Source organism: Devosia sp. Root635 (assembly GCF_001427605.1).
In the GTDB taxonomy this organism is placed as follows: Bacteria; Pseudomonadota; Alphaproteobacteria; order Rhizobiales; family Devosiaceae; genus Devosia.
The window spans coordinates 57,165-103,146 of sequence record NZ_LMGZ01000007.1 but is presented as its reverse complement, the minus strand read 5'-3'; the positions used below and the strand labels follow the sequence as shown (position 1 = coordinate 103,146).

42 protein-coding genes (1 of these 42 running past the window's edge) are annotated in these 45,982 nt (G+C 63.9%); 23 read left to right on the top strand and 19 right to left on the bottom strand.

Annotated elements, in window-relative coordinates; translation table 11 throughout:
* Positions 1 to 142: 142 nt before the first annotated feature.
* On the bottom strand, positions 143 to 790 hold the full coding sequence (locus ASD80_RS05195; RefSeq protein WP_056229917.1) for a ThuA domain-containing protein: 648 nt from the start codon (positions 788 to 790) through the stop codon (positions 143 to 145).
* Between the two features lie 65 nt (positions 791 to 855).
* A complete protein-coding gene (locus ASD80_RS05190; RefSeq protein WP_056229915.1) occupies positions 856 to 1,317 on the bottom strand; it encodes a GtrA family protein in 462 nt (153 codons plus the stop codon).
* 312 nt (positions 1,318 to 1,629) lie between these two features.
* Between ASD80_RS05190 and ASD80_RS05185 the strand changes: the two genes are divergently transcribed.
* Positions 1,630 to 3,234, top strand: a complete 1,605-nt coding sequence (locus tag ASD80_RS05185; protein ID WP_056229912.1) for a bifunctional metallophosphatase/5'-nucleotidase — start codon at positions 1,630 to 1,632, stop codon at positions 3,232 to 3,234.
* 248 nt (positions 3,235 to 3,482) lie between these two features.
* On the opposite strand, the gene ASD80_RS05180 is transcribed toward ASD80_RS05185, so the two are convergent.
* Positions 3,483 to 3,734, bottom strand: coding sequence for a GlsB/YeaQ/YmgE family stress response membrane protein (locus tag ASD80_RS05180; RefSeq protein WP_056229910.1), 252 nt, complete (start codon positions 3,732 to 3,734; stop codon positions 3,483 to 3,485).
* A gap of 186 nt (positions 3,735 to 3,920) precedes the next feature.
* Between ASD80_RS05180 and ASD80_RS05175 the strand changes: the two genes are divergently transcribed.
* A complete protein-coding gene (locus tag ASD80_RS05175) occupies positions 3,921 to 4,391 on the top strand; it encodes a hypothetical protein (protein WP_056229908.1) in 471 nt (156 codons plus the stop codon).
* A gap of 109 nt (positions 4,392 to 4,500) precedes the next feature.
* On the opposite strand, the gene ASD80_RS05170 is transcribed toward ASD80_RS05175, so the two are convergent.
* The 6 genes from ASD80_RS05170 to ASD80_RS05145 form a co-directional block, all read right to left on the bottom strand.
* Positions 4,501 to 5,544, bottom strand: a complete 1,044-nt coding sequence (locus ASD80_RS05170; RefSeq protein WP_056229905.1) for a Gfo/Idh/MocA family protein — start codon at positions 5,542 to 5,544, stop codon at positions 4,501 to 4,503.
* Positions 5,545 to 5,710: 166 nt separating this feature from the next.
* Entirely contained in the window at positions 5,711 to 6,493 is a 783-nt protein-coding gene (locus ASD80_RS05165; protein ID WP_056229902.1) for a ThuA domain-containing protein, read from the bottom strand.
* Positions 6,494 to 6,670: 177 nt separating this feature from the next.
* A complete protein-coding gene (locus ASD80_RS05160; protein ID WP_056229899.1) occupies positions 6,671 to 7,678 on the bottom strand; it encodes an ABC transporter ATP-binding protein in 1,008 nt (335 codons plus the stop codon).
* Positions 7,679 to 7,690: 12 nt separating this feature from the next.
* On the bottom strand, positions 7,691 to 8,536 hold the full coding sequence (locus ASD80_RS05155) for a carbohydrate ABC transporter permease (protein ID WP_056229896.1): 846 nt from the start codon (positions 8,534 to 8,536) through the stop codon (positions 7,691 to 7,693).
* On the bottom strand, positions 8,536 to 9,516 hold the full coding sequence (locus ASD80_RS05150) for a carbohydrate ABC transporter permease (protein ID WP_056229943.1): 981 nt from the start codon (positions 9,514 to 9,516) through the stop codon (positions 8,536 to 8,538). The genes ASD80_RS05155 and ASD80_RS05150 overlap by 1 nt, the downstream gene beginning before the upstream one ends.
* Before the next feature lie 86 nt (positions 9,517 to 9,602).
* The gene (locus ASD80_RS05145) at positions 9,603 to 10,871 is read right to left on the bottom strand and encodes an ABC transporter substrate-binding protein (RefSeq protein ID WP_056229893.1); all 1,269 of its coding nucleotides are present in this window, start codon (positions 10,869 to 10,871) and stop codon (positions 9,603 to 9,605) included.
* 494 nt (positions 10,872 to 11,365) lie between these two features.
* On the opposite strand from ASD80_RS05145, the gene ASD80_RS05140 reads away from it, so the two are divergent.
* Together ASD80_RS05140 and ASD80_RS05135 are read left to right on the top strand one after the other, a co-directional pair.
* The gene (locus ASD80_RS05140) at positions 11,366 to 12,385 is read left to right on the top strand and encodes a substrate-binding domain-containing protein (protein WP_056229890.1); all 1,020 of its coding nucleotides are present in this window, start codon (positions 11,366 to 11,368) and stop codon (positions 12,383 to 12,385) included.
* A 227-nt stretch (positions 12,386 to 12,612) separates the two neighbouring features.
* Positions 12,613 to 14,061 (top strand): FAD-dependent monooxygenase, encoded by a 1,449-nt coding sequence (locus tag ASD80_RS05135; RefSeq protein ID WP_056229887.1) that lies wholly within the window; start codon positions 12,613 to 12,615, stop codon positions 14,059 to 14,061.
* 3 nt (positions 14,062 to 14,064) lie between these two features.
* Here the strand turns inward: ASD80_RS05135 and ASD80_RS05130 are convergent, their stop codons facing one another.
* The 6 genes from ASD80_RS05130 to ASD80_RS05105 form a co-directional block, all read right to left on the bottom strand.
* A complete protein-coding gene (locus ASD80_RS05130) occupies positions 14,065 to 15,051 on the bottom strand; it encodes an aldo/keto reductase (protein WP_056229885.1) in 987 nt (328 codons plus the stop codon).
* Between the two features lie 9 nt (positions 15,052 to 15,060).
* Complete coding sequence (locus ASD80_RS05125) at positions 15,061 to 15,459, bottom strand: aldo/keto reductase (protein WP_082555068.1); 399 nt, start codon at positions 15,457 to 15,459, stop codon at positions 15,061 to 15,063.
* 44 nt (positions 15,460 to 15,503) lie between these two features.
* Positions 15,504 to 16,595 carry a DUF1513 domain-containing protein gene (locus ASD80_RS05120; protein ID WP_056229883.1) on the bottom strand — a complete coding sequence of 364 codons (1,092 nt, stop codon included), beginning with the start codon at positions 16,593 to 16,595 and terminating at the stop codon, positions 15,504 to 15,506.
* A gap of 1 nt (position 16,596) precedes the next feature.
* The gene (locus ASD80_RS05115) at positions 16,597 to 17,664 is read right to left on the bottom strand and encodes an imelysin family protein (protein ID WP_056229880.1); all 1,068 of its coding nucleotides are present in this window, start codon (positions 17,662 to 17,664) and stop codon (positions 16,597 to 16,599) included.
* Entirely contained in the window at positions 17,664 to 19,130 is a 1,467-nt protein-coding gene (locus ASD80_RS05110) for a di-heme oxidoredictase family protein (protein ID WP_056229875.1), read from the bottom strand. Before ASD80_RS05110 ends, ASD80_RS05115 begins: the two co-directional genes overlap by 1 nt.
* Positions 19,131 to 19,319: 189 nt before the next feature.
* Complete coding sequence (locus tag ASD80_RS05105) at positions 19,320 to 20,582, bottom strand: imelysin family protein (RefSeq protein WP_056229873.1); 1,263 nt, start codon at positions 20,580 to 20,582, stop codon at positions 19,320 to 19,322.
* Between the two features lie 558 nt (positions 20,583 to 21,140).
* Between ASD80_RS05105 and ASD80_RS05100 the strand changes: the two genes are divergently transcribed.
* From ASD80_RS05100 to sseA, 5 genes are all read left to right on the top strand, one after another.
* The gene (locus tag ASD80_RS05100; RefSeq protein ID WP_056229871.1) at positions 21,141 to 22,250 is read left to right on the top strand and encodes an ABC transporter substrate-binding protein; all 1,110 of its coding nucleotides are present in this window, start codon (positions 21,141 to 21,143) and stop codon (positions 22,248 to 22,250) included.
* A 153-nt stretch (positions 22,251 to 22,403) separates the two neighbouring features.
* Complete coding sequence (locus tag ASD80_RS05095; protein ID WP_056229868.1) at positions 22,404 to 23,267, top strand: ABC transporter permease; 864 nt, start codon at positions 22,404 to 22,406, stop codon at positions 23,265 to 23,267.
* A complete protein-coding gene (locus tag ASD80_RS05090; protein ID WP_056229865.1) occupies positions 23,264 to 24,055 on the top strand; it encodes an ABC transporter permease in 792 nt (263 codons plus the stop codon). The genes ASD80_RS05095 and ASD80_RS05090 overlap by 4 nt, the downstream gene beginning before the upstream one ends.
* Before the next feature lie 2 nt (positions 24,056 to 24,057).
* Complete coding sequence (locus tag ASD80_RS05085; protein WP_056229862.1) at positions 24,058 to 25,113, top strand: ABC transporter ATP-binding protein; 1,056 nt, start codon at positions 24,058 to 24,060, stop codon at positions 25,111 to 25,113.
* Between the two features lie 154 nt (positions 25,114 to 25,267).
* Positions 25,268 to 26,101: a 3-mercaptopyruvate sulfurtransferase gene (gene sseA / locus ASD80_RS05080; RefSeq protein ID WP_056229859.1), complete on the top strand. Its 834-nt coding sequence runs from the start codon at positions 25,268 to 25,270 to the stop codon at positions 26,099 to 26,101.
* A 65-nt stretch (positions 26,102 to 26,166) separates the two neighbouring features.
* On the opposite strand, the gene mmsB is transcribed toward sseA, so the two are convergent.
* The 3 genes from mmsB to chvE all read right to left on the bottom strand — a co-directional run bounded on the left by mmsB (position 26,167) and on the right by chvE (position 30,282).
* Positions 26,167 to 27,396 (bottom strand): multiple monosaccharide ABC transporter permease, encoded by a 1,230-nt coding sequence (gene mmsB / locus ASD80_RS05075; RefSeq protein ID WP_244488940.1) that lies wholly within the window; start codon positions 27,394 to 27,396, stop codon positions 26,167 to 26,169.
* 50 nt (positions 27,397 to 27,446) lie between these two features.
* Positions 27,447 to 28,979, bottom strand: coding sequence for a multiple monosaccharide ABC transporter ATP-binding protein (gene mmsA, locus ASD80_RS05070; protein WP_056229854.1), 1,533 nt, complete (start codon positions 28,977 to 28,979; stop codon positions 27,447 to 27,449).
* A gap of 274 nt (positions 28,980 to 29,253) precedes the next feature.
* Entirely contained in the window at positions 29,254 to 30,282 is a 1,029-nt protein-coding gene (chvE, locus tag ASD80_RS05065) for a multiple monosaccharide ABC transporter substrate-binding protein (RefSeq protein WP_056229940.1), read from the bottom strand.
* A gap of 467 nt (positions 30,283 to 30,749) precedes the next feature.
* Between chvE and ASD80_RS05060 the strand changes: the two genes are divergently transcribed.
* The 14 genes from ASD80_RS05060 to ASD80_RS05000 all read left to right on the top strand — a co-directional run bounded on the left by ASD80_RS05060 (position 30,750) and on the right by ASD80_RS05000 (position 45,820).
* A complete protein-coding gene (locus tag ASD80_RS05060; RefSeq protein WP_056229851.1) occupies positions 30,750 to 31,523 on the top strand; it encodes a FadR/GntR family transcriptional regulator in 774 nt (257 codons plus the stop codon).
* A 327-nt stretch (positions 31,524 to 31,850) separates the two neighbouring features.
* Complete coding sequence (locus tag ASD80_RS05055) at positions 31,851 to 32,810, top strand: sugar-binding transcriptional regulator (RefSeq protein ID WP_056229849.1); 960 nt, start codon at positions 31,851 to 31,853, stop codon at positions 32,808 to 32,810.
* 157 nt (positions 32,811 to 32,967) lie between these two features.
* Entirely contained in the window at positions 32,968 to 34,278 is a 1,311-nt protein-coding gene (locus tag ASD80_RS05050; protein WP_056229846.1) for an ABC transporter substrate-binding protein, read from the top strand.
* Positions 34,279 to 34,604: 326 nt separating this feature from the next.
* A complete protein-coding gene (locus ASD80_RS05045) occupies positions 34,605 to 35,477 on the top strand; it encodes a carbohydrate ABC transporter permease (protein ID WP_056229843.1) in 873 nt (290 codons plus the stop codon).
* A gap of 193 nt (positions 35,478 to 35,670) precedes the next feature.
* Positions 35,671 to 36,501 (top strand): carbohydrate ABC transporter permease, encoded by an 831-nt coding sequence (locus ASD80_RS05040; RefSeq protein WP_056229841.1) that lies wholly within the window; start codon positions 35,671 to 35,673, stop codon positions 36,499 to 36,501.
* 166 nt (positions 36,502 to 36,667) lie between these two features.
* A complete protein-coding gene (locus tag ASD80_RS05035) occupies positions 36,668 to 37,672 on the top strand; it encodes an ABC transporter ATP-binding protein (protein WP_056229838.1) in 1,005 nt (334 codons plus the stop codon).
* 205 nt (positions 37,673 to 37,877) lie between these two features.
* On the top strand, positions 37,878 to 39,353 hold the full coding sequence (locus ASD80_RS05030) for a mannitol dehydrogenase family protein (RefSeq protein ID WP_056229835.1): 1,476 nt from the start codon (positions 37,878 to 37,880) through the stop codon (positions 39,351 to 39,353).
* 61 nt (positions 39,354 to 39,414) lie between these two features.
* The gene (locus ASD80_RS05025) at positions 39,415 to 40,998 is read left to right on the top strand and encodes an FGGY-family carbohydrate kinase (protein WP_056229832.1); all 1,584 of its coding nucleotides are present in this window, start codon (positions 39,415 to 39,417) and stop codon (positions 40,996 to 40,998) included.
* Positions 40,999 to 41,051: 53 nt separating this feature from the next.
* Positions 41,052 to 43,463 (top strand): circularly permuted type 2 ATP-grasp protein, encoded by a 2,412-nt coding sequence (locus ASD80_RS05020; RefSeq protein ID WP_056229830.1) that lies wholly within the window; start codon positions 41,052 to 41,054, stop codon positions 43,461 to 43,463.
* 5 nt (positions 43,464 to 43,468) lie between these two features.
* Positions 43,469 to 44,347: a transglutaminase family protein gene (locus ASD80_RS05015; protein WP_056229937.1), complete on the top strand. Its 879-nt coding sequence runs from the start codon at positions 43,469 to 43,471 to the stop codon at positions 44,345 to 44,347.
* 100 nt (positions 44,348 to 44,447) lie between these two features.
* On the top strand, positions 44,448 to 44,609 hold the full coding sequence (locus ASD80_RS05010; protein ID WP_156460332.1) for a hypothetical protein: 162 nt from the start codon (positions 44,448 to 44,450) through the stop codon (positions 44,607 to 44,609).
* Between the two features lie 47 nt (positions 44,610 to 44,656).
* The gene (locus ASD80_RS18430) at positions 44,657 to 44,815 is read left to right on the top strand and encodes a DUF3309 family protein (protein ID WP_082531061.1); all 159 of its coding nucleotides are present in this window, start codon (positions 44,657 to 44,659) and stop codon (positions 44,813 to 44,815) included.
* 202 nt (positions 44,816 to 45,017) lie between these two features.
* Positions 45,018 to 45,380: a DUF883 family protein gene (locus ASD80_RS05005; protein WP_056229824.1), complete on the top strand. Its 363-nt coding sequence runs from the start codon at positions 45,018 to 45,020 to the stop codon at positions 45,378 to 45,380.
* Between the two features lie 2 nt (positions 45,381 to 45,382).
* Positions 45,383 to 45,820 (top strand): hypothetical protein, encoded by a 438-nt coding sequence (locus ASD80_RS05000; protein WP_056229821.1) that lies wholly within the window; start codon positions 45,383 to 45,385, stop codon positions 45,818 to 45,820.
* A gap of 6 nt (positions 45,821 to 45,826) precedes the next feature.
* Here ASD80_RS05000 and ASD80_RS04995 read toward each other — a convergent pair whose 3' ends face one another.
* Positions 45,827 to 45,982, bottom strand: partial view of a sensor histidine kinase gene (locus tag ASD80_RS04995; protein WP_156460331.1) — the final stretch only. It continues 1,365 nt past the right edge of the window; 156 of the gene's 1,521 nt are visible here — the last part of the coding sequence; its start codon lies off the right edge, out of view; it ends in the stop codon at positions 45,827 to 45,829.

Sequence of the window (45,982 nt, the reverse complement as noted above, 5' to 3'; positions counted from 1 at the left end):
CCATCCTCAATGCTATCGTCAAACAATCGACAGTTGCTTGACCCGAGGGCTCTGCACTTGTGCAGTTTCGGTAAGTGTAACGCCCTCGGGTCAAGCCCGAGGCTGACGATCGGTATTTGTGCAACGTCTGTTGTCGACGCCCCTACTCCTCCCGCGCCGCCCAGTTCATGCCGCGCCGCATGATCGTCGCCATTTCCAGCACGTCGAATTCCTTCGCCTGATGCCCCAGCGTCGAGTGGAACACCTTTCCCTTGCCATGCATGCGCTTCCACGCCACCGGCATTTTCACGCCCGCGATCCACGGCGCATGTTCGCCGCTGAACGTCGTCGTCGCCAGCACGTGGTTGGAAGGGTCGACATGCATGTAATATTGCTCGGACGTGTAGGGAAACGACTTGATCCCGGCCATGACCGGATCGAGAGGATCGGCCACGTCGACGGTATAGTCGATGATATTGCCCGGATGGGCCACCCATTGGCCGCCGACCATGAACTGATAGTCCACCGCCTCGCGGAAGGCGTCGCTCATGCCGCCATGATGGCCGGCCAGGCCCACCCCGCCCTCGACCGCCCTGGTCAGGTTCTCCACCTCTTCCTTGGCAATCTTGCTCATGGTGAAAATGGGAATGATCAGGCTCAGGTCGTGAATGGCCGGATCGGCGAAGGCGCTGGTCTCGGTGGCGGTGCGTACCGAAAAACCGTCCTCATGCAGCCATCGGCGATAGATGGCGGCACATTCCTCCGGGTCATGCCCGGACCAGCCGCCATAGACGATCAATGCACTTTTCATGCCGCAGACTCCGCAAATCAACGGCGCGGAGAATACCCGACTGAGTTACTATTGAAACCCCGGCATCACGCCGGAAGCACTATGCCCCACTGCGCACGGGCAAAGGCCCAGCTCCGCAGCACCATGAAATTGACCCCCGATGTCAGGGCAATCACCAGCATCGAGGCCGGCACGGTCGGCATGGAAAATACGCCATGCACGACGAAGGAAAACAGTGCTGCCAGCAGCAGCGCCATGCCCTGAACCGCCATATAGCGCGGCAAAGCCTGCCCATGCGGCGCGTCGGACTGGAACGAATAGCGCCGATGCAGCAGATAGACCGGCAGGATGAGGCTGGCATAGCTCGCCGTATTGACCAGCCAGTCGGCCAGCCCGGTATCGAGCCAGATCATGCTGCTCGACAGCACGACGAAAGCAGCCGCGCCCGCGCCGCCGATGGCCACGAAGGCAATGAGTCCGCCGAATAGCGGCGCGCCCGGCTGCGAGGCAGGTATATCGCGCATCAGGCTTTGCAGGGCTGCGCTCATGGCAGATGGAATTCCTCGTTGTCGGCAAGTCCCCACGGAACCTTAAGTCCCGCTGTCTTTCCCGCCGGTTTATCCATGCCGCCCCGCCGCATTGTTTTGCGTCATGGTTGACGGATGTTGAACCCCTGTTTGCGCATGGCCTGCATGAAACCGCGTATCAGGGCCGAAAATTGACCAAAAGGTCCACTTTTCACTGTCACAAAAGACTGGTTAACTCATCCCTATCGCCGTGGCCGGACGGAGGGCTCCGTTTGGCATCGCCCGAGCTGCGGGAATTGGTCTGAAGTCAAAGCAATCAAAAAGGATACAGGGATGAAAAGATTACTTCTCGGCGCCACGGCGCTCACCCTCTGCGCTGGATTTTCCGGCGCCGCCTATGCAGATTTCACGCTCAACATCCTGCATATCAACGACTTCCACTCCCGCTTCGACCCCATCACGGGCACCGATTCCAACTGCGACGCCGAAACCGACGCGGCCGGCGAATGCTTCGGCGGTATTGCCCGCCTCAAGACCATCATCGACGACACCCGCGCCAGCCTTGCCGATGGCAATACGCTGCTGCTCTCGGCCGGCGACAATTTCCAGGGCTCGCTCTACTACACCACCTACAAGTCCAAGGTCGTTTCGGACTTCTTCAACCAGATGGGCTTTGACGTGGTCGCCACCGGCAACCACGAATTCGATGACGGCCCCGAAGAATTCATGAAATTCATCGACGCCGCGGAATTCCCCATCATCGGCGGCAATTTCGACGTCACCCGCGATGAAAACCTGCGCGGCAAGATCAAGGGCTCCATCGTCCTCGAAGTGGGCGGCGAAAAGATCGGCATTATCGGCGCCACCACCGAGGATACGCCGGAAATCGCCTCGCCCGGCCCCAATGTCGAATTCACCGACGTCATCCAGTATGTTCGCGGCGCCTCTGAAGCGCTGGACGCCGCCGGCGTCAACAAGATCATCCTGCTGAGCCATATCGGCTACACCGTCGACATGGACCTGGCCGCGGCCCTGCCGCTGGTCGACGTCATCGTCGGCGGCCACAGCCACTCGTTGCTCGGTTCCATGGAAGGCGCCGCCGGTCCCTACCCGACCATGGTGACCAACCCCGATGGCGTCGAAGTGCCGGTGGTGCAGGCCAATCAGTATGGCAAGTATCTCGGCGATATCGCCATCACCTGGGACGACAATGGCGTCGTCACCAAGGCCGAAGGCCAACCCTTCCTGATCGACGCCTCGGTCAAGGGCAACGAGGACTTTGCCGGCCAGTTGGCCGAACTCGCCGGTCCCATCCAGGCGGCCATGGGCGTGGTGATCGGTACCACCACCGAGGCCATCGAAGGCTCCCGCGAAGTCTGCCGCGCCATGGAATGTTCCATGGGCAACCTGCTCGCCGATGCCATTCTCGACCGCGTGGCCGACCAGGGCGCCACCATCGCCTTCCAGAATGGCGGCGGCATCCGCGCCTCCATCGATGCCGGCGACATCACCAAGGGCGACGTGATCACCGTGCTGCCCTTCTCCAACACCCTGGCCACCGTGCAGATCAGCGGTGCCGATGTCATCGAAGCGCTCGAAAACGGCGTCAGCGATGTCGAAAACGGCGCCGGCCGCTTCGCCCAGGTCGCCGGCCTCAAATACAGCTTCAACCTGGCCGAACCGGCCGGCAGCCGCGTCAGCGACGTGCTGGTCAAGGGCGAGGGCGACGCCTGGGTGCCGATCGACGAAGCCGCGACCTACACCATCGTCACCAACAACTATGTGCGTGGCGGCGGCGACGGCTACGGCACCTTCGCCGAAGGCGACAACCCCTACGATTTCGGCCCGCCGCTGGAAGAAGTGGTGGCCGACTACATCGCCAAGCAGGGCGGCACCTACACCCCCTATACCGACGGCCGCATCACCGAGATCAAGTGATCCCGGCAATCCCGAAACACGAAGGGCGCCCGATGGGCGCCCTTTTTTTGAGTTCATTTGAGCGTCCGGCGCCTTCCCCTTCTCCCCTCGTGGGAGAAGGTGCCCGAAGGGCGGATGAGGGGGCGCTGCGTTATCCATAGGCAGTGAAGCATGGGATGGCGCAGGACCCCTCACCCGGAAATCCGCTGAACGCGGATTCCACCCTCTCCCACAAGGGGAGAGGGGAGGGTCAGCCAAAACCTTCGCTGCTAAGCCCGCCGCGCGATCTGTCCCCAGGCCAGCAGGATGATCACCGCGCCCACGATGGAGGCGATGAACCCGGCCCCGTCGCCCGGCCCGTACCAGCCGACGGCCTGGCCCAGCCAGGTCGCCAGCACCGAGCCGACAATGCCCAGCACGGCGGTCAGGATGAACCCGCTCGGCTTGTTGTCGCCCGGTGTGACCCACTTGGCGATCAGCCCTGCGAAAAACCCGATGATGATGGCCCAGATGATACCCATGTTCGACGCTCCATTGTTGGTCACCTGGATAAGTCGGAAGCCTGGCTTCGGGTTGCAAGCCTGCATCACTCGCGACGCCACGACGATTAAGTTCCGATTGTGATCGGATTGCAGGCAACTCCTCGCCGCCCCAGCCGTTGGGTCGCTGTTCAAGTGGGGGGCACAACCCACCAAGGAGTTTCAAAAATGAAAAAGACCATTCTCGCAACCACCGTTGCTACCTTGCTGGCCGCGGCCGCCCTGCCCGTCCTGGCGCAGGATGTGGGCGTGGATGTCGGCGCTGGTGTGACTGTCGAAACCCCGGCCGTCGACGCTGCGGTTGATGCGACCGCCGGGGCAATGACCGACACCTATGACGCGGTGACCTCGTCCATTGCCGGTTCTGCCGCCGTCGATCTGGCGGCCGTGACCGAGGAAACCCAGGTCAGCATCGTGCTGCTCTCCTCGCTCGAAGGCGATGCGGCCGCCGGCGGCACCGCGCTTGATGAAGCCCTGTCGGCCAATGCCGAAGGCATGACCAGCCTCCACGCCAATATCGATGGCAATGCCGCCATCAAGGCCAAGCTCGAAGCCGAAGGCTATGCCAGCAGCGACGTTGTCGCCGTCAAGACCAATGCCGATAGCTCGGTCACGGTCTATGTGGACGACCGCGGCTAAGGCTTGCATGCAGTGGTGATCTCACCACATCCACCGGACCTCTCTCCCCCCAGGGGGAGGGAGGCGATGAGCACAACCACCATGCCTGCGCGTCCCTACGAGACCAAAATCACACCGTATGTTCCATCCGGTCCCGGTCGGTCACCGTCGCCAGGTCCAGCACCTTCTGGATATTGGTGGCGTGGCGGAAGCTGGGCTCCAGCGTCTTGCCGGCCTTCACCGCATCGGCAAAGCGCATGTAGTTGGTCGGCACGGCGTCCACCGCAACTTCCGTCCAGGTGCCGGTCTCCGCGTCATCGCCCAGGCAGGTGAACAGCTTGGACCAGTCATGCCGGTGCTGGATTTCCACCGATCCCAGCTCGCCATAGACGCGCAGCCGCAATTCGTTGAAATGCCCGGTCGCCCAGCGCGTGGCATGGATCACGCCCAATGCGCCATTCTCCAGCTGCGCCGTCATGGCGAAGCTGTCATTGGCGTCGAGATCATATTCGCCGATTCTATTGTTCTCGGCCTTGTCGAACGTCTCCAGCCGGCAGAACACCTTGGAAAAATCGCTGCCAGCGCCATAGGCGGCGAAGTCGAGGATATGCACACCGATATCGCCCAGCACGCCATTGGAGCCGTGCTTCTTGGAAAGCCGCCACAGCCACTGGCTCTCCGTGCGCCAGTCGCCCCAGGCCTTGGAGACCAGCCAGGACTGCAGGTAGCTCGCCTCGAAATGCTTGACCTTGCCCACCGCGCCCGACTGCACGATTTCGCGCGCCTTCTGCAGCTGGCTCACATTGCGATAGGTGAGGTTGACCATGTTGACCAGGCCCAGCCGCTCGGCTGTCTCGGTCATTTCCATGGCCTTGGCATGGTCGGTCGCCAGCGGCTTTTCGCAGAACACATGCTTGCCCGCCGCCAGCGCCGCCATGGTCGTGGGATAGTGCACACTATCAGGCGTCACATTGGCCACCGCATCGAACTCGCCCCAGGCGAGCGCCGCATCCAGCGAGCCGAAACCCCGCTCGATGTTATGCGTCGTGCAGAACGCCTCGACCCGCGCCGGATCGACGTCCACGCCACCCGCCAGGGTCACGCCCTCGATATCGGCAAAATGCTTGGCATGCTGATTGGCCATGCCGCCGGTTCCCAGAATGAGGATCCGCATATTCGTACTTCCCTATGCGGCCCAGTAGCCGCTATGCCTCAAAAAACGCGATGTCATCCCGGCCTTGAGCCGGGATCCATCCTGAAACCGTGCCGCGCCTGCCATCTCGGGATGGACCCCGGCTCAAGGCCGGGGTGACATCGAGCATGCGGCGCGCGATAGCCCGTCAGCGAAAACCCTCTTCGCGCCCGTGATGCAGCTTGGGCCCGCGCTCCACGATCTTTTCGATCGCCTCATCCACCGGCGTATTGGGCGCATCGAGCAATTCGGGATGCTGGTTGGCGTTGTAAGCCCAGTTGACCGCATTGCGCAGCACCAGGCCCACCGTATCGTCATGATAGGTCGGATAGGTTTCGTGGCCGGGGCGGAAATAGAAGATATTGCCGGCGCCGCGCCGATAGGTGAGGCCGCTGCGGAACACTTCGCCGCCCTGGAACCAGCTCACGAACACCGTTTCCAGCGGCTCCGGTACGCTGAAGGGTTCGCCATACATCTCTTCCATTTCGAGTTCGAAATAGGCCGGCAGACCCTTGGCGATCGGGTGGCCCGGATTGGTCACCCACAGCCGCTCGCGCTCGCCCGCCTCGCGCCAGTGCAGCGCACAGGGCGATCCCATCAGGCGCTTGAAAATCTTGGAAAAATGCCCCGAATGGAGCACGATCAGCCCCATGCCTTCCCAGACGCGCTTGGCGATGCGCTCGACGATTTCGTCCTGCACCTCGCCATGGGCGGCATGGCCCCACCACACCAGCACATCGGTTTCGGCCAGCGCCTCGACCGTGCAGCCATGCTCGGGCTCCTGCAGGGTCGTGGTCCTGGTCACGATATTGCCGTCGCTGCTCAGCAGTTTCGCAATCTGGTTGTGCATGCCGCTGGGATAGTTGTCGGCAACGATCTTGTTCTTCTGTTCGTGGACGTTCTCGCCCCAGATCAGGGTACGGATCGGCATGGATAGTCTCCTAAATTGGTTGGTCCGGTGGGGAGGCACCGGCCATTCCGTTGGTTTCCATGTCACGCCCACGAAAACGGGAACCCCGGTCACAACGACGGAGGTTCCCGCTGGCGCGGGAAGGACATGGTGGATGATTTCGGCGGCGGCTATGTGGCCACCGCCGGCTTTGCCCGCTCAGCGGATCGGTTTGCCGGCTCCGTCGAAGCGATGAATCTTGTCTTCCATTGGCGCGATATGCACCGTGTCGCCGCTCTTGTAGTCATTGGCGCCATCGAGGCGGACAACCACCGGCTCTTCCGTGCCCATCTCCAGATAGACATAGGAGTCGGCGCCCAGGTTTTCGGTATGGATCACCGTGCCGCTCCATTTGCCGCCATCGGGCACGATGGTAATGTGCTCGCCGCGGATGCCCACAGTCTCGGCATTGTAGGCCTTGGCCTTGTCACCACTGATGAAGTTCATCTTGGGCGAGCCGATAAAGCCGGCAACGAACACCGAATTGGGGTTCTCGTAGAGCTCCATGGGCGTACCTACCTGCTCCACCAGCCCGTCGCGCAGCACGCAGATGCGGTCGGCTAGCGTCATGGCTTCCACCTGGTCATGCGTCACATAGATCATGGTCACATGGTCCATGCTTTCATGCAGCTTGGCGATTTCGATACGCGTCGCCACCCGCAGCGCGGCGTCGAGGTTGGAGAGCGGTTCGTCGAACAGGAACACCTTGGGGTCGCGGGTAATGGCGCGGCCGATGGCGACGCGCTGGCGCTGGCCGCCCGAGAGCTGCTTGGGCAGGCGATCGAGATATTGCCTTATCTGCAGCATGTCCGCAGCCCGTTCCACGCGCTGCTGGATTTCTTCCTTGGCATGGCCCTTTTCGAGCGTCAGCCCGAACGCCATGTTCTCGTAGACCGTCATATGCGGATAGAGCGCATAGGACTGGAACACCATGGCGATGCCGCGCTTGGAGGGCGCCAGCGCGTTGACCACCTTGCCGTCGAACAGCATTTCGCCCGAGGTGATGTCTTCCAGCCCCGAGATCAGCCGCAGCAGCGTAGACTTGCCGCAGCCCGAGGGGCCGACAAACACCATGAACTCGCCCTTGCGGACTTCGAGGTCGACCCCCTTGATGACTTCGACCGCGCCAAAGGCCTTGCGAATGTTGCGAAGCTCGATACTTGCCATTTGTTAGCCCTCTTAACCCTTGACGCCGCCGGCGGTGAGACCGCTGACGATCTTGCGCTGGAAGATCAGCACCAGTGCCACCAGCGGAACGGTCACGATGACCGAGGCCGCCATGATGATGCCCCACGGAATTTCATATTGCGAACCGCCCGACAGCAACGCGATGGCGACAGGCACCGTGCGCGTGTCGTTCGATGAGGTGAAGGTCAGCGCGAACAGGAACTCGTTCCACGCCCCGATAAAGGCCAGAAGGCCCGTGGTCACCAGAGCCGGCCACATCAGCGGCATGAAGACCTTGGTGATGATCACCCAGGGTGATGCCCCGTCCACGATCGCCGCCTCTTCGATCTCGATCGGCAGGTCGCGCATGAAAGTGGTCAGCACCCACACGGTAAAGGGCAGCGTGAAGATGGTGTAGGAGAAGACCAGCGCCCAGGGCGTGTTGTAGATGCCCAGTGCACGGATCAGCTCGAACAGCCCCGACAGCACCGCAATCTGCGGAAACATCGAGACGCCCAGGATGACCATCAGCAGGAAACCGCGGCCTCGAAACCGCACGCGGCTCAGCGCAAATGCCGCCGTTACTGCGAGGAACAGGGCCAGGATAACCGTTACCGACGCGATGAAGATGGAGTTCAACAAATTGCGCGGGAAGCTGCCCTGGCTCAGCACCGACTGGTAGTTTTCGAGGCTGAACGACACCGGCCAATAGGTGATGCGGAAGATGTCGGTGCCCTGTTTGAAGCTGGTCAGGATGGCGTAGTAGAACGGGAAGACCGACACCACCACGATGACCACCACCAGCGCATAGAACAGCGTGGTCTTGGTGATTTTCCAGAGATCGAATGTCGCGCCCATCAGCGGTCTCCTCCGTCGAACCGGACCTTGCCCAGCCAGATATAGACGATGGTCAGGATGGCGATGATCAGGAACAGCAGGGTCGACATGGCCGAGCCATAGGCGAACTTGTCGAAGTCGAAGAGATTTTCCCGCGCCAGCACGCTCATGGTCTTGGTCGCCGAGCTGTTGGGCGTCAGCACATAGATCAGATCGAAGATGCGCAGCGCGTCGAGCAGGCGGAAGATGATCGCCACCATGAGGGCAGGCCTCACCAGCGGCAGCGTGATGCGGAAGAATTGCTTGATCGGATGCACGCCGTCGATTTCGGCGGCCTCATAGATATCCTTGGGCACCATCTGCAGGCCGGCCAGGATGAGCAAAGCCATGAATGGCGTGGTCTTCCAGATATCGACGACCAGCACCGCCTGCATGGCGGTTTCGGCCGTGGCGGTCCACGCCACCTTCTGGCTCAGCAGGCCAAGCCGCAGGCCCAGGTCATTGAGAATGCCGAACTGGTCGTTCAGCATCCAGCTCCACATCTTGGCCGAAACGATCGTCGGAATGGCCCAGGGGATCAGGATGGCGGCGCGGACGATGCCGCGGCCCTTGAATTCGGCGTTCAGCACCAGCGCCACCACCATGCCCAGCACGGCCTCGAAAAATACCGAGGTCGCCGCGAAGCGCAGGGTATTCCACACCGCGTTCCACCAGTCCGCATCGACCAGCAGGCCACGATAGCGCACGGCCCCACTGGCCAGTTGCTGCACGCGGAAATAATTGCCGAAGCCGATCCACTCGGCACCGTCGATATTGTTGAGCGAAGCGTCGGTGAAGGAGAAATAGATCGAGCGGAGAAGCGGCCAGCCTGCCACCACGGCAAGCGCGATAAGCATGGGCAGCAGGAACCACCGTGCGGCGCGCACGCGCTGCTGCATCAGCTCCGATTTGATCTTGCCGCCAGTCGCCGCGACGGGCGTTGCCATCACATCCGTGGCCATTTCGACCTCCCCGTTTTTAACCATCATTACGCAAAGCGGGCGACGGGGCTAGCCCGCCGTCCGCTCTGGTTGGGCGCTGGGAGGACTTACCAGGCGTCGCCCTTGAGATCGGCCAGGTCGGCTTCGAGACCTTCAAGGTTCTCGGCAGCAGTACCATTGCCCGACAGCGTGCTGTGCACCGCGCTCCAGAACAGCGAAGAGACTTCGTTATACTTGATCTTGGTGGGAGCGGACGGACGCGGCACGGCCTGTTCGAAGATGGCCTTCCAGTTGGCCATGAACGGGGACGCAGCCAGCACGTCGGCGTCTTCATACAGCGACGGGATCGTCGGCAGGTTCGACTGGTTGATGGCGCGTTCCTTCTGCACTTCCGGCGAGCTCAGGAACAGAGCGAGCTTGATCGCCTCTTCCGGATCGGGGGAGTACTTGGAAACGGCGACGTTCCAGCCGCCCAGCGTAGCGGCGGAGCCGGCGCCTTCACCCTCGCCCGCGGGAAGCGGAGCCACGTCGAACAGGCCCTTCACGGGCGAGTCATCGCTGTTGCCGAGCGCGTAGGCATAGGGCCAGTTGCGCATGAACACCGAATTGCCCAGCTGCCAGACGCCACGGCTTTCTTCTTCCTGGTAGGCCAGGTTGCCTTCCGGCGAGATGGTGCCGATCCAGGTTGCAGCCATGTCGATGGCAGCAGCAGCTTGCGGGTTGTTGATCGAGATGGTGCCATCGGCTTCCACGATCTGGCCGCCGCCGAAGGACTTCACCCATTCCAGCGCATTGCAGGTCAGGCCTTCATAGGCATTGCCCTGGAACACGAAGCCGTACATTTCCGGGTTACCGGCAGTACGCTCGCCATCCATGATTTCCTGCGCGGTCGCAGTCATTTCGGCCCAGGTGGTCGGCACTTCCTTGTTGTACTTTTCCAGCAGGTCCTTGCGGTAGAACAGGGCCGGCGCGTCAGTGAAGGCCGGCAGCGCAACCAGCTTGCCGTCAACCGTCTGCGACTCGATGATCGAGGGGAAGTGGTTGCCCACGACGTCCTTGGCGGCGTCGGTCAGGTCGAGGAACTGGTCGGCGAGCTGGGGCGCCCAGATCACGTCGGTCTGGTACACGTCGATATCGGCATTGCCGGCAGCGAGCCAGAGCTTGTACTGGCCGAACTGGTCGGAGGTCGAGGACGGCATCGGCACAACCGTCACGGTATTGCCGGTTTCGGCTTCGAACTTGTCGAGCTGGCTGCGCAGGAAGGCGAGGCCATTGCCGGTGTCACCCGACACGATCGACAGCTCGGCTGCCTGGGCGGCGCCCGCAACCAGCGTTACGCTCATCATCAGTCCGACGAGCAGCTTGTTGATTTTCATTAGATATCCTCCCGAATGAACCAAACGTCGGGAAGGCGCGCCTGTCCGGACCTGCGCTGTTCGCGCCGATCCCGGCAAGGTTTCTCCTCCCCACAAAAGCACTTGTGTCGGCGGCTGTTCCGCCTCCATTTCCAAAGCGCTTTGAATGAAAAAGAACCAGAGCGCGGAATTTCTGTCAAGCGCCTCGTCGCCGCAATTTTAACGAATTTGCGGGCCACGATGAAATATCGCATATAAATCAATAGATTACACGCTCATTGACCTTACATCGGCAAACAACTCCGCCATTTCCACTGAGGTACGCACCTCATCAAAACGCTGTGGATTTCGCCCCTTGCATCAAAATTTGAAATCGCTTTGAATAATGACCGGAGGAGGAAGCAGGAACCGCTGTTCAAGGCGACCTGTGTGCCCTATGGCAGGCCGAACCGGGCGCGCGCAGCAATGCGCTGCCCTCAAGCGTTGGTCACGCCGTGCCTGGGGCGAATGCAGCCATGAGACTGAAGGATCTGGCCGAACATCTCGGTCTGTCGCAAACTACTGTCAGCCGCGCGCTCAATGGCTATCCCGAAGTCAACGAGGCGACCCGCCTGCGCGTGGCCGAAACTGCGGCGCGTCTGGGCTATCGTCCCAATGCCAGCGCCCTGCGCCTCGCCACGGGCCGCTCCGGCGCCGTCGGCCTCGTGCTGCGCGGCGCCGATGAACTGGGCCCGCATATGAGTGAATTCCTCGCCGGCATGGGCGGCCGCATGGGCACCGAGGAAGTCGATATCATCGTCACCACCGTTGATTCCTATGCCGAGGAGGTGGCGGCCTATCGGCGGATCGCCGCCAGCCAGAAGGTCGACGCCATCGTGCTCCACTCCCCCACCCTGCGGGACGAGCGCGCCGAAATGCTGCTCGAGCTCAAGATTCCCTTCGTGCTGCATGGCCGCACCAATATCGGCAAGCCGGTCGCCTGGCTCGATATCGACAATACCGGCGCCGTCGAGCGCGCCACCAGCCATCTGCTCGATCTCGGCCACCGCCGCATCGTGTTGCTCAACGGCCTCAAGGGCCGCACCTTCGCCGAGCATCGCGAAATCGGCTATCTCGCCGCCCTCTCGGCCCGCGGCGTGCCCTTCGATCCGGCGCTGATGGGCAATTCGGTGTTTACCGACGAAGTCGCCTTCCGCCTGGCGCAATCCATGCTCGAGCTGCGCCCCCGCCCCACGGCCTTCCTCGCCGGCTCGATGATGACCGCGCTCGGCGTGTTCCGCGCCATCCGCCAGGCCGGACTGGAACTGGGCCGCGACGTGTCGATGATCGCCCACGACGACGTCTTCCCCTATCTCAATGCCGACAACATGTACCCGACCATGTCGACCACCCGGTCCTCGATCCGCCAGGCCGGCATGCGGATCGGCGAATTGATCCTGCAACTGCTCGCCGGCAAGCCCGCCGCCGATATCCACGAGCTCTGGCCGGTCGAACTGGTGCTGCGCGAAAGCTCGGGGCCGGCATCGGAACGCTAAGCCTGTCTCCCGCAAGTGGCCCGGTTTCGGGACAAAGACATGCGCTGAAGCAAGGCCCTAAGGCGCATGGAGCGAATCTGAAAGATCGCGACATGCTTTAGCGCCGTCCCGCCATTTCTTATCTGGTGCGAAAACAGTTCACTTCAAGAATTGGCAACCGCCTGATTCCGGGTAATTTCTGCCCCTCCCGACGGCGGAATTCTGTCGGAAGAGGCAAGGAGAACGCGATGACCCAGCACGCCGTCGTCATAGCCGGAGGCGGTCCGACCGGATTGATGCTGGCCGGCGAGCTGAAGCTGGCGGGGGTCGATGCCGCCATCGTCGAGCGGCGGTCGGGTCACGCCTTCCCCGGCACCAGAGCCCGCGGCCTGCATGCCCGCACCATCGAAGTGCTGGATCAGCGCGGCATAGCCGACCGCTTTCTTGCCGAGGGTCGAACGGCGCAGGTCGCCGGTTTTGGTGGCACCTCGCTCGACATCAGCGACTTTCCCACCCGCCACAATTACGGGCTGGCGCTGTTGCAGCAGCATTTCGAGCGCATCCTGACGGGCTGGATCGACGAGCTGGGCGTCACCCTCTATCGCGGGCGCGAAGTGATCGGCTTCGCCCAGGACGACCAATCCGTCGACATCGCCCTTTCCGACGGCAGCTCGCTTGGCGCCGACTATCTCATCGGCTGCGATGGCGGCCGCAGCCTGGTCCGCAAGCTGGCCGGCATCGACTTTCCCGGCTCCGATCCGACAGTCAGCAACCTCATCGCCGAAGTGGAACTGAGCGAGGAACCCGAATGGGGCCTGCGCACCAACGATGTCGGCGTCCAGGGTTTCAGCCGGGTCGATGCCGGGCTGGTGGGCATCATCCTCACCGAGCGGTTTGCCGGCCAGTCCGCCGAACCGAGCCTCGACGACCTCAAGGCGGCTCTGCGCGCCCATTACGGCACCGACTACGGCGCCGCAAATCCGCGTTGGATATCGCGCTTCACCGACATGACGCGCCAGGCCGGCACCTACCGCAATGGCCGCATATTGCTGGCCGGAGACGCTGCGCATATCCACTATCCCGCCGGCGGCCAGGGTCTCAATATGGGGGTACTGGATGCCGTGAATCTCGGCTGGAAGCTGGCCCAGGTGGTGCGAAAAATATCGTCCCCCAGCCTGCTCGATACCTATGAGGCAGAGCGCCATCCCCCCGTCGCACGGGCGCTGCGCTACACCATGGCGCAGGTCGCCCTTGGCCGCGGCGACGATCGCACCAAGGCGCTGAAGCAGACGGTGTCCGAGCTGCTCGGCATGGATGAACCCCGCGGGCACATGGCCGCCGAAATGTCGGGCCTCGGCATCCACTACGATTTCGGTCCGGGCCATCCCCTGCTCGGCCGCCGCATGCCGGACCTCGATCTGGTGACTGCCAGCGGCCCGGTCCGTGTCTACACCCTGCTGCATGCGGCGCGGGCGATCCTGATCAATTTCGACGCACCCGGCAGCCTCGACATTTCCGCCTGGTCCGACCGGGTGCAATTGATCGAGGCCCGCTATACCGGCCTCTGGGATTTGCCGGTTCTCGGCGTCGTCAACGCCCCCGGCGCCGTATTGGTCAGGCCCGACGGCCACGTGGCCTGGGTCGGCGACCATGGCCACCAGGGGCTGGATCAAGCCCTCGCCACCTGGTTCGGTTGAGTCTCAGCGGTCGATGCGGGCCGCATGTTGGGGAGAATAGCGCTCTCCCTGCACCGCGATCCCGGCCGTCGCCGCCTCGATGCCGGCCAGGTCCTCGGCCGTCAGGTCCACGCCGGCCGCTCCGATATTCTCCTCGATACGATGCAGCTTGGTCGTCCCCGGAATTGGCACGATCCACGGCTTCTGCGCCAACAGCCACGCCAGCGCCACCTGCGCCGGCGTCACCCGTTTGTCGCCGGCAATCGCGACAATGGCATCCACCATCGCCTGGTTTGCCGCCCGCGCCTCGGCGGTGAACCGCGGCACCGTATTGCGGAAATCGCTGGCGACGAAGCGCGTCGACTGGTCGATCGCCCCGGTGAGGAACCCCTTGCCCAGCGGACTGAACGGCACGAAACCGATCCCCAGCTCTTCCAGCACGGGCATGATCTCGTCTTCCGGCTCGCGCCACCACAGCGAATATTCGCTCTGCAGCGCCGCCACCGGCTGCACCGCATGGGCCCGCCGGATATTGCGCACGCCCGCTTCCGATAGCCCGAAATGCCTGACTTTTCCCTCGGCGATCAGATCCTTGACTGTCCCCGCTACATCCTCCATCGGCACGTTCGGGTCGACCCGGTGCTGATAGAACAGGTCGATATGATCCGTCCGCAGCCGCTTCAGCGATGCTTCGGCCACCGTCCTGATATGCTTGGGTCGGCTGTTGACGCCAAACCCGCTGGTGCCGCCGATATCGATGCCGAACTTGGTCGCCAGAACCACCTGGTTTCGGATCGGCACCAAAGCCTCCCCAACCACCGCTTCATTGGTGAACGGACCATAGACCTCGGCCGTATCGAAAAACGTCACGCCCCGCTCGAATGCCGCCCGAATCAGCGCCACCGCGTCCCCGGTCTCCATCGGCAAGCCATAGGACTGGCTCATCCCCATGCAACCTAGCCCGATTGCCGAGACTTCCAGCCCGCCACTGCCCAGTTTCCGCTTTTCCATGTGCTGTCCTCACGCTTCGGGAATGGTTTTATTGTAGGTCTGCAGCGTAATACTGTCCGGGTCGGGGCCGCTGCGTTTGTCCGTGTCGAGCCCGTCGATCATCGCGACCTGCTCAGCCGTCAACGTGAAATCGAACACGTCGAAATTCTCGGCGATACGCTCTGCCTTGACCGATTTCGGGATCACCGAGCGCCCCTCCTGCAGATGCCAGCGCAGCATCACTTGCGCTGCCGATTTGCCGTGCGTCTGCGCGATATCGAGCAGCACGGGGTCTTCCAGCGTACTCCTGCCATTGCCCCGGTAGAAGGTGATCCCCCCGATCGGCGACCATGCCTGGGTCAGGATGCCGTGCTGCGCATTCAACCGCTGCAATGCCTTCTGCCGAAAATAGGGATGAACCTCGATCATGTCTCCCAAAAGTGGCCCCGGTTTCGGGACAAATCGCGGCGCGCCTAGCCCACGCGCAGCACGTGATTGTCGAACAGGAAGCCGAAGCTCTGTCGCTCCCGTTCAGCCCCCGCGATGCCGATCATCGCGCCATCGCCGCTGGTCGCAACGAACCCGGCGCCGTCTGCCGCCAGTCCGCAGCCATTGCGCAGCGTTTCCACCAGCACCGGGCGCTTGCCCTCGGTGTCGATAGCCACCAGCAGATCCCCCTGGGGCGAAGACACCGCCACCATGCCCCCATCGGCCGAGGCCGCCACCGAGCCCACATAATTGCGCAGGTCGGCCAGCGTTCCCGGCGGCAATTCCACCAACTCGATCGCCCCATCCATGGTGGCGTAGCCCACCAGTTGCGGGCTCTCGCCCGGCGCGCCCTTGTACTGGCAGCCGAACCACACCCGGCCGCGCCCGTCGATCGCCATGTGGCGGATCGATAGCTGGTGCAGCCCGGCCTCCAGCCGCAACTGCCCCACCAGCCTGCCGTCGCGGCGGTCGATGAACACCACCGAAGGATCCATCGTATCGATATTGAGTTCGGTCCGCCCAAAATCGGGATGCGTCTCGATCCCGCCATTGGCGACGACGAAGGTCACGCCATCAGGCATCAGCAGCATTTCATGCGGGCCCGTGCCATAGGTGGGAAATTCCCCGATCCGCCGGTAGCCGTCGGTGGCGTCATAGATGCCGACCACGCCTTGCGCCGCCTCGAAATCGCTTTCCGTGGCATAGAGCAGCCGCCCATCCGGCGAGAACACGCCATGCCCGTAAAAGTGCCGGCCTTCCACGCTGGTCAGCGTCACCGGCGCCTCGCGTCCCGCCGGGTCGAACACCAGCGCAAAGGTTCCAGGCTGCCGCGCGAACACCACGCCCCGCCCCGCCTCGCGGCTGATGGTGATGTCATGCCCGCGATCCGGCAGCGCAATGGAGGCGATCAGGTCGCCCCGCTCCCCCAGCAGCACGGCGCCATAGCCGCCGCCAGCCGTCCGCACCGAGCTGGCAAAAACCAGCTCATTGCGCTCCAGCGCCAGCACCTGCTGCGGCAGAAGGCTCGCCGCAAAGCCCGCGCCTGCCGCCTTGAGGAATGCCCGCCGCTGCCACATGTCAGTCTCCGTCGAGGGAAGAAAAGCCGACCGACAGGCCAAGCGCCGCCGAAAGTTGCTCGCCGATCAGCGCCTGCAACGAGCCAGTGACGATCACCAGGTAATTCAGCGCCGCCACCTGCTTGTCGTCGGCCACGGCCTGCTCCACCGGCAATGTCACCAGGTCCAGCGCCCGCACGGCATTGCCGAATTCGAAGTCGATGGAATTGTCGAGCCCGGCATCCTTCTGGGCCACCGCCCGGGCGATGCCCGATTGCTCCAGCAACCGTCGCATCCCGTCAACATTGGCGCGGATCATCGCCATGCTCAGTCCCGCCCGCCAGAACAGCGCCTCCTTCGGCCGCGCCGCGCGTTCCGCGGTGGCGAGGAACGGATTGATGCGCGTGTCGCGTGTCGCCTCGATACCATGCGACAGCAGCCCCACCAGCTCCTCCAGCGCCTCGTTTTCGCTACGGTAATCGGCAAAGTCCGCCTGCGGCGCTGTCAGGTGGCCGGCAATGCCCTCGGGCGCGAACCACCCCGCCGCCAGCTCCCCGGCAATCTGGGCGATATTGGCCGCCACGGCCCGCCCATAGGCGCAGCGGAACGCCCCTTCCGGTTGCAGCAGCGCCTCGGCGCCTGTGCCGTAGAGCACAAATTCCAGCGCCCCGAAGCCCTGCGCCGCCACGCTCTTGCCGCGCAAAGTGGCGAGGCTCGTCGCCGTCGCGTCCTCCGTGGCCAAAATCGCCTGCACCTGCTTGAGCCCGATGCCCTTGCGGTCGGGCCAGAACAGGAGCCGGTCGACCCGGTTGTCCTCCATCAGCGGCCCGATGCGCAGGAATTCGATCCGCCCATAGGCCAGGGCCGCCTGCCGAAACTGCCCCTTGGCGATGACCAGCGTGCCCTCGGAGGGAACGCTGCACAGCGCATTCATGGCAATGCGCAGCCCGCTGGCCCGCGCCTTGAATTCCAGCATGCCGGGCCGGATCACCTGGGTTACCGCCGTCTGCAGGACTTGCGATACCGTGGTGGTCTGCGCCGCCGCCGGGGCAATCGCCAGCAGCATCAGGACAATAAGCACAAGGCGCATCAGAGCGATTCCAGGAAGGCGACGAGATCGTCGCGCGTGGTTCGGGACATCGCAGCGAACGCGTCGCGCGCGGCCTGCGCCTCCCCGCCATGCCACAGGATGGCTTCGGGGAGATCGCGAGCCCGCCCATCATGCAGGAAAAATGTGTGCCCCGAAACAGTTTCGGTGAGCCCTATCCCCCAGAGCGGCGGCGTGCGCCATTCAAAACCGTCCGCCTGCCCCTCCGGCCGGTGATCGGCCAGCCCTTCGCCCATGTCATGCAGCAGGAAATCGGCATAGGGCCAGATCAACTGGAACCGCTGCGCCGGATTCTCCCCATTGCGGCTGGTGACGAATTTGGGCACATGGCAGCTCGCGCAGCCCGCCCCATAGAATGCCTGCTTGCCGCGCAACACCGCCGGCTCGTCCACGTCCCGCCGCTCCGGCACGCCCAGCGTCTGCGCGTAAAACGTCACCAGGTCCAGCACCGGGTCCGGCGCCTCCGAAACACCCAGCCGCGCCTGCTCGCCGGTCGGCATGGCCAGGCATTCCTGCTGGTTCCCGGTGCAGTCGCCATGCGGATCGTTCACCAGCGGCGTCGAAATCCCCAAATCCCCGGCAAAGGCCGCGGCCGACTGCGCGCGAATGCTGGTAACCCCTGCCTTCCAGCCGAACCGCCCCAGCGCCGGCTCGCCGGTTTCCGGCGCTACCGCCCAGTTGGCCCGTCCGGAAATTCCGTCGCCGTCGTCGTCCTCAGGGTCGGCCAGCGCCAATATGTCCTCAGCCGGAATCTGCTCCACCAGCCCCAGCCCGATCATCGGATTGGCGATGCGCGGCGAGATCATCACGTCCGGGGCCAGCGGCCCATAGTTGAGATCGGTCACCGAATAATGCGGCGCCCGCAGGCTCACCACGCTGCCATCGTCCAGCGTCACCGGTATTTCGGCATAGTCGATCCCGATCTGTCCCTCGGCCTTGAGCCCCGGCACGGCAAAATCCTGCAACTGCCCACCATAGACGGGATCACCCCCGCCGCCGGGCACGGACAGCCGCAGCAACATCGAGACATTCTCCGCCTGCCCCTCGAACGGCGGATGCCCGCGCCCATCCTTGATGTGGCAGCTCTGGCAGCCCCGCGCATTGAACAGCGGCCCCAGCCCGTCCGACGCCTGCGTCGAAGACGGCGAGCTGACCCATATCTTGCGAAACAAGGCATTGCCCAGCTTGAACTGCTCTTCCTGCTCGAAGCTCAGATTGTCGAGGAAATGGCTGAACGAGTCGGCATTGACGGCAAAGGTCGTTGTCCCCTTGCCCGCCGGCTTACCCTCGAAATTCTCCGCCCGCGAGAAATCTGTCGTCGGCGCGGTCACCGCCCGCACCCGCACCAGGTCCGCCGCCGTCAGGTCGGCACGCACCGCCCCATCCTGCGCAAAGGCGAGGCCACCGGCAAGCAGGACGACAAGGATAAGGGTAAGACGGGTTTTCATGGCGCTGCTCTATCGGCTTTGCGCGGATTTGCAACAAACACGATGTCATTCCGGCGATGTCATTCCGGCGAAGACCGGAATGACCCACACCCCCAGGTCCGCCGTCATTGCCCGGCCTGTCGGGGCAATCCACCCTTGGGCAGATGGATCACCGGGACAAGCCCGGTGATGACGATGGCCCCGCCGGTACTACTGGAACACCGCGTCCGGATTGCTCAGGCTGTCGCTGTCCTCGATCGTCACGTCGTCGAGTTCCAGCAGCGCCACGGCGCGTTCGATACCGCGCGTCTGGGCGATCAGCCCGTCGATCGCGGCCTGCACCACGGCATTGCCTTCCGCATTGCCCTCGGCGATCTGCTGGTCATAGGCTTCGCCGGCAATGGCCCGGTCGGCCATCACGTGCATCTTGGCCACGGTGTCTTCCAGCAGGCCCTTGATTTCGGTGTCCAGCGCCCCGTCCCTGGCCGCAATCACCTGCGACAGCGACGGCCCTTCGACCACCGAGCCATCCACCCGCACATACTTGCCGAGATAGACATTCTGCACGCCCACCGCGTCATTGAGATGCGACACATGCGTATTGTCCGAGAAGCAGTCATGCTCTTCTTCCGGATCGTGCAGCAGCAGGCCCAGCTTCATGCGCTCGCCCGCCACTTCGCCGAAGCTCAGCGAGCCCATGCCCGTGAGGATCGCCGAAATCCCCAGTTCCGGCAAAGCCGCCCTTGCCGCGCCATCCGCCGTCCAGTTGGCCACCATCTCCTCGAGGTCACTGACCAGCAGCGATGATGCCGCCTTGAGATAGGCTGCGCGGCGGTCGGCATGCTCGGCCGTCGAATAATCGGTATAGGCCCGCGCCCCGGCGCCCGGTCCGGTACCGTTCAGATCCTGGCCCCACAGCAGGAATTCCACGGCATGATAGCCGGTCGCCACATTGGATTCGACACCGGCCGCTTCCTGCAAATTGTCCTGCAGCAGCGCCGGCGTAATGTCCGTCGCATCCAGTTCCACGCCGTCGATCATGATCTTCGGGTTGGCGATGACATTGGCCACATAAAGCGCATTGCTGTCGCTCTCGCTGCCATAGCTGGCATCGACATAGTCGATCAGCCCCTCGTCCAGCGGCCAGGCATTCACCCGCCCTTCCCATTCATCGACGATCGGATTGCCGAAGCGGAAGGCTTCCGTCTGCTGATAGGGAATGCGCGCCGCCTTCCAGGCATCCTTGGCCGCCTGCAAGCTCGCTTCGCTCGGATTGGCGATCAGCGCATCCACCGCCACATCCAGCGCCTTGGCCGTGCTCAGCGCGTCCTCATAGCCGGCCAGCGCGATATCGGCATAATTCGCCAGCACGTCGGCATCGGCCGGCGCCTGCGCAAAAGCGGCCACCGGCGCCACGGACAAGGTGAGAGCAATGGCGAAGCTGCGCAAATTGCGCTTGCCGAGCGAGATCATGGGCGATCCTCCAGGATGAATTTCAAAACCGGACTACGCCTCTCAGGTTAGAAAATCAAATGGAATTCAATACTCTAGAAGAAGTCTAAAGTGGTCGGCACTATCTCGCCCACCCACCGGACCCACCCTCCCCCTTGAGGGGAGGGAAGCGAGATAGGACTTAGCTTCAGCTAAATCCGCTGAATCGAGCAGGGCGGGGGTGTTGGACCCTCCACAAACTCAACGCGCGTGGATAACGCGACACCCCCACCCTTGATCGCTCCCCTCCAAGGCGAGGGTGTCGACTGCCGGTCCTGCCCCCGCCCGCCCCAATTTTTGACCATCTGGACTAAACTCTCACAATCCGTCACTGTCACAATTGCAACTGGGAGGATGCGGCTCGGACGGAGGATCGCGCGCAAACGGTTGAATAGCGGGCGTTGCCGGCCGCCGCGCGGCTGTCATACGCTGTTCCGCACACCGTCATCACGCTGTCATACCACCCCTCTACTTGCCTCCTCAGTTCGCCGGAACGCCCCCAGACGGGCGCTCGCGAACGACTTTTCAGGGAGACTGAACATGTCCATCAAGACCGTCCTCGGCGCATCCGTCTCGATGCTTGCCGTACTCGCCGTTTCTGCCCCCGCCTTCGCCCAGGCCGATCTCGACGCGCTGTACGAAGCCGCCAAGACCGAGGGCCAGCTCACCGTCATCGCCCTGCCCCACTCCTGGTGCAACTATGGCGGCGTGATCGAGGCCTTCAAGGCCAAGTATCCCGGCATCACCATCAACGAACTGAACCCCGATGCCGGTTCGGCCGACGAGATCGAAGCCATCCGCGCCAATATCGGCAATACCGGCCCACAGGCCCCCGACGTGCTCGATGTCGGCCTGGCCTTCGGCCCCTCCGCCAAGGATGAAGGCCTGCTGCAGGCCTATAAGGTCTCCACCTGGGACGACATTCCTGATGACGCCAAGGATGCCGATGGCTTCTGGTATGGCGACTATTACGGCGTGCTGGCCTTCGGCATCAACAAGGACATCATCACCGGCGACAACCCGGCTTCCTGGGCTGACCTGATGAAGGACGATTTCGCCAATTCGGTCGCCCTGGCCGGTGATCCGCGCACCGCCAACAATGCCATCCTGTCGGTCTACGCCGCCGGTCTCTCCACCGGGGCCGATGCCGCCACCGGCGCCCAGGCCGGCCTCGACTACTTCAAGGCGCTCAACGACAAGGGCAATTTCGTCCCCGTCGATGCCGAGGCCGCCGCCATCGCCCAGGGCACCACGCCCATCGCCATCAACTGGGACTACAACCTGCTGGCCGCGCGCGACAACCTCAACGGCAACCCGCCGATCGACGTCGTCGTGCCGTCCGACGGCGTCGTGGCCGGCGTCTATGTCCAGGCCATCTCGGCCCATGCCCCGCATCCCAATGCGGCCAAGCTGTGGATGGAATATCTCTATTCCGACGAAGGCCAGCTCGGCTGGCTCGCCGGCTATTGCCACCCCATCCGCTTCAGCGCCATGGCCGAAGCCGGCGTCCTCCCCGACGACCTGATGGCCAAGCTCCCCGCCGCTGAGAACTACGCCAAGGCGGTGTTCCCGTCGATCGAAGAGCAGAACGCCAACAAGACCACGATCACCACGGGCTGGGACACCACCGTTGGGGCCAGCGTGCAGTAGTTAACGACTGAGTTCTCAGTCGACACCCTCCCCCTTGCGGGGAGGGGTCAAGGGGGAGGTGCCAATCGAGCTTTTGGCATTCTCGTGCCAAACCCATTGCGCGGATTCCTCCTCCTAATAGGGGGAGGCTATGAGGGGGTATCCTACGTCACCATGACCAACACGGCATCCCCCCGCCGCATCCCCTGGGACGCCCTTGCGGTCGCCCCCTTCATCATCTTCGCGGTGATGTTCCTCTTCCTGCCCACGCTCGGCATCATCGGCGCCGCCTTCACCGACCGCGCGGGCAGTTTCACCTTCGACAACATCTTCGGCCTCTTCACCGACCAGATTCTCGCCGCCTACTGGATTTCCATCCGCATATCCGGCGCCTCCGCCTTTTTCGGCGCGCTGATCGGCCTCGCCATCGTCCTCGCGATCATCCGCGGCCGCCTTCCCGCCCCATTGCGCTCTGCCGTCATGACCTTTTCCGGCGTCGCCTCCAATTTCGCCGGCGTGCCGCTGGCCTTTGCCTTCATTGCCACGCTCGGCCGGCTCGGCCTCGTCACCATCGTCCTCAAATTCCTCGGCCTCGACATCTACCGCTCAGGCTTCAACCTGCTGAGCTTCTGGGGCCTCACGCTCACCTATCTCTATTTCCAGATTCCGCTGATGATGCTGACCATCGCCCCCGCAGTGGATGGCCTCAAGAAAGAGTGGAACGAGGCCGCCCAGATGCTCGGCGCCAGCCAGTTTCAGTTCTGGCGCTATGTCGGCCTGCCCATTCTCTGGCCCAGCTTCCTCGGCACGCTCAGCCTGCTCTTCGCCAATGCCTTCGGCGCCATCGCCACCGCCTGGGCGCTGACCGGCTCCAACCTCAACATCGTGACGGTCCTGCTCTACAACCAGATCAGGGGCGACGCCCTGCAGAATCCCGGCCTCGGCGCCGCCCTGGCGCTGGGCATGATCGTCATCACCTCGCTGGCCAATGTCATCTATCTGGTCGTCGCCGCCCGCGCCGAGAGGTGGATGAAATGAAGACCAACCGCTTCTGGGCCTGGCTCACCTTCGCCCTCGGCGCCGCCTATTTCATCGTGCCGCTACTCGCCACATTCGAATTCTCCCTGCGCATGCGACGCGGCACCTACAGTTTCGATGCCTATGCCTCGGTCTTCGCCGATCCCTATTTCGTCTCCAGCTTCGGCTATTCGGTCGTCATCGGCCTCGTCACCATCGTCGTCGGCGTGCTCGTCGTCGTCCCGGCGGTCTACTTCGTCCGCCTGCGCATGCCCTGGCTGCGCCCTTTCATGGAATTCATCACCCTGCTGCCACTGGTCATCCCGGCTTTGGTGCTGGTCTATGGCTATATCCGCCTCTACAATTCCAGCTCCATCATCCCCTTCACCGGCAGCGCGCTGGGCACCGATATCCTGCTCACCGGCGCCTATGTCACCCTGGCCCTCCCCTACATGTATCGCGCCGTCGACAACGGCATGCGCACCATCGATATCGGCACGCTGACCGAGGCCGCGCAGATCATGGGCGCCAACCAGGCCCAGATCATCGGCCGCATCATCCTGCCCAATATCCTGGTCGCCATCCTCTCCGGCGCCTTCCTCACCTTCGCCATCGTCATCGGCGAATTCACCATAGCGAGCCTGCTCAACCGCCCGGCCTTCGGCCCCTATCTCGTTGGCATCGGCACCAACCGCGCCTATGAGCCGGCAGCGCTCGCCATCATCTCCTTCATCATCACCTGGGGCGCCATGGGCATGATCAACGTGCTCGGCCGCTTCGCCCCCCGCACTTCCGCCCGGACCGATTGACCATGGCTTTCCTCGACGTCCAGAACCTTACCAAGACCTTCGGGCAGACCACCGTCGTCAAGGGCGTGAGCTTCGCCTTCGACAAGGGCGAGTTCATTTCCCTGCTCGGCCCCTCCGGCTGCGGCAAGACCACCATCCTGCGCATGATTGCCGGCTTCGAGCGCCCCACATCCGGCAGCATCGAGGTCGATGGCCGGGACATCACCCACCTCAAGCCCAACCAGCGCCAGCTCGGCATGGTGTTCCAGGCCTATGCCCTGTTCCCCAATCTCAACGTGGGCGACAATATCGGCTTCGGCCTCAAGATCGCCGGCATGCCCGCCGAGCAGCGCCGCGCCCGCATCGACGAGATGCTCAAGCTCATCGGCCTGGCCGGCTTCGACAAGCGCTATCCCTATGAGCTGAGCGGCGGCCAGCAGCAGCGCGTCGCCCTCGCCCGCGCCATCGCCCCCCGCCCCCGCATGCTGCTGCTCGACGAACCGCTCTCCGCCCTCGACGCCAAAATCCGTGTGTCCCTCCGCGAGGAAATCCGCGCCATTCAGCTCGACCTGGGCATCACCACCGTCTTCGTCACCCACGACCAGGAAGAGGCCCTCTCCATCTCCGATCGCATCGTGGTGATGAATGCGGGCAATATCGAACAACTCGGCGCCCCGCACGAAATCTATAACAAGCCGGCCACCCGCTTCGTCGCCACCTTTGTCGGCCAGCTCAATACCATCGAGGCCACCGTGCTCGACGCCGCAGCCCGGACCGTCTCCATCGATGGACAGGCCGCCACCGTTCCGGCGCTGCCCGCCACCGCCGACAACGGCTCGGCCGTTTCCCTGACCCTGCGCCCCGAAGTGCTCTCCGTCGGCGCGCGCCAGGGTAATGACATCACACTGTCGGGCACCATTGCCGATGTCACCTTCCTCGGCTCCGTCATCCGCCTCCGCATCACCCTCGGCAGCAACCTGCTCAGCCTCGACACCTTCAACGACCAGCGCACCGCCCCGCCCGCCCGCGGCGAAAAAGTCACCGTCAGCCTCGCCAGCAAGGACCTGCTCGTGCTCTGAGCGCAATCGTCTCAGTCGACACCCTCCCCCTTGCGGGGAGGGATCAAGGGTGGGGGGCGTTTCGCCCCGATATCGGGGCAAGCCAACACCACCCTTGCAGCGCAGGTCGGGACAGGCGTACCACTAGCCACCAACCGACGGAGCCAGTGCCCACATGCAATCCCCCTTCGTCGCCACCGACTGGTTGGCCGCCCACCTCACCGATCCCGACCTCGTCGTGATCGACGGCTCCTGGCACATGCCCAATGCCGCCCGCAATGCCCAGGCCGAATACCTCGCCGGCCATATCCCCGGCGCGGTTTTCTTCGACATCGACGGCGTTGCCGATACCACGACCAACCTGCCTCACATGCTGCCGGCGCCCAATGATTTCGCCCGCATGGTCGGCGCGCTGGGCATTTCCGACAGCATGACCATCGTGGTCTATGACGAATTGGGCCTGTTCTCCGCCCCCCGCGTCTGGTGGACGTTTCGCACCATGGGCGCCCGCAATGTCCGCATTCTTGCCGGCGGCGGGCCCAAGTGGCGCGCCGAGCGCCGCGCCACTGAAACCGGCCTCGTCACCCGCCCGCCGCAGCTGTTCCATACCGATTTCGATCCCGCCCGCATCGCCACCTTCGAAACCGTGCGCGACCGCAGTCGCGATGGCGCCGCCCAGATCGCCGATGCCCGCCCGGCCCCCCGCTTCCACGCCGAAGTCCCCGAGCCCCGCGCCGGCCTGCGCGGCGGCCATATTCCCAACAGCCTGAGCGTCCCGGTGACCCTGCTCACCGAAGCCGGCCAGATGAAATCCCCCGCCGAGCTGACCCAGCTCTTCGCCAGCCGCGGCCTCGCCCTCGCCAAGCCGATCATCACCTCCTGCGGCTCCGGCATCACCGCCTCCACCCTGGCCCTCGCCCTGAACCTGGCCGGTGCCGAAGACGTTGCCGTCTACGATGGCTCCTGGGCCGAATGGGGTTCCCGCAAGGACGCCGATATCGAGACCTGAGGGCGTCCCGCCAAACAAAAGCCGCCAGGTCTCCCCGGCGGCTTCATCATTCCCAGCCCGAACCCTCAGGCCGAGCGGTTCTTGTTGTACAGATCGAAGAACACGGCGGCGAGCAGCACCACGCCCTTGATCATCTGCTGCCAGTCGATATTGACGCCCATGATCGACATGCCATTGTTCATCACGCCCATGATGAAGGCGCCGATCACCGCGCCGGCCACCTGGCCCACGCCGCCCAAAGCCGAGGCGCCGCCGATGAACACGGCCGCGATCACGTCCAGTTCCAGCCCCTGCCCGGCCTTGGGCGTCGCCGAATTGAGCCGCGCCGCATAGATCATGCCGGCCAGGGCCGCCAGCGCGCCCATGATGGCGAAGACATAAAAGGTCATCCGCTCGGTCTTGATGCCCGACAGGGCCGCGGCCTTGAGGTTGCCACCCAAAGCATAGATCCGGCGACCGAAGGTCATGCGCTTGGTGACGAAGACGAACAGCGCGATCAGCAGCGCCATCACCACGAGCACATTGGGCAGCCCCTTGTAGGATGCCAGCATATAGGCAAAAAACAGCACCAGGGCCGCGATCACCAGGTTCTTGGCCACGAACAGCCCGAAAGGCTCGCTTTCATAGCCGCGCGCCTTGCGGCGGGCGCGGCCACGAATGGCGAAGAACACCATGGCCACCACGCCCACAATGGCCAGCACCATGGTTGTGGTATGCAGCGCCAGTCCCTGCACGCCTTCGCTCGCCGCGACCAGCGTGGTCGGCCCGATCACGTCGGGAATGAAGCCGGCCGACAGCAGTTGGAATTCGGCCGGGAACGGCCCCACCGACTTGCCCGAAAGAATAGCCAGCGACAGGCCCTTGAAGATCAGCATGCCGGCCAGCGTCACGATGAAGCTGGGTATCTTGTGATAGGCGATGAGATAGCCCTGTGCCGCCCCGACCACAGCCCCGACCACGAGGCATATGGCGCCGGCGACGAACGGATTGGCGAGGAAGGCCAGTTCGGGCGGGTAATCCCAGCCCACCATCAGCATGGCAGCCAGCGCACCGATAAAGCCGGAAACCGACCCCACGCTGAGATCGATATGGCCAGCCACGATGACCAGCAGCATGCCCAGCGCCATTACGATGATATAGCTGTTCTGCAGGATGATATTGGTCAGGTTGACCGGCTTGAACAGCACGCCATTGGTGAAATACTGGAAGAACAGCATGATCAGGATCAGCGCCAGCAGCAGGCCATAATCCCGCATATTGGCCTGCAGCGCGCCCCACACGCTGAGTTCCTGCATCTTGGCCGGCTCGCCGGTCGCGGAGATGCCCGGCTGGGCGGTTTCTGTGGTCATGATGCCTTCCCTTCGGCGCGCACGATCGAGCGCATGATCTGTTCCTGGCTGGCTTCGCTGGTCGGCATTTCGCCCACGATGCGGCCTTCGTTCATTACATAGAGGCGGTCGGTAATGCCAAGCAGCTCGGGCATCTCCGAGGAGATGACGAGGATGGCTTTGCCCTGTGCCGCCAACTGGTTGATGATGGTGTAGATTTCATATTTGGCGCCGACATCGATGCCGCGCGTCGGCTCGTCCAGGATCAGCACATCCGGATTGGCGAACAGCCACTTGGAAAGCACCACCTTCTGCTGATTGCCGCCGCTGAGATTGCCGGTGACCTGATAGACGCTCGATGAACGGATATTGGTCTTCTTGCGGTATTCGTTGGCGACGTCCATTTCGCCGAGATCGTCGATCACGCCCACCTTCGACACGCCGCGCAGATTGGCGATCGTGGTATTGTGCTTGATGTGGTCGATCAGGTTCAGCCCATAGGTCTTGCGATCCTCGGTGGCATAGGCGATGCCGTGCGCCACCGCCTTTTCCACGGTCGAGGTATCGATCTTGCTGCCATGCAGGTAGACGTCGCCGGTGATGCGCTGTCCATAGGACTTCCCGAACACGCTCATGGCGAATTCGGTGCGTCCCGAGCCCATCAGTCCGGCAATGCCGACCACCTCGCCCTTGCGGATGTTGATACCGATATTCTTGATGACCTGCCGGTCGCGGTGCTGCTGGTGATAGACGCTCCAGTCCTTCACCTCGAACACGACCTCGCCGATCTTGGGCACGCGGGCCGGATAGCGGTCATCCAGCGACCGCCCCACCATCAGCGTGATGATGCGGTCTTCGCTGATATTTTCCTTGGTCAGCGTCTCGATGCTGCGCCCGTCGCGGATCACCGTGATGCGGTCGGCCACCTTGCTCACTTCGTTGAGCTTGTGGCTGATCAGGATCGAGGTAATGCCCTGCTTGCGGAACTCCATCAGCAGGTCGAGCAGGGCCGCGCTGTCCTTTTCCGACAGCGACGCGGTCGGCTCGTCGAGAATGAGCAACTGCACCGACTTGCTCAGCGCCTTGGCGATTTCCACCAGTTGCTGCTTGCCCACGCCGATATTGGTCACCAGCGTATCGGGGTCTTCGGTGAGCCCCACCATGCCAAGCAGCTTACGAGCGCCATCACGCGTCTCGTCCCAGTCGATCACACCACCCTTGGCCTGCTCGTTGCCGAGAAAGATATTTTCCGCAATCGACAGCAGCGGCACCAGCGCCAGCTCCTGGTGGATGATGACGATCCCCTTGTGCTCGCTGTCGCTGATGGATTTGAAATGCTGCTCTTCGCCCTTGTAGATGATCTGGCCATCGTAGCTGCCGGAGGGATAGACCCCGCTCAGCACTTTCATCAGGGTGGATTTGCCGGCCCCGTTCTCGCCTACGATGGCGTGGATTTCCGCCTCGCGGACATCCAGGTTCACATCCGACAGTGCCTTCACGCCGGGGAAAGTCTTGGTGATGCCGCGCATCTCCAGAATGGTATTGGTCATTGAATGCTTTCTCGCATGCACGCGGGCGGTCGCACTTTAGCGCTTTTCCAGTTTTGTTGGAATTGCCGGCTCTATCGCCTCCCTCCCCCTTGAGGGGAGGGACCGAGGGTGGGGGTCCGTCAGTGGTCCACTGAACCACCCCCTCCCGGCCTCCCCTCAAGGGGGAGGAGCGCTTACCGATGTTTCCGTCAAAATGTGAAAGACGCCGGCGCCCGAGCCCGGTGACGGGAAAGGGGCTCCGCGTTGCCGCAGAGCCCCCGTTCGGGAACGCCGATTACTGGAGTTCTTCGGCCTTGATGTAGCCGCTGTCGACGACGCGAGCCTGGTAGTTGTTCACATCGACTTCGTACGGGGTCAGCAGGATCGACGGCACGACCTTGACGCCATTGTCATAGGTGGTGGTGTCGAGGCCAGCCGGGGTCCCGCCGGTCAGCACGGTGTCAACCAGTTCGGCAGTGATCTGGGCCAGTTCACGGGTGTCCTTGAACACGGTCGAATACTGCTCGCCGGCAATGATCGCCTTGACCGAAGGAACTTCGGCATCCTGGCCCGAAATGATCGGCCAGGGCTGGTCGGCCGAGCCGTAGCCCACGCCGCGCAGCGACGAGATGATACCGCGCGACAGGCCGTCATAGGGCGACAGAACCGCATCGACGCGGCTGCCATCCGAGTAGTTGGCCGACAGCAGGTTGTCCATGCGGGCCTGGGCGACCGCACCGTCCCAACGCAGGGTACCGACGGTTTCCATGCCCATCTGGCCGGACTTGACCACCAGGGTACCGTCATCGATCAACGGCTGGAACACGCTCATGGCGCCGTCATAGAAGAAGAAGGCGTTGTTGTCGTCCGGCGAACCGCCAAACAGCTCGACATTCCACGGACCCTTCTGGTCCGGATAGCCGAGACCCTTGAGGATCGAGCCGGCCTGCAGCACACCCACTTCGAAATTGTCGAAGGTGGTGTAGTAGTCGACATTGGCGGAGTCGCGGATCAGGCGGTCATAGGCGATGACCTTGATGCCGGCATCGGCGGCCTGCTGCAGCACGGCTGACAGCGTGGTGCCGTCGATCGAGGCGATCACGAGAGCCTTCACGCCCTTGGTGACCATGTTTTCGATCTGGGCGAGCTGGTTGGGGATATCGTCTTCCGCATACTGCAGGTCGACCGAATAGCCCTTGGCCTCGAGGGCCGCCTTCAGCTCATTGCCGTCCGAGATCCAGCGCAGCGAGGACTGCGTCGGCATGGCAATGCCGATCGCGCCCTTGTCCTGGGCGAAGACCGCGGTGGAAGCGGTCAGCGCCATGGCGCCGACGGCCAGCACGGTGGCAAGCGTCTTGAAAATCTTCACGTCTCGACTCCCTTTGTATTTCGAGTTCAGAAGCGTTGAATGGTCGTCAGGGGAGAGGCCTGGACGAGGTGCATGCGCGCGTCGGGATGGTGGATCGCGAGCGAGCGAAAACCGAGCGAACACCGCAAGGGCGTACGGTCAGCCTGTCGTGCATGAAGTCCTCCTGCGTGGCGGGAATGACCGCCTTGGACCCTCCCAAGCCCACGGGCCGGAACCTAGAATAATCAGATACCACTGTAAAGTCGGATTCCCGCGCCACGGCAATTTTTTCGACAGCCGAATATTAACGAGAAGCCATGTTTCAGGGCGATTGCGCCTTAACCACACTCTCGCTATGATGGCTCTGCCTGTTGAGGCACGTGCCCGGAAAGATCGAAAAGCGACGCCGGATCAATAAAGGTATCAGATACCTTGGAGGAACCGTGACGACTTCGGACGAGGGTTCGCGCCCCGATCAGCCAACCGCCGCGATGGCGGTGGCGGACGCTTTGGCGCGGGTCATCCTGGGTGAATTGGGGCCGGGCTCGACCCTGCCCAGCGAGGCCGAGCTGGCCGCGACCTATGACGTCAGCCGCCTCACCATTCGCGAGGCGGTCAAGCTGCTCGAAGGGCGCGGCCTGCTGGTCATTTCCCGCGGCCGCAAGGCCGTGGTGCGCGAGCCCGACGGCGCCGCCTTCGCCGATTTCCTGACCTCGGTCATCCGATACGATTCCAAGGGTCTGTTCGATCTGATCGAGGTGCGCCTCTCCCTCGAAGTGCAGTCCGCGACCCTGGCCGCCAAGCGCGCCACCCGCGCCGGCATCGCCGCCATCGAGAGCGAGTTACAGGGCATGCGCGACACCGTCGGCGCGCGCGGCGAGCCCATGACCCACGAACAGGAACAGGCCTTCCATACCCACGATGTCGGTTTCCACGAAGCCGTGGCCCTGGCCAGTGGCAACCGCGTCATGGGCTTCCTGTTCGAAGCCATGGCCCAGCCCCTGCGCGAGGGCTTCTTCATCAGTCGCCGCGGCCACGAGCAGCGCGGCCACACCCTGCATGACACCATCGAGGCCCATCAGCGCGTTCTCGATTGCATCAAGGCCGGCAATGGCCGCGCCGCCGGCGAAGCCATGCGCCTTCACCTCAAGGATACCGAGCGCGACATCCGCGTCGCCCTCAGCCAGCTCGCCCACCGCCCCGGCCCGCGCACGTGAACGTGAACGTGAACGCCATACACCACGCCATCGGCTCCTGCCCACCCTCCCCCTTGAGGGGAGGGTAGCGCCGCTCGGTCCAGAGGACCGTAGCAGAGCTGGGGTGGGGGTGGTCTTGTGGTCCACTGAAGGACCCCCACCCTCATTCCCTCCCCTCAAGGGGGAGGGAGGCGAAGGAATCGAAGCTCCCGCGCGGGAGGAAGCGCCTGATGTGAACACTCCCCACAAGGCGGAGGGAGGAGCAGAAGCCATAGACCTGCGCGAAAACGCCTTGCGGCATCGCCCCGCATGACCGAATAATCCGCCCCGAATATCCAGGACGGGCCAATGGCGCAGAGAATCGACACCTCGATCAACAGGTTGGATGACGCCGCCCGCGCCGGCTGGCTCTATTACGTCGCAGGCAATACCCAGGAAGAGATCGCCTCCAAGCTCGGCATTTCGCGCCAATCGGCCCAGCGTCTCGTCTCGCTCTCGGTCAGCGAAGGCCTGATCAAGGTGCGGCTCGATCATCCCATCGGCCGCTGCATGGATCTCGCCAGCCGCCTCACCAGCCGCTTCGGCCTCGACCTGGTCGAAGTCGTGCCCTCCGACCCATCAAGCGAATCCACCACCATTGGCGTCGCCGAAGCCACCGCCGCCGAGATCGAGCGCTGGCTCAAGCGCCCCGACCCCATCACCATCGCCATCGGCACCGGCCGCACCCTCAAGGCCGCGGTGGAACAGCTCATGCCCATGGACTGCCCCCACCACAAGGTCGTCTCGCTCACCGGCAACATCGCCCCCGACGGCTCGGCCGCCTATTACAACGTCATTTTCAACGTGGCCGATGCGGTCAAAGCCCGCTCCTTCCCCATGCCGCTGCCGGTCATCGCCTCTTCGGCCCGCGAGCGTGAATTGCTGCATGCCCAACCGATGATTCGCGAAACCCTGGCCCTCGCCGCCCAGGCCGACGTAACCTTTGTCGGCATTGGCGATATCGGCCCCGATGCCCCGCTCTATCTCGACGGCTTCATCACCGATCCCGAGCTCAAGGCCCTGCACAAGGCCGGCGCCGTCGGCGAGATTTGCGGCTGGAGCTTCGATGCCGACGGCAGGATGATCGACGGCCTCACCAATGACCGCGTCGCCTCGGCCCCGATCCCGTCGCGCGAAAGCTCGCTTGTCGTGGCAATCGCCATGGGAAAGCGAAAATTGCCCGGCATTCGCGCCACTTTGAACCGCCGGCTGGCCAATGGCCTGATTACCGACGAGCGCACTGCCGAAGGGCTGCTGCAGATTTCGTAATGCGTTGATATAACTACGCTAAATTCTCCCCGAAATCGATTTCCGCCATACGTGCCTCACGCGATGCACGCATACCCCGCTTGACTCTGTCGCATAAGTTGTGAGTATTTGCCCATTGCCGGAACAAATGCCCGTTTCGGTTACTGGGAGGTATTTGATGAAACTGACACCCATTCTCGTGGGCGCCTTCACCCTTGCGCTGGCGGCATCCGCCTCGGCGCAGACGATCACCATCGCCACGGTGAACAATGGCGACATGATCCGCATGCAGGGTCTGTCCGACGCATTCACGGCCGAGACCGGCATCGAACTCAATTGGGTCGTGCTGGAAGAAAACACCCTGCGCCAGAACGTCACCACCGATATCGCCACCAATGGCGGCCAATATGACGTGATGACCATCGGCACCTACGAAGTGCCGATCTGGGCCAAGCAGGACTGGCTGGTGCCGCTCGACGCGCTGACCAGCGACGCCGACTACGATGTCGATGACCTGCTGCCGCCCATCCGCGACGGCCTTTCCGTCGATGGCAAGCTCTATGCCGCGCCCTTCTACGGCGAAAGCTCCTTCATCATGTACCGCAAGGACCTGATGGAAAAGGCCGGCCTCACCATGCCCGAAGCCCCCACCTGGGAATTCATCGGCGAAGCGGCGCGCGCCATGACCGACCGCGACAACGACATCAACGGCATCTGCCTGCGCGGCAAGGCCGGCTGGGGCGAGAACATGGCCTTCCTCACCGCCATGTCCAATTCCTTCGGCGCCCGCTGGTTCGATGAAAACTGGCAGCCCCAGTTCAACACGCCCGAATGGAAGAACACCCTCGACACCTATCTGGGCCTGATGGCCGATGCCGGCCCGGCCGGCGCCTCGTCCAACGGCTTCAACGAAAACCTGACCCTGTTCCAGCAGGGCAAGTGCGGCATGTGGATCGACGCCACCGTCGCCGCTTCCTTCGTCACCAACCCCGCCGATTCCACCGTCGCCGACCAGGTCGGCTTCGCCCTGGCGCCCGATACGGGCCTGGGCAAGCGGGGCAACTGGCTCTGGGCCTGGTCACTGGCCATTCCCAAGAGCTCCCAGCAGCAGGATGCGGCCGCCTCCTTCATCAAGTGGGCCACCGACAAGGCCTATCTCGAAACCGTCGCCGCACAGGATGGCTGGGCCAATGTGCCCCCCGGCACCCGTATCTCGCTCTACGAGAATCCGGAATACCAGGCCGCCGCGCCCTTCGCGGAAATGACCATGGGCTCGATCTACGCCGCCGACCCGACCCATCCGACGGTCCAGCCGGTGCCCTATGTCGGCGTGCAGTTCGTCGCCATCCCCGAGTTTGCCGGTATTGCCACCAATGTCGGCCAGCTCTTCTCGGCGGCGCTTGCCGGCCAGATGTCGGCCGACGACGCCCTGGCCCAGGCCCAGGACGCCACCCTGCGCGACATGACCCGCGCCGGCTATATCAAGTAGTCTCTCCTCCGAAGACTCCTGCGGCCGGGTGCTCCCGTGCCTGGCCGCAGCCTTTCGTTCGGACGCGCTGCTGGTCCTCCCGCAACCTGTCCCAAACCGGAGCCGCCCGGTCAAAGGTCCCCTCTGGCGACCGGGCGGTTTCCAAGACTATCCCACTGAGCAGGATGACGCGGCTCCTGCGCCTCCCTCCCCCTTGAGGGGAGGGATTGAGGGTGGGGGTCCGTCGGTTGTCATTGAACCGACCCCCTCCCCAGCCCTCCCCTCAAGGGGGAGGGGGCGCCAGGGCATGATCATGGCGTTCGACCCCGAAGAACCCGAGGAATAAGATGGCCACCGCACAGACCCGTACCCTGTCCCGCGTCATGATGGCGCCCGCCGTCATCGTGCTGCTGATCTGGATGATTGTGCCGCTGGTCATGACCCTGTGGTTCTCCTTCCAGAACTACAGCCTCATCAACCCGATGATGACCGGCTTTGCCGGCTGGGGAAATTACCTCTACGTCATCGGCGATCCCAGTTTCACCCAGTCGCTGGTCAATACGCTGATCCTGGTCTGCGGCGTGCTGGTCATCACCATTGTCGGCGGCACGCTGCTGGCTTTGCTGCTCGATCAGCCCATCTGGGGCCAGGGCATATTGCGTATCATCGTCATCTCGCCCTTTTTCGTCATGCCGCCCGTTGCCGCGCTGATCTGGAAAAACGGCTTCATGCACCCCGGCTACGGCATGCTCGGCCATCTGTGGAAGGCCTTCGGCCTCCAGCCGGTCGACTGGTTCAACCAGTATCCGCTGTTTTCGGTCATCGTCATCGTCGCTTGGCAATGGCTGCCCTTTGCGACCCTGATCCTGCTCACCGCCCTCCAGTCGCTTTCTGAAGAACAGCGCGAGGCCGCCGAGATGGATGGCGCCAATGCCATCAACCGCTTCTACTACATCATCATGCCGCATATGGCCCGGTCGATCACCATCGTCATCCTGATCCAGACCATCTTCCTGCTCGGCATCTTCGCTGAAATCCGCGTCACCACCGGCGGCGGCCCCGGCTACGCCTCCACCAACATCGCCTTCCTCGTCTTCCGCACCGGCATCTTGTCCAACGACATCGGCGCCGGCTCGGCAGGCGGCGTGGTCGCCGTCATCATCGCCAACGTGGTCGCCATCTTCCTGATGCGCGCCGTGGGGAAGAACCTCGATGCTTGAGCCGATCAAAATATGGGGCCGCCCCCTCTTCACCTCTCCCTTTGGGGGAGAGGTCGCCCCTCTTGGGGCGGGTGAGGGGGCCTTCCTCGAATCCGGTGCGTGGGCAAGGCCCCCTCACCCGTCGCTGCGCGCCGGCCTCTCCCCCGAAGGGAGAGGTGAGGCTGCGCCTCCCTCCGGCGCAAGGAACTGACCCATGGCCCGCACCGTCCCCACCTCCACCCGCATCGGCTTCACCGCCCTCGCCTGGATCATCGCCCTCCTGCTCTTCTCGCCCATCCTCTGGGTGCTGCTGACCGCCTTCAAGACCGAAGCCGAGGCCATCGCCGCCTCGCCCACCTTCCTGCCGCAGAATTTCACGCTGGAGAATTTCGCCGCGGTGCAGGATCGCTCGGACTATTTCAAGCACGCCTTCAACTCGATTATTGTCTCTGTCGGCTCCACCCTGCTCGGCCTCGCCATCGGCATTCCCGCCGCCTGGGCCATGGCCTTCGCGCCCACCAAGCGCACCAAGGACGTCCTGATGTGGATGCTCTCCACCAAGATGATGCCCGCCGTGGGCGTGCTGATCCCGATCTACCTGATCTTCCGCGACCTGCGCCTGCTCGACACTGTGCACGGCCTGACGTTGATCATGACCCTGATCAACCTGCCGATCATCATCTGGATGCTCTACACCTACTTCAAGGAAATCCCGGTCGATATCCTCGAAGCCGCGCGCATGGACGGCGCCGAACTCTGGAACGAAATCGTCCACGTCCTCGTCCCCATGGCCGTACCCGGCATCGCCTCGACCCTGCTGCTCAACGTGATCCTCGCCTGGAACGAAGCCTTCTGGACCATCACCCTGACCTCAGGCCGCGCCGGCACATTGACGGCCTTCATTTCATCCTTCTCGTCACCCCAGGGCCTCTTCCTCGCCAAGCTCTCGGCCGCTTCCCTGCTCGCCATCGCGCCGATCCTGCTCATGGGCTGGTTCAGCCAGAAACAGCTCGTCCGTGGCCTGACCTTTGGTGCGGTAAAATGATGGGCACCGATATCTCGGCTCTATTGCATCCCTCCCCCTTGAGGGGAGGGACCGAGGGTGGGGGTCCCTCAGTGGACCACTGCACCACCCCCCACCCCAACCCTCCCCCTCAAGGGGGGAGGGAGGCTCTGAACGACAATCCTGCGAAACTGAAGGACCACTGAAAATGGGCTCCATCTCCCTGCAACACGTCAAGAAGTCCTTCGGCGAGGTCCAGATCATCCCGGACATCTCCCTCGACATCAAGGACGGCGAGTTCGTCGTCTTCGTCGGGCCCTCCGGCTGCGGCAAGTCCACCCTGCTGCGCCTCATCGCCGGGCTGGAAGACACCACATCGGGCCAGATCCTGCTCGATGGCGAGGACATGACCAAGGCGCCGCCCGCCCGCCGCGGCCTCGCCATGGTGTTCCAGTCCTATGCGCTCTATCCGCATATGAGCGTACGCGACAACATCGCCTTCCCGCTCAAGATGGCCAAGGCGCCCAAGGCGCTGATCGACCAGAAGGTCGAATACGCCGCCCGCACGCTGAACCTTTCCTCATATCTCGACCGCCGCCCGCGCGCCCTCTCCGGCGGCCAGCGCCAGCGCGTCGCCATCGGCCGTGCCATCGTGCGCGAACCCAAGGCGTTCCTGTTCGACGAGCCCTTGTCCAATCTCGACGCCGCCCTGCGCGTCAACATGCGGCTCGAAATCACCGAACTGCACCAGCAGCTCAAGACCACCATGATCTACGTCACCCACGACCAGGTCGAAGCCATGACCATGGCCGACCGCATCGTCGTGCTCAATGCCGGCAATGTCGAGCAGTTCGGCTCGCCGCTCGATCTCTACAAGAAGCCCGCCAACCGCTTCGTCGCCGGCTTCATCGGCTCGCCCAAGATGAACTTCATCGACGGCCCCGAGGCAGCTAAGCACAACGCCCATTCCATCGGCGTCCGCCCCGAGCACTTCAAGCTGGCAACGACGGCCACATCGGGCACCTGGAAAGGCAAGGTCGGCGTCGCCGAACAACTCGGCTCCGACACCTTCCTCCACGTCCATGTCGAGGGCCTGGGCCTCATGACCATCCGCACCGATGGCGACCAGACCTTCAACCACGGCGACGACGTCTACCTCACCCCCGACCCCACCCGCATCTACCGCTTCGACGCGTCGGGCGTGGCGATCTGATCATGTGTGCCGCCACCCCATCGGTTGTTCCCACCCTCCCCCTTGAGGGGAGGGTAGCGCCGCTAGGCCTGAAAGGCCGTAGCAGAGCTGGGGAGGGGGTCGCTTGTCTCGTGCGCTTGGACCTCAAAGCCCACTTCACCACCCCCTCCCCGACCCTCCCCTCAAGGGGGAGGGAGGCCAATGCAGTGGCACCGAGGACTAGACCATGACCACCAAGCTCTCCGCCGCCGCCCTGCCCGCAATCACCACCGCCTCCGTCCCCGCCTATGACCGCGGCACCCTCACGCCGGGCATCGTGCATTTCGGCGTCGGCAATTTCCATCGCGCCCATCAGGCCGTCTATCTCGACGACCTCTTCGCGACCGGCTCCGACCACGATTGGGCTCTGGTCGGGGCCGGCGTGCGCGACGCCGACGAAGCCATGCGCCAGAAACTCAAGGCCCAGGACTGGCTGACTACTGTCGTCGAGCAGGAAGCCGATACCAGTTCCGCCCGCATCACCGGCCCGATGATCGACTATCTTCGCCCTGGCGACAGCGCCGCCGTCATCGCTCGCCTGACCGACCCCGCCATCCGCATCGTCTCGCTGACCATCACCGAGGGCGGCTATTATATCGACCCTGCCAGCCAGACCTTCGACCCTGCCCATCCCGACATCGCCTTCGATGCCGCCAACATGGCCTCACCCAAAACCGCCTTCGGCCTCATCCTCGCCGGCCTCCTGGCTCGCCGCGCCGCCGGCATCCCGCCCTTCACCGTCATGAGCTGCGACAACATCCCCGGCAACGGCCACGTCACGCAAAATGCTGTGGTCGGCCTGGCGCAACTGATCGATCCCGCCCTCGCCCAATGGGTCCGCGCCAACGTCGCCTTTCCCAATGGCATGGTCGACCGCATCACCCCCGCCACCTCGCCCCGCGAGGTCGCCCTCCTCGCCGACAGTTTCGGCATCGACGACAACTGGCCGGTCTTCTGCGAGAGCTTCCGCCAATGGGTGCTCGAAGACAATTTCCCCGCCGGCCGCCCGGCGCTGGAAAAGGTCGGCGTGCAATTCGTCAGCGACGTCGCGCCCTACGAGCACATGAAGATCCGCATCCTCAATGGCGGCCACGCCACCATCGCCTACCCGGCCGGGCTGATGGACATCCACTTCGTCCACGAGGCCATGGCCCACCCCCTCGTCTCGGCTTTCCTCAAGAAGGTCGAGCACGATGAGATCATCCCGATCGTGCCACCCGTGCCCGATACCAATCTCGCCGAATATTTCGCTCTGTGTGAAAAACGGTTCGCCAATCCCAAGATCGGCGACACCGTCCGCAGGCTGGCGCTGGACGGCTCGAACCGGCAGCCGAAATTCATCATTCCATCCGCACTCGACCGCGCTCAACGTCAACAGTCCGTTAACGGATTGTCACTCGTGTCAGCGCTCTGGTGTCGCTATTGCTACGGCACAACTGACAGCGGCGCCGTCATCGAACCCAACGATCCGAGTTGGGACCGCCTCACTGCCCAGGCCAGGCTCGCCAAGGCCGATCCGAAGGTCTGGCTGGCCATGACCGACATCTATGGCGACCTCGCCCACAGCCCCGCCTTTGTCACCGCCTTCACCAACGCCTTGAATACATTGTGGAAAATCGGCACCAAGGCAACGCTGGCGCGCTATCTGGCGGACACCCTCTAGCCCCGTCCCCGTCCATCCGCTACCTTCGCGCCCAAACCGAGAAGAGGGCGCTCGATCCCAGATGCAAAGCCTGCTTGTGGCAGTGGACGTGGGCACCGGAAGTGCCCGGGCCGGCGTGCTGACCGCACAAGGTAACCTATTGGCACGGGCCGAATTTCCGCTCGCCATGAACCGCACCGACGCCAATCTTGCCGAGCATGACAGCACCCAGATCTGGGCCGCCGTCGGCGCCGCCGTGCGCGCGGCCATGACCCAGGCCGGCGCCGATCCCAGCCACGTCGTCGGCCTCAGCTTCGACGCCACCTGCTCCCTCGTCGTCCGCGACGCCGAGGGCCGGCCCGTCACCGTCTCCACCAATGGCGAAGACCGCTGGGACACCATCGTCTGGCTCGATCACCGCGCCCTCGCCGAAGCGGAGGAATGCACCGCCACCGGCCATCTCGTCCTCGCCTATGCCGGCGGAGTCATGTCGCCGGAAATGGAAGCGCCCAAGCTTATGTGGTTGAAACGCCACATGAAAAGCTCCTGGGACCGCGCCGGCATGATGTTCGACCTGGCCGATTTCCTCTCCTGGAAAGCCACCGGCTCGCTCGCCCGCAGCCAGTCGACCCTTACCTGCAAATGGACCTACCTGGCCCATACCGAAGCCGGCTGGCAGCCCGATTTCCTCGCCTCCGTGGGCCTCGAAGACCTACTCGACAAGGCCGCCCTGCCTGCCAAGGCCAGCCCCGTCGGCACCGATCTCGGCCCACTGACCGAAACTGCGGCAGCCGAACTCGGCCTCACCACCGCCTGCCGCGTCGGCGCCGGGCTCATCGACGCCCATGCCGGCGCGCTCGGCGTACTCGGCGCCTTCACCCACGATGTCGACACCATCGACCGCCACCTGGCGCTCATCGCCGGCACCTCCAGTTGCGTCATGGCGCTCTCGGCCGAAGACCGACCAACGTCTGGCGTCTGGGGCCCCTATTTCGGCGCCGTCCTGCCCGGCGTATGGCTCAACGAAGGCGGTCAATCCGCCACCGGCGCCCTGCTCGATCACATCATCCGCTGGCATGGTGCCGGTGGCGAACCCACCCCGCAAATGCACCACCGCATCGCCCGGCGCATCATGGAACTGCGCCAGCGCGAGGGCCTGTCACTGGCCGATCGCCTGCATGTCCTGCCCGATTTCCACGGCAACCGCTCACCTTTGGGCGATCCCTTTGCCCTCGGCGTCATCTCCGGCCTCACGCTCGACAGCGACTTCGACTCGCTGTGCCGCCTCTATTGGCGCACCGCGGTTTCCATCGCCCTGGGCGTCCGCCACATCCTCGAAACCCTCAACACCCGCGGCTACGCTATCGATACGCTGCACGTCACCGGCGGCCACACCAAGAATGCCGTGCTGATGGAGCTTTACGCCGATGCCACCGGTTGCACCGTGGTCGAGTCTTCAGCCAAAGACGCGACCCTGCTCGGCATGGCCATGGTCGCCGCCACCGCCGCCGGCCTCTATCCCAGCCTCGACGCCGCGTGCCTCGCCATGCAGCAGGCCGGTAGCACCCGCGCCCCGGCGCCCGCCGCCCGCACCCAGTTCGACAAGGACTACCGGATTTTCCTCGAAATGCTGCGCCAGCGGCAGTCTATCGACGTGATGGCGTGAATGATCCATGACTGACGCTTGACCTGCGTCGGCCGCCGCGCTTCTGGTAGGCCATGAGCACGCGGAATCAAAACTCGATGGGCACGCCGCCGGCGGGACCCGGCATTGTTGCTGACTACCGCATGCAGCCCGGCGTGCCTGACGAGATGATCGACCCCGAGGGCAATATCCGTCCGGGCTGGTCAGAGCTCATGGCCGCCTTCGACCGGCTCGGCCCCACCGAGCTGGCGGCCCGCTTCGAGCGCGCCGACCAGTATCTGCGCGATGCCGGCGTGTTCTACCGCAAATATGACGGCGCCGAGGGCAAGGAACGCGACTGGCCGCTGGCGCATGTACCGCTGCTGATCGCCGAGGCCGACTGGTCGACCATCAGTGCCGGACTGATCCAGCGCGCCGAGCTGCTCGAAACCGTCATTGCCGATATCTACGGCGACAACCAGCTTGTTCAGCAAGGCCTGCTGCCGCCTGACCTGGTGGCGCGCAACGGCGAGTTCCTCCGCCCCTTGGTGGGGGTGAAACCGGTCAGCGGTCACTACCTGCATTTCTGTGCCTTCGAGCTGGGCCGCGGCCCCGATGGCGCCTGGTGGGTGCTGGGCGACCGCGCCCAGGCGCCTTCGGGTGCCGGCTTCGCGCTGGAAAACCGTGTCGCCACCACCCGTGCGCTGTCCGACATCTATGCGGACATGAACGTCCATCGCCTCGCCGGCTTCTTCCGCGGCTTCCGCGACACGCTGTTCGCCGGCGCCAAGCGCGATGGCGGCCGCGTCGGCATATTGACGCCCGGCCAGCTCAACGAGACCTATTTCGAGCACGCCTATATCGCTCGCTATCTCGGCCTGATGCTGCTGGAAGGCGAAGACCTCGTCATCGAGGACGGCAATGTCATGGTGCGGACCGTCGCCGGCCCCAAGCCGCTCAGCGTGCTATGGCGTCGCGTGGATGCCAGCTTCGTCGATCCGCTCGAACTGCGCTACGACAGCCATATCGGCACGCCGGGCATGGTGGAAGCCGTCCGCCACGGCTCTATCTCGATGATAAACGCACTGGGCACCGGCCTGCTCGAAACCCGCGCCCTCGCCGCCTTCATGCCGCGACTGGCGCAGAAGCTGCTGGGCGAGGACCTGCAACTGCCCGAAATCGCCACCTGGTGGTGCGGCCAGCCGGGCGAGCAAAGCCACGTCATCGACAATTTCAACAACCTGCTGATCGGCCCCGCCTTCGCCACTACCCTGCCCTTCGACGACCTGCGCGGCACTGCGCTCGGCTCGTCCATTCCATCAGAACAAAAGGCTGCCCTGATCGAGCGCATCCGCGCCAATGGCGCCGACTATGTCGGCCAGGAGCCGGTGCGTCTCTCGACCGCCCCCGTCTATGTCGATGGTAAGCTGCAGCCGCGCCCGATCACCCTGCGCGTCTACGCCGCCCGCACCGCGGATGGCTGGACCATCATGCCGGGCGGCTTCGCCCGTGTCGGCTCGACGCTCGACACCTCAGCCATCGCCATGCAGCGCGGCGGCCACGCTGCGGACGTCTGGGTGCTGTCGTCCAAACCGGTCGAGCGGGTGTCGCTGTTGCTGCAGGACGGCCGCAAGCTGGTGCGCAACTCGCCCGGCAGCCTGCCCAGCCGCGCTGCCGATAACCTCATCTGGCTGGGCCGCTATGCCGAGCGCTGCGAAGCCACGGTGCGCATCCTGCGCGCCTACAATGTGCGCCTCGCCGAACTCAGCAAGGCCGACCTACCCATCCTGACCCATTGCGCCGCCTTCCTCGGCAGCATCGATGTCGATGCCGGTGAGGCCATGCCGAAGGGCCTGCTCGCCTCCATCGACAGCGCCGTGCACAGCGCCGGGCAAATCCGCGACCGCTTTTCGCCCGATGGCTGGCTGGCGCTCAACGATCTGCAGAAGACTGCGCAGCTTTTCGCCACCCGCATCCGGCCTGGCGACGACGCCACCCGCGCCATGACCGTGCTGCTGCGCAAGCTGGCTGGCTTTTCCGGCCTCGTGCACGAGAACATGTATCGCTTCGCCGGCTGGCGCTTCCTCGAACTGGGCCGGCGCCTGGAGCGCGCCATCCAGATTGCCCGCATCACCGCCTGGCTGACCAACACGGATGCACCGGACGGCTCGCTCGAAATGCTGCTCGAAATCGGCGACAGCGCCATGTCGCACCGCCGCCGCTATTCGGTGAGCGCCGGCACGCAGAGCGCCATCGACCTGTTGGCGCTCGATCCGCTCAATCCGCGCTCGGTCATCTTCCAGCTCACCGAATTGCGCGCCCAGATCGAGATGCTGCCCGGCGGTATCGACGACGGACAGCTTTCACCCGCCGCGAAGGCGGCCCTGCAGATCGAGACCGACCTGCGCATAGCCGAGCCCGCCGCCATGACCCCCGATCGCCTCCACAAGCTGGCCGCCGATCTCGGCATGCTGGCCGGCCTCGTGGCCGCGGCATATTTCGTGTGATGGCGATGCTCTACGATGTCCGCCTCGACCTGCATTATGCCTACGACGCCACCGTGCATGGCGGCCGCCATCTGATCCGCGTGGCGCCGATCACCATTCCCGGTGTGCAGCGTGTCGTTGCGACCGAACTCTCGTTCGAGCCGCGCCCGCAACGGGAGAGCAGCTTCGCCGACTTCTTCGGCAATTCGGTCACCACGCTGACCTATCTGACGCCGCACGATCATCTGGATATCCGCCTCACCGCGCGGGTGCAGGTCGAGGATGTCCTTCCCCCGGCCGACCTCTCGCCGACGCGCGAGGGGCTGCGCCAGGAAATTGCCCGCTACTGGTCGATCGAGCCGGACAGTCCGCAACATTTCATCGGTGCCTCGCCGCGCGTGCAGCTCGTCCCCGCCATTACCGAATATGCCGCGCGGGTCACCGCCCAAATGCCGTCGGTGATGGCCTCGGCTCTTGCCCTCTGCATGGCCATCCATCGCGACTTTGTCTACGACCCCAAGGCGACCGACGTCGAAACCAAGCCGGCCGAGGCCTTTGCCCTGCGCAAGGGCGTCTGCCAGGACTTCGCCCATGTGATGATCGCCGGCCTGCGCGGCATCGGCATCCCGGCCGGCTACGTGTCAGGCTTCCTGCGCACCAATCCGCCGCCGGGCAGGCCGCGCCTCGAAGGCGCCGACGCCATGCATGCCTGGATCCGCGCCTGGTGCGGCCAGCATGTGGGCTGGGTCGAGTTCGACCCCACCAATGCCATGATCGCCGGGCCGGACCATATCTGCATCGGCCATGGCCGCGACTATGCCGACATCTCGCCCATCGTCGGCGTGCTCAAGACGCATGGTTCGCACGAGGCCACCCAATCGGTGGATGTGCTCCGGGTCGAATAGGCCCATCCATTTGTTTCAATTGCCGCTACGGAACCAAAGCCGATCCCGCCCCGTTCCTTGGGCACGCGCAACAATGCGTATGATCGCGGCGGAGGCCGGCATGACCCACATGGAAATCAAGGCACTCGAGAATGCGAGCCGCGCAGCCGTATGGACCGAGGGCTATGACGGGCAGACCCATTATGGCGACGTGCTCAAGGCATTGACCCCGGCCCTGTTCATCCTGGCCACCGCCACCGTCTTGATGCTGGTCATCCTGTAGCCGCTGGCACCCCAGGCGTCACAAGAACAAAACCAAGGAGAACGACCATGGGTTTGGGTACCATTCTCATCATCATCCTCATTCTGCTGCTGATCGGCGCGCTGCCCAATTGGGGCTATTCGCGCGGCTTCGGCTACTTTCCGTCCGGCATCCTGGGTGTCGTGCTTGTTGTCATCCTCATCCTCGTCTTGATGGGGCGCATCTAGCCACCCGGTAATCATAAAAGGCGCAGCCAGTTCTCTGGTTCTCACGCAGTGAGAAGCGCCCGCGGGTCGGAAGTCGCCCCCCTTTCACCCGCCCCTTGCCACCCCGATGCGCCCAGCGCGCATTGGGGTGTCTTTCTTCCAATCCATTGGAACCGCCCGGTTTTCCGCACGTTAACTCGTCGACAATTGACAGGAGCGTCACATGGCTACCACATCCGACCTCGCCCCCGGCCGCAAGCCTGCCGCCGCCCGCGCCAGCCGCGCCAACAGCAGGGCGCGCGAAGCCCAGCTCGAAGACCAGATCGGCCAGCTGCAGGACGACCTCAAGGCCATTGCGGCGACGCTGAGCCGGCTCAGCAATGACAAGGTCAACGAGGTCAAAGCCGTCGCCAAGAGCGAAGCCAGCCATCTGCAGCGCCAGGCCGAGCATGTCGTCGAAGACGTGCAGGATCAGGCTAGTGCACTGGAAAAGCAGCTCAAGGACACCATTCGCGAAAAACCGCTGACCGCCGTGGCCAGCGCGGTGGGCATCGGCTTCATTCTCGCGCTGCTGTCCCGGCACTAGCCATGCATCTTCTGGCCCCACTCGCCGCCCTGCTCGGCATCGAGGTCGAAGCGATCACCGAACGCGTCCGCAACACCGTCATCGTCAATGCGGTAATGATCGGGCTGGCGCTGATCGGCGTGAGCTTCCTGATCGCCGCGGGATTTTTCGCGCTCGCCGATCTCTACGGCACCATCTATGCGGCATTGATCCTGGCCGCCGCATTCCTGGTGCTGGCGCTGGCCGTCTATCTCGGCACCCGCATCGGCGAAAGCCGGCGCCGGCGCGAATTGGCCGGCAAACGCCGCTCGAGCGAGACGAGCGCCTTCGTGACCACCGCGGCCCTGACGGCACTGCCGGTGGTCCTCAAATCGCCGCTGGCGCGGACTATCGCCCTTCCGGCAGTGGCCTTCGCCGCTTACCTGCTGGTCCGTGGGGGCAGCGACGCGCCAGAGGAGTGAGGACGCCTAGTCCTGCTCGGCCGGCAGCGGCATCCAGATATGGGCGACCACGCCATCGGGGTCGAAGCTGAGCTTGACCTCGCTGTCGAGCACCTTGGCGAGACTGCGTTCGATCAGCCTTACGCCCATGCCATATTCGGCCGGCTGCAGCACATCCGGCCC

Bases quoted from the DNA above. Each gene is read 5' to 3' on its own strand.
- ASD80_RS05005 (WP_056229824.1), top strand. From the start codon at position 45,018: ATGGCTACCACATCCGACCTCGCCCCCGGCCGCAAGCCTGCCGCCGCC.
- ASD80_RS05085 (WP_056229862.1), top strand. From the start codon at position 24,058: ATGGCTTTCCTCGACGTCCAGAACCTTACCAAGACCTTCGGGCAGACC.
- ASD80_RS05045 (WP_056229843.1), top strand. From the start codon at position 34,605: ATGGCCACCGCACAGACCCGTACCCTGTCCCGCGTCATGATGGCGCCC.
- ASD80_RS05135 (WP_056229887.1), top strand. From the start codon at position 12,613: ATGACCCAGCACGCCGTCGTCATAGCCGGAGGCGGTCCGACCGGATTG.
- ASD80_RS05030 (WP_056229835.1), top strand. From the start codon at position 37,878: ATGACCACCAAGCTCTCCGCCGCCGCCCTGCCCGCAATCACCACCGCC.
- ASD80_RS05145 (WP_056229893.1), bottom strand. From the start codon at position 10,871: ATGAAAATCAACAAGCTGCTCGTCGGACTGATGATGAGCGTAACGCTG.
- ASD80_RS05175 (WP_056229908.1), top strand. From the start codon at position 3,921: ATGAAAAAGACCATTCTCGCAACCACCGTTGCTACCTTGCTGGCCGCG.
- mmsA (WP_056229854.1), bottom strand. From the start codon at position 28,979: ATGACCAATACCATTCTGGAGATGCGCGGCATCACCAAGACTTTCCCC.
- ASD80_RS05150 (WP_056229943.1), bottom strand. From the start codon at position 9,516: ATGGCCACGGATGTGATGGCAACGCCCGTCGCGGCGACTGGCGGCAAG.
- ASD80_RS05180 (WP_056229910.1), bottom strand. From the start codon at position 3,734: ATGGGTATCATCTGGGCCATCATCATCGGGTTTTTCGCAGGGCTGATC.
- ASD80_RS05050 (WP_056229846.1), top strand. From the start codon at position 32,968: ATGAAACTGACACCCATTCTCGTGGGCGCCTTCACCCTTGCGCTGGCG.
- ASD80_RS05090 (WP_056229865.1), top strand. From the start codon at position 23,264: ATGAAGACCAACCGCTTCTGGGCCTGGCTCACCTTCGCCCTCGGCGCC.
- ASD80_RS05100 (WP_056229871.1), top strand. From the start codon at position 21,141: ATGTCCATCAAGACCGTCCTCGGCGCATCCGTCTCGATGCTTGCCGTA.
- ASD80_RS05010 (WP_156460332.1), top strand. From the start codon at position 44,448: ATGACCCACATGGAAATCAAGGCACTCGAGAATGCGAGCCGCGCAGCC.
- ASD80_RS05130 (WP_056229885.1), bottom strand. From the start codon at position 15,051: ATGGAAAAGCGGAAACTGGGCAGTGGCGGGCTGGAAGTCTCGGCAATC.
- ASD80_RS05020 (WP_056229830.1), top strand. From the start codon at position 41,052: ATGAGCACGCGGAATCAAAACTCGATGGGCACGCCGCCGGCGGGACCC.
- ASD80_RS05140 (WP_056229890.1), top strand. From the start codon at position 11,366: ATGAGACTGAAGGATCTGGCCGAACATCTCGGTCTGTCGCAAACTACT.
- sseA (WP_056229859.1), top strand. From the start codon at position 25,268: ATGCAATCCCCCTTCGTCGCCACCGACTGGTTGGCCGCCCACCTCACC.
- ASD80_RS05165 (WP_056229902.1), bottom strand. From the start codon at position 6,493: ATGCCGATCCGTACCCTGATCTGGGGCGAGAACGTCCACGAACAGAAG.
- ASD80_RS05095 (WP_056229868.1), top strand. From the start codon at position 22,404: ATGACCAACACGGCATCCCCCCGCCGCATCCCCTGGGACGCCCTTGCG.
- ASD80_RS05115 (WP_056229880.1), bottom strand. From the start codon at position 17,664: ATGCGCCTTGTGCTTATTGTCCTGATGCTGCTGGCGATTGCCCCGGCG.
- ASD80_RS05000 (WP_056229821.1), top strand. From the start codon at position 45,383: ATGCATCTTCTGGCCCCACTCGCCGCCCTGCTCGGCATCGAGGTCGAA.
- ASD80_RS05125 (WP_082555068.1), bottom strand. From the start codon at position 15,459: ATGATCGAGGTTCATCCCTATTTTCGGCAGAAGGCATTGCAGCGGTTG.
- ASD80_RS05110 (WP_056229875.1), bottom strand. From the start codon at position 19,130: ATGAAAACCCGTCTTACCCTTATCCTTGTCGTCCTGCTTGCCGGTGGC.
- chvE (WP_056229940.1), bottom strand. From the start codon at position 30,282: ATGGCGCTGACCGCTTCCACCGCGGTCTTCGCCCAGGACAAGGGCGCG.
- ASD80_RS05190 (WP_056229915.1), bottom strand. From the start codon at position 1,317: ATGAGCGCAGCCCTGCAAAGCCTGATGCGCGATATACCTGCCTCGCAG.
- ASD80_RS05040 (WP_056229841.1), top strand. From the start codon at position 35,671: ATGGCCCGCACCGTCCCCACCTCCACCCGCATCGGCTTCACCGCCCTC.
- mmsB (WP_244488940.1), bottom strand. From the start codon at position 27,396: ATGCAGGAACTCAGCGTGTGGGGCGCGCTGCAGGCCAATATGCGGGAT.
- ASD80_RS05025 (WP_056229832.1), top strand. From the start codon at position 39,415: ATGCAAAGCCTGCTTGTGGCAGTGGACGTGGGCACCGGAAGTGCCCGG.
- ASD80_RS05185 (WP_056229912.1), top strand. From the start codon at position 1,630: ATGAAAAGATTACTTCTCGGCGCCACGGCGCTCACCCTCTGCGCTGGA.
- ASD80_RS05160 (WP_056229899.1), bottom strand. From the start codon at position 7,678: ATGGCAAGTATCGAGCTTCGCAACATTCGCAAGGCCTTTGGCGCGGTC.
- ASD80_RS18430 (WP_082531061.1), top strand. From the start codon at position 44,657: ATGGGTTTGGGTACCATTCTCATCATCATCCTCATTCTGCTGCTGATC.
- ASD80_RS05105 (WP_056229873.1), bottom strand. From the start codon at position 20,582: ATGATCTCGCTCGGCAAGCGCAATTTGCGCAGCTTCGCCATTGCTCTC.
- ASD80_RS05015 (WP_056229937.1), top strand. From the start codon at position 43,469: ATGCTCTACGATGTCCGCCTCGACCTGCATTATGCCTACGACGCCACC.
- ASD80_RS05195 (WP_056229917.1), bottom strand. From the start codon at position 790: ATGAAAAGTGCATTGATCGTCTATGGCGGCTGGTCCGGGCATGACCCG.
- ASD80_RS05120 (WP_056229883.1), bottom strand. From the start codon at position 16,595: ATGTGGCAGCGGCGGGCATTCCTCAAGGCGGCAGGCGCGGGCTTTGCG.
- ASD80_RS05155 (WP_056229896.1), bottom strand. From the start codon at position 8,536: ATGGGCGCGACATTCGATCTCTGGAAAATCACCAAGACCACGCTGTTC.
- ASD80_RS05170 (WP_056229905.1), bottom strand. From the start codon at position 5,544: ATGCGGATCCTCATTCTGGGAACCGGCGGCATGGCCAATCAGCATGCC.
- ASD80_RS05055 (WP_056229849.1), top strand. From the start codon at position 31,851: ATGGCGCAGAGAATCGACACCTCGATCAACAGGTTGGATGACGCCGCC.
- ASD80_RS05035 (WP_056229838.1), top strand. From the start codon at position 36,668: ATGGGCTCCATCTCCCTGCAACACGTCAAGAAGTCCTTCGGCGAGGTC.